The sequence below is a fragment of the Lacticigenium naphthae DSM 19658 genome, assembly GCF_000425865.1.
GTDB classification, from domain to species: domain Bacteria; phylum Bacillota; class Bacilli; order Lactobacillales; family Carnobacteriaceae_A; genus Lacticigenium; species Lacticigenium naphthae.
Genome location: NZ_AUEG01000005.1, coordinates 57,672 through 99,272 on the forward strand (window position 1 = coordinate 57,672; position 41,601 = coordinate 99,272).

44 protein-coding genes, 1 tRNA gene, 1 other RNA gene and 1 pseudogene (1 of these 47 cut by a window edge) are annotated in these 41,601 nt (G+C 35.7%); 3 read left to right on the plus strand and 44 right to left on the minus strand.

All coding sequences use genetic code 11. The annotated features are described in order from the left end of the window. The 22 genes from H626_RS0106080 to H626_RS0106190 all read right to left on the minus strand — a co-directional run. Positions 1-1,767, minus strand: the 5' portion of a protein-coding gene (locus H626_RS0106080) for a V-type ATP synthase subunit I (RefSeq protein WP_027108563.1). Its footprint begins 183 nt before the window's first position; the window shows 1,767 of its 1,950 coding nt (coding positions 1-1,767); its start codon is at positions 1,765-1,767; its stop codon lies off the left edge, out of view. Beyond that, positions 1,764-2,837, minus strand: a complete 1,074-nt coding sequence (locus H626_RS0106085) for a V-type ATPase subunit (protein WP_027108564.1) — start codon at positions 2,835-2,837, stop codon at positions 1,764-1,766. The genes H626_RS0106080 and H626_RS0106085 overlap by 4 nt, the downstream gene beginning before the upstream one ends. Positions 2,838-2,847: 10 nt before the next feature. Next, positions 2,848-3,159 carry a hypothetical protein gene (locus H626_RS0106090; protein ID WP_027108565.1) on the minus strand — a complete coding sequence of 104 codons (312 nt, stop codon included), beginning with the start codon at positions 3,157-3,159 and terminating at the stop codon, positions 2,848-2,850. 276 nt (positions 3,160-3,435) lie between these two features. Then, positions 3,436-3,924, minus strand: a complete 489-nt coding sequence (locus H626_RS0106095) for a metal-dependent hydrolase (RefSeq protein WP_027108566.1) — start codon at positions 3,922-3,924, stop codon at positions 3,436-3,438. A gap of 1,176 nt (positions 3,925-5,100) precedes the next feature. Next, on the minus strand, positions 5,101-5,313 hold the full coding sequence (locus H626_RS0106100; protein WP_027108567.1) for a hypothetical protein: 213 nt from the start codon (positions 5,311-5,313) through the stop codon (positions 5,101-5,103). A gap of 96 nt (positions 5,314-5,409) precedes the next feature. Then, the gene (locus H626_RS0106105; RefSeq protein WP_027108568.1) at positions 5,410-5,760 is read right to left on the minus strand and encodes a tetratricopeptide repeat protein; all 351 of its coding nucleotides are present in this window, start codon (positions 5,758-5,760) and stop codon (positions 5,410-5,412) included. A 263-nt stretch (positions 5,761-6,023) separates the two neighbouring features. Next, on the minus strand, positions 6,024-6,203 hold the full coding sequence (locus H626_RS0106110) for a hypothetical protein (RefSeq protein ID WP_027108569.1): 180 nt from the start codon (positions 6,201-6,203) through the stop codon (positions 6,024-6,026). Positions 6,204-6,244: 41 nt separating this feature from the next. After that, positions 6,245-6,397: a hypothetical protein gene (locus tag H626_RS11465; RefSeq protein WP_156883256.1), complete on the minus strand. Its 153-nt coding sequence runs from the start codon at positions 6,395-6,397 to the stop codon at positions 6,245-6,247. 23 nt (positions 6,398-6,420) lie between these two features. Further along, entirely contained in the window at positions 6,421-6,795 is a 375-nt protein-coding gene (locus H626_RS0106120; protein WP_027108570.1) for a hypothetical protein, read from the minus strand. A 135-nt stretch (positions 6,796-6,930) separates the two neighbouring features. Further along, a complete protein-coding gene (locus tag H626_RS11790) occupies positions 6,931-7,293 on the minus strand; it encodes an HNH endonuclease (RefSeq protein ID WP_425411627.1) in 363 nt (120 codons plus the stop codon). Between the two features lie 117 nt (positions 7,294-7,410). Beyond that, complete coding sequence (locus H626_RS0106135) at positions 7,411-8,019, minus strand: hypothetical protein (protein WP_027108571.1); 609 nt, start codon at positions 8,017-8,019, stop codon at positions 7,411-7,413. Between the two features lies 1 nt (position 8,020). Next, positions 8,021-8,311, minus strand: a complete 291-nt coding sequence (locus H626_RS0106140; protein ID WP_027108572.1) for a hypothetical protein — start codon at positions 8,309-8,311, stop codon at positions 8,021-8,023. 11 nt (positions 8,312-8,322) lie between these two features. Continuing rightward, positions 8,323-8,739: a hypothetical protein gene (locus H626_RS0106145; protein WP_027108573.1), complete on the minus strand. Its 417-nt coding sequence runs from the start codon at positions 8,737-8,739 to the stop codon at positions 8,323-8,325. Positions 8,740-8,744: 5 nt separating this feature from the next. Continuing rightward, complete coding sequence (locus H626_RS0106150) at positions 8,745-9,146, minus strand: hypothetical protein (protein WP_156883258.1); 402 nt, start codon at positions 9,144-9,146, stop codon at positions 8,745-8,747. Positions 9,147-9,308: 162 nt separating this feature from the next. Continuing rightward, the gene (locus H626_RS0106155) at positions 9,309-9,686 is read right to left on the minus strand and encodes a hypothetical protein (protein WP_051237874.1); all 378 of its coding nucleotides are present in this window, start codon (positions 9,684-9,686) and stop codon (positions 9,309-9,311) included. A gap of 309 nt (positions 9,687-9,995) precedes the next feature. Next, a complete protein-coding gene (locus H626_RS0106160) occupies positions 9,996-11,723 on the minus strand; it encodes a phage/plasmid primase, P4 family (RefSeq protein ID WP_027108576.1) in 1,728 nt (575 codons plus the stop codon). Continuing rightward, positions 11,724-12,602 carry a primase alpha helix C-terminal domain-containing protein gene (locus H626_RS0106165; protein ID WP_156883260.1) on the minus strand — a complete coding sequence of 293 codons (879 nt, stop codon included), beginning with the start codon at positions 12,600-12,602 and terminating at the stop codon, positions 11,724-11,726. It lies immediately after the preceding gene. 28 nt (positions 12,603-12,630) lie between these two features. Beyond that, the gene (locus H626_RS0106170) at positions 12,631-12,891 is read right to left on the minus strand and encodes a hypothetical protein (protein ID WP_027108578.1); all 261 of its coding nucleotides are present in this window, start codon (positions 12,889-12,891) and stop codon (positions 12,631-12,633) included. Between the two features lie 125 nt (positions 12,892-13,016). Continuing rightward, the gene (locus H626_RS11470; RefSeq protein ID WP_156883262.1) at positions 13,017-13,178 is read right to left on the minus strand and encodes a hypothetical protein; all 162 of its coding nucleotides are present in this window, start codon (positions 13,176-13,178) and stop codon (positions 13,017-13,019) included. Between the two features lie 15 nt (positions 13,179-13,193). After that, a complete protein-coding gene (locus tag H626_RS0106180) occupies positions 13,194-13,427 on the minus strand; it encodes a hypothetical protein (protein ID WP_027108579.1) in 234 nt (77 codons plus the stop codon). 72 nt (positions 13,428-13,499) lie between these two features. After that, positions 13,500-13,778, minus strand: a complete 279-nt coding sequence (locus H626_RS0106185; RefSeq protein WP_027108580.1) for a helix-turn-helix domain-containing protein — start codon at positions 13,776-13,778, stop codon at positions 13,500-13,502. Positions 13,779-13,812: 34 nt separating this feature from the next. Further along, complete coding sequence (locus H626_RS0106190) at positions 13,813-14,016, minus strand: hypothetical protein (RefSeq protein ID WP_027108581.1); 204 nt, start codon at positions 14,014-14,016, stop codon at positions 13,813-13,815. A gap of 140 nt (positions 14,017-14,156) precedes the next feature. Here H626_RS0106190 and H626_RS11185 point away from each other — a divergent pair, with 140 nt between their 5' ends. Further along, positions 14,157-14,879 carry a helix-turn-helix domain-containing protein gene (locus tag H626_RS11185; RefSeq protein ID WP_027108582.1) on the plus strand — a complete coding sequence of 241 codons (723 nt, stop codon included), beginning with the start codon at positions 14,157-14,159 and terminating at the stop codon, positions 14,877-14,879. Between the two features lie 57 nt (positions 14,880-14,936). Next, positions 14,937-16,082, plus strand: a complete 1,146-nt coding sequence (locus tag H626_RS0106200) for a tyrosine-type recombinase/integrase (protein ID WP_027108583.1) — start codon at positions 14,937-14,939, stop codon at positions 16,080-16,082. A 235-nt stretch (positions 16,083-16,317) separates the two neighbouring features. Here H626_RS0106200 and ssrA read toward each other — a convergent pair. Beyond that, positions 16,318-16,684: a transfer-messenger RNA gene (gene ssrA, locus H626_RS11305) on the minus strand. Between the two features lie 179 nt (positions 16,685-16,863). Here ssrA and H626_RS0106205 point away from each other — a divergent pair. Next, the gene (locus H626_RS0106205; RefSeq protein ID WP_027108584.1) at positions 16,864-17,619 is read left to right on the plus strand and encodes an NAD-dependent protein deacylase; all 756 of its coding nucleotides are present in this window, start codon (positions 16,864-16,866) and stop codon (positions 17,617-17,619) included. A gap of 65 nt (positions 17,620-17,684) precedes the next feature. On the opposite strand, the gene H626_RS0106210 is transcribed toward H626_RS0106205, so the two are convergent. The 21 genes and pseudogenes from H626_RS0106210 to H626_RS0106310 form a co-directional block, all read right to left on the minus strand. Beyond that, on the minus strand, positions 17,685-18,461 hold the full coding sequence (locus H626_RS0106210) for a Cof-type HAD-IIB family hydrolase (RefSeq protein ID WP_027108585.1): 777 nt from the start codon (positions 18,459-18,461) through the stop codon (positions 17,685-17,687). A 21-nt stretch (positions 18,462-18,482) separates the two neighbouring features. Then, a complete protein-coding gene (locus H626_RS0106215) occupies positions 18,483-19,163 on the minus strand; it encodes a histidine phosphatase family protein (RefSeq protein WP_027108586.1) in 681 nt (226 codons plus the stop codon). A gap of 188 nt (positions 19,164-19,351) precedes the next feature. After that, positions 19,352-19,813: an SsrA-binding protein SmpB gene (gene smpB / locus H626_RS11645; protein WP_027108587.1), complete on the minus strand. Its 462-nt coding sequence runs from the start codon at positions 19,811-19,813 to the stop codon at positions 19,352-19,354. A gap of 27 nt (positions 19,814-19,840) precedes the next feature. Next, entirely contained in the window at positions 19,841-22,198 is a 2,358-nt protein-coding gene (gene rnr / locus H626_RS10770) for a ribonuclease R (protein ID WP_035618790.1), read from the minus strand. Continuing rightward, positions 22,198-22,944 carry an alpha/beta hydrolase gene (locus H626_RS0106230; protein ID WP_027108588.1) on the minus strand — a complete coding sequence of 249 codons (747 nt, stop codon included), beginning with the start codon at positions 22,942-22,944 and terminating at the stop codon, positions 22,198-22,200. The genes rnr and H626_RS0106230 overlap by 1 nt, the downstream gene beginning before the upstream one ends. Positions 22,945-23,197: 253 nt before the next feature. Further along, the gene (gene secG, locus H626_RS0106235) at positions 23,198-23,428 is read right to left on the minus strand and encodes a preprotein translocase subunit SecG (protein WP_027108589.1); all 231 of its coding nucleotides are present in this window, start codon (positions 23,426-23,428) and stop codon (positions 23,198-23,200) included. Positions 23,429-23,890: 462 nt separating this feature from the next. Next, a complete protein-coding gene (eno, locus tag H626_RS0106240) occupies positions 23,891-25,192 on the minus strand; it encodes a phosphopyruvate hydratase (protein WP_027108590.1) in 1,302 nt (433 codons plus the stop codon). 79 nt (positions 25,193-25,271) lie between these two features. Continuing rightward, positions 25,272-26,807 (minus strand): 2,3-bisphosphoglycerate-independent phosphoglycerate mutase, encoded by a 1,536-nt coding sequence (gene gpmI / locus H626_RS0106245; RefSeq protein ID WP_027108591.1) that lies wholly within the window; start codon positions 26,805-26,807, stop codon positions 25,272-25,274. Beyond that, a complete protein-coding gene (gene tpiA, locus H626_RS0106250; RefSeq protein ID WP_027108592.1) occupies positions 26,807-27,562 on the minus strand; it encodes a triose-phosphate isomerase in 756 nt (251 codons plus the stop codon). The genes gpmI and tpiA overlap by 1 nt, the downstream gene beginning before the upstream one ends. A gap of 44 nt (positions 27,563-27,606) precedes the next feature. Next, positions 27,607-28,794, minus strand: coding sequence for a phosphoglycerate kinase (locus tag H626_RS0106255; protein WP_027108593.1), 1,188 nt, complete (start codon positions 28,792-28,794; stop codon positions 27,607-27,609). A 207-nt stretch (positions 28,795-29,001) separates the two neighbouring features. Continuing rightward, positions 29,002-29,997 carry a type I glyceraldehyde-3-phosphate dehydrogenase gene (gene gap / locus H626_RS0106260; protein WP_027108594.1) on the minus strand — a complete coding sequence of 332 codons (996 nt, stop codon included), beginning with the start codon at positions 29,995-29,997 and terminating at the stop codon, positions 29,002-29,004. 39 nt (positions 29,998-30,036) lie between these two features. Further along, positions 30,037-31,074, minus strand: a complete 1,038-nt coding sequence (locus tag H626_RS0106265; RefSeq protein ID WP_027108595.1) for a sugar-binding transcriptional regulator — start codon at positions 31,072-31,074, stop codon at positions 30,037-30,039. A 247-nt stretch (positions 31,075-31,321) separates the two neighbouring features. Continuing rightward, positions 31,322-31,858: pseudogene (locus tag H626_RS10775) on the minus strand (DsbA family protein). Between the two features lie 124 nt (positions 31,859-31,982). Then, positions 31,983-32,573 (minus strand): ATP-dependent Clp endopeptidase proteolytic subunit ClpP, encoded by a 591-nt coding sequence (clpP, locus tag H626_RS0106275; protein WP_027108596.1) that lies wholly within the window; start codon positions 32,571-32,573, stop codon positions 31,983-31,985. A 166-nt stretch (positions 32,574-32,739) separates the two neighbouring features. Next, the gene (locus H626_RS0106280; protein WP_027108597.1) at positions 32,740-34,086 is read right to left on the minus strand and encodes a dihydrolipoyl dehydrogenase family protein; all 1,347 of its coding nucleotides are present in this window, start codon (positions 34,084-34,086) and stop codon (positions 32,740-32,742) included. 306 nt (positions 34,087-34,392) lie between these two features. Next, a complete protein-coding gene (locus H626_RS0106285) occupies positions 34,393-35,886 on the minus strand; it encodes an FAD/NAD(P)-binding protein (RefSeq protein ID WP_027108598.1) in 1,494 nt (497 codons plus the stop codon). A 141-nt stretch (positions 35,887-36,027) separates the two neighbouring features. After that, a tRNA-Arg gene (locus tag H626_RS0106290) sits at positions 36,028-36,099 on the minus strand. Positions 36,100-36,158: 59 nt separating this feature from the next. Further along, a complete protein-coding gene (gene whiA / locus H626_RS10780) occupies positions 36,159-37,121 on the minus strand; it encodes a DNA-binding protein WhiA (RefSeq protein WP_051237876.1) in 963 nt (320 codons plus the stop codon). A 27-nt stretch (positions 37,122-37,148) separates the two neighbouring features. Further along, positions 37,149-38,177 (minus strand): gluconeogenesis factor YvcK family protein, encoded by a 1,029-nt coding sequence (locus tag H626_RS0106300; protein WP_425411628.1) that lies wholly within the window; start codon positions 38,175-38,177, stop codon positions 37,149-37,151. Then, the gene (rapZ, locus tag H626_RS0106305; protein ID WP_027108600.1) at positions 38,171-39,058 is read right to left on the minus strand and encodes an RNase adapter RapZ; all 888 of its coding nucleotides are present in this window, start codon (positions 39,056-39,058) and stop codon (positions 38,171-38,173) included. The genes H626_RS0106300 and rapZ overlap by 7 nt, the downstream gene beginning before the upstream one ends. Positions 39,059-39,342: 284 nt before the next feature. Next, a complete protein-coding gene (locus H626_RS0106310; RefSeq protein WP_027108601.1) occupies positions 39,343-41,073 on the minus strand; it encodes a phospho-sugar mutase in 1,731 nt (576 codons plus the stop codon). Between the last annotated feature and the right edge of the window lie 528 nt (positions 41,074-41,601).

Sequence of the window (41,601 nt, forward strand, 5' to 3'; positions counted from 1 at the left end):
TAACATCATCACTACCTGCATCATTGCACCATGACTTACAGCAAATGCGCCCACACGAACAAAGGAAATTGTATTAGAAACATAGCTCAAAACAACTTCAAATATTTCAAAAAAAGCTTGTACGAGCAAAGTCCCTTTACCTCCATCTTGTCGTGGTATATGCTCGATCCTCGCTAATATCGGTTGTTCAAAAGCAATCAGCAGTAAAGGAACTCCAAACATAATTAACAATAAGAAAGTTGCTGGTAGAGGTTGATTCAGCATATACAGTCCTATAATACCAATCATAGAAGTGTAAAAGAGTAAGCCGGCTAGACCATTCCGATCGAAAATAGCCTCTCCTGTTTCCTTTTCATGAACTTTATTATATATATTGAAAAATAAAGTTGTGAAAATAAGAAATACCCCGAATAGAATCGCTACTACAAAAATCGTATTGATAGATCCCAAAAAGGGCAACGTCGACATGGCGGTCAACGGATGGAGCCAAAGAGCAGGAATGATTTCTTCAAATCCAAATACACTACCATACAGTACTCCAAATAGAGCAGAAAACATTCCAGCTAGGCCGATGATCCCCCCCAAATCCATTTGTTTTTGTTTATATAACGTAAAACCAACTAGAGCTAAAATTAAGCCCTGACCTACATCTCCAAACATTGCACCGAAAAGCAAAGAATACGTTGATGCAATTAACCAAGTTGGATCAAATTCTTTGTAGTTTGGAACACCATACATTTTTATAAACATTTCATATGGACGAAAAATGCCAATATTATTTATCTTCGTGGGGGGTATCACCTCCTTTTCGTCTTCATCATTTTCCACGATCACAATCACATTAGGATCGGGATCCGTTTCTTTTGCAAACTGTTTCGCTTCTCTTGAAGGCATCCAGCCTCGAAGTAAATAACGGGTTTCTTTTTGGACATTCTCATCATGTGTTAATGCAGCATATTTTCGAATATTAAAATGATTATTCAACTTCTCCAAGCGATTCTTGACTCTTATGATGGGAAACCTATAGGGACGCAAGATTTTGTTGATGATTTCTTGATTATCTGTAATATGCTTTTCTAGCGTATTGATTTCCTGCATCAATTTTTCTTTATTTTCTTTGGGGGTTCCAGTAAAATCATCTGGAATAAAAATCCTCTCCCAATTCATTGAGACATACATCGCATCTACACGTTGTAGACTCGTGATAGGTGTGAAATAAACACCATAAGTGTATTTTTCGTCTTGCGTACATTCAATGAAAATGGATGCAGTCATATCATATACATACTTTTTGAATTTTAAATAATTATCATTCGTGAATCTCCCAAATCTAAACCGTATACTATCCATTTTCAATATTTTTTCTAAGGGATAATCTAAATTTTCAAAAGGCTTTACTAAATCTAAAGATTCTTGCTTTTTATCTTTTACAGTTTGATATTGGACAACTTTCTGATGATAAGGATTGGTATCTTTTTCTAATTGTTTAATCAAATGTTGGATAGTCTCTAATGTAGCATTATTTTCTTCAACATTTTGCACATCTTCGAGCGCATCTGGACCAATATAATCAATCAATATATTGATTCTTTCGAGATATTCTTTAAATGGACTAGAACTTACATATGGTCGCAAAGTTTTTGCTCCATATAATTCAGTCAATGCATTTTCTAAATGAATTTGATATTTAGACAAATACACATCAACCATACGGTCTATATCGTCTTTTGGACCAGAAATAGTTAGCATTTTCATTTTGGTAATCACCTGTTATCCCCCTTTTCACGTGACTTGTATTCTTTAACACCAATCATTTCCTGAATTTCATCAGGTCTTCTATCATAGTGAATCGCTTCTATAACAGTGGTAAGTTTATCTACTTCTTCTTCTTTTTTTGTTAAATAACTATATAAGGAAATTACAGAATAAGGATCTTTTTTTCTTTGCTGTTCGATAATTTGTTTCAACAAATTATCTGAAAGAATTTCTAACTCTACTCCATTTTCAATATTCTCCATATACTTACTGTATTTCGTGTCATTTACTATTTTCCAAAACTCATCTAAATCCTTCGCATGAATTAATTTTGTTAATTCATTTTCTCGTAATTTATGTTGAATAGGAATAATCAGCGTAATAATTTGTTCCGGTGGCAAATTATAAAACTTTTTATACCGATAAATAAACATTATATTTAACAAATCAAATTTCGTTCCATATAATTTTTCAAATATCTTCTGTTCTTTTTTATTTAATAATTGATTTTTTGATTTCCAAATTTGTTGAAAAGCAAAAGTATCCAACGCCGTTTCGTAATCAAACAATCGAGGAGACTGTAGACTTTCCAGCGACTCGATAGCTTTATAATAACGACTCCCTTTCAACACTTCCCGGTATTCATTTAACGAAGACGCTGCTCTTAAAGCCTCAAAATCTAAATTGGAATGTTTTTTTAAATGACCTAAATACTCATCGCTGATTTCTTCATAAATTTCGTCTATATCAAAAGCTTTTCGTAAGAATTTTTTCAATACACTCACTTCATAAGTGATACCATAAATTTTCAAAAACTCTCTTTGCTTGAAATTAGCAAAGTGGTATAACTTATTCATGCTTTCATAAATAGAGGCATTAAGTAAGGCCTCAAGATGGCTTCGATACATCTTTGTTTTAGGAATATCTTCAAATAGATGGCGGTATTCAGGCTGTTTTTTTAGAAAAGAGACAACCTCAATAGAGGAATTAAGATAGGTCATGTCTACAAAGGAAGATTTACTTAAAAGTTTGCCTTCCATACCGCGAATTTTTGTTACTATAGCAATATATTCATTTGGCAATCGACTCACCTCAAAGTTTAATCATGTTTTCAAAAAGTTCTTCAATGATTTCTACCTGTTTATTTTGAAATTCTGTTTCTAAAACCTCAATTTCTAGTTGATATTGCCGATCTAATTCAACTTGTTTCTTATTCTCTGTCTCTTGGAAATGTTTTTGAACTTCAGCAATCACTTCTTGAGTTTCCTCTTTAAGCTCTTTTTCAAATTGCATTTGTTCTTTCTCGAATTGTTGTCTGATTTCCTCTTTTTTTTCACTAATAGAATCTTTTATACTCACAGTTTTTTGTTCAATTTGATAAAGTTCATCGATGACCGGATTCATTAAAAACCCTCCTTTCTCTTTCTTATTAAGTATACCTCGCAAATACAAATAAGAAAAATAAATGCTAATTATAATTTTCTTCTATTTTAAAAAAGAGTCTTTCATTCCGCCATACCACTAATCGCTTATGCAAGTTAGTTGTTTCACAAGAACACTTTCACTAAATTAAAATCATTTATTTTTCAACTACTTTCAGTATTATACTCCTAAATAATTTTGATACAATAGTAATAACATTATTATATGTTTAGATTTTTATTGCGAAAGTCGTCTTTATCAAAAATAAAACAGTTGATAAACTAGACCCCCACATGATATTAAGAAAATAACTGTTTCTGTAAATTTCCCCGTAGTATAAAAAATTCTTTTGAATCCGAACTGTATACGCTTATTATAAATTGGCTGGAGCCATGCTACACCTGTTTTTGAAAAAGAGTCTTCTACCATATGGCTAATGTATCCGAGTATAAACCAATCTCCCCATTCTATTGGCAATTGTAAATGAAAGAGAATAAACCGACTCAGATACAAGAAGAAAAAAATCCCTACAATAGAATGTGCAAGTCCCCTATGTCCAAATATTTTTCCTACAATGTGACTGACTCCTTGTAGCCTTCTTCCAATATATGATCTTGGATGATCTATATCCGGAAAAACAGATCCAATTCCTAACGCAACTACGTTTCCAATGAAGAGGGAATCCGTTGACATCAATAGTGGTAATGCGAGTGCATAAGTAACTGTTACGTGTGTTTTATAGAGCATATTTTTCTCCTTAAATTTTATTCTATATATATATTGATCAACTTCCATCCAAATCATGCTAATTTTAATAATAATGTATCGGCAAGACAATTATTTGATTTTTTTTGCCCATTTTCATGAAGATCTTTGTTAGGTGGCTTTAAAGAATTAATAAACAAGAAAGTTTGGACAGGGATAGTCAGACCTCCTCATCTAATTTCTAATGAGCTAAATGGGTTTTCTGCTTGGTATTTCTATTATGTCATACGAATTCTTTGAATTTCTTCTGTACAGTCTTGCCCTTTTATAGACTACCACCCGTTAACAGATGATTTTTATCGACTGTTAACTAAAACTTTCAAACAATATACTGTTGACATCGGAACAAAAGGTGGAAACTATTGTAGAAAATCATATGATTAGATTACATAATGTAAATCATTAAATAAAAAGATCAATACTCCCATGTTCATTAAAAATAAAAAAAGTTCAAAAAGTTGATATAACAACCTTTTGAACTCTTTTTTATTTGTTTAACACTTGAATTTAAAGCTTTTCAAATGGAGACGAGGGGTTTAGAAGAGCCTTGATAATGTGATTTAACAATGTACAATATTCGAGTATATATAATAGAAGAAACTATTTCATAGCACAATAGCTATCAATACAAAATAAGCACGTATGCAAGGACTATATGCAAGGTTTTACTGCAAGTGTTTGTGCAGGGCAATGGGGAAATAGGCCACTCTTTTATAGAGTGGTTTTATTTTGTCTTCGTACGCTGCATTATAAATTTGATCCATAAAATAATTAGCTTAATGATTCAGTGTATCCTAAAATACAACTCTAGTAAACAGCACTATGCTTATAGGCTTTATATGAGCTTATTAGAACGCTATTCCCCATTTATACAACTAGCAAAGTGAACGTTCAAAAACGCTTAAATCGATTAAATATGCCTCTGGCGATGAGTCTGCCCTTCTCTTACCTCTAGTGTAGAAAATAAAATGAATACCAATAAACCTATTATAAATAACATGAGTGGATAAATTGATAATGTGGCCATCAATGCTTTAGTGCCGGCATTTCGGTGTCTCTCATGGTAATCCTAAGGTCATTTCAGATAGCTTCGTGAAACGTTATAGGTCAGCAATGTACACATGGCTTGTGTGCTGGTCATAAGAATACGTTTTGTAATTATATATGAGATGTGGTATCTGCGTTCCGTGAATAGCCTAAACTGTAAGCCGTATATAATGCCCTCGCTAAGTCGTATTCAGATAGCTTCATTAGTTCGTATATCTCTTCCATACCTATATCTTTTTGATCGTCAATGATAACTGTATCAACTTCCTTTTTAAATTGGCTGTAAAGCTCATCTGCTTTTGTTTTCTTTGGTGTGCTTATCATATGTAAAAACTCCTATCACTATTTTTTTAAAATTAACGGCTTGTATTTAATATTAATGTTACGGATCATACACCTGCCACAACTACTTTAAAGGTATTAATTATCCAGGGCTTCTTTTAAGTGTTTCACTTTAGACAACCGTTCCTCTAACTTCACAATATTCTGGCCATAATTATTATCGCCATCATCCTTTAAACGCTGCAATCCTATTTCTAATAATGCTAGTTCACTAGAATAATCTTGTTTCTTTCTGTATATCTTAGCAAGATACAGTAAACCGCCTGGGGAATAGAAACCTTTAGCCATGGCTTGCACGAAATACTCTTCGGCTTCATCAAATTGTTTATTCTTGTATGATTCAATGCCTTTAGTTTGAAGTGAGAAGCCCATGTCTTCACTCCTTATTTTCATTATAGAATCATCTGTAACTTGTTCACGTTGCTTCATTTCTTTTCTGAAATCCTCTAAGTTGTTACTATCTCTTGAAGAAGCTAGTTCTTTTACTTTTTAAATAAAATTCATCTGAATACTCCTCCATTCTTCTGTTTTGCACATCCCACTCTCCACCGATTCTTCACTATATCTACTCATCACCTATACCCATTGTATCTTTTTCGAAAACCCTTTCCAACACATTTTCACAAATACTTGTGTGATTGTAATTACAATATCAAAAGACTACCCAACTGAATGGATAGCCTTTTGATATGTTAAACCAGCATTGAATCAATTTCTTTAAGCATAATCTTCTTTTTAAGTTCACGTTGTTCCGTTTCACTTAAAGTAGATTTTCCACTATTTGCAAACCGTTCTTGCATGCGTGTGATATACTCATCTTTTGTAATATCTTCAGTAGTGAGCTTATTTCCCAATCTAATTTCTTTTTCCATTTTATCACCTCCTTTATTTTATTGAATCAGCACTAAAAATATTATCTCAATAAACTATCTATTTTAAATTTGATTCTAATCTTTTGTTTTTCTCTTTTTGTGAGTGAAGATTTAGCCAATAACTTATCAATGTTTTTCCCATACTCATTGTTTTTTACAGCTATTTCTTTCTTTAATTCATCATATTTACTCATTTGTTCGTCTCCTTTTCAGCTTATTAATATCTTTTCTGTAAGAATGCGTCAAAACCATCATCAGTTTCTCCACCTGTTTTATCAATTAGATCAGTGAGCTGTTTAATAATTCCCATATGGTTTTTAATCATTGAATTATATACTTCCACCTCTGGACTTCTCTTAGTTCCCCACTGATTAGCTCCATTTTGATATTGGCTGGTCGTTCCATGTTCTGCGATGTGTTTCTCTAGCGTATTCAAGATAACCGTATGAAATGAAGCACTATCAATTAAGGATTGCACAACGTCTTTCTTTTCTTTTGGTATCTTCTCAAATAAACCATTTAATCGTTTCATTTCTTTATTGATTTTTCTTTGTACCTCTTTATCGTTTTTAATCTCGCTAACTTTTGCCACTGACACACCTCCTTTCTTCCTCGATACCTACACGGTCTATATAACCTCTTGTGCGTTACGTACTTCTTCACCGCCGGTCTTAAATATTTTAACTATTTTTGAGCGGACGGGGGCAGAACCGGTTAACTTCTCTCGTCACACCGGCAATTGTAGTTGTTCTTTGTTAGTGTCTATCTGTTTGTCACTCTTGATTATATTGCAATGAATATGTGCGAGCCTTACGTTATCCCATGTGTGTGTTCCACCTTTACTCAATGGAATGACATGCTCTATTGATGGATAGTTACTACCAGCAATGAACGTTCTATAGTCCCTCTGCTCATAGTCTTGACTGTCACACTCTTCACTACATAAGTAGCATGTGTTGTCATATAGTTTGACTAACTTGTCTACTGTTATATCCCACTCAACCTGTCCGTTACGCTCAGCCCACTTCCTTCTGCGCAATGTCTTTCTAGCGTGGTTGTATTTGTGCATGCACTTATTGGAACAATACATCTTCTTACGCTTGCTCTTGAATGGCTCACCACAGTTATTACATATTAGGTCGTGCGGTTTGTTTAGCTCAATCTCTGCTAAACGCTTCTCTTCCACCCTCGCTTGTTTGCGCTTATCCTATTTCTTCCAGTTAACCCTACCCACTATTTCATTTCCATCTTTGTCTACGTGAATAATTTTTGCTTGTTCGTTTTTTATTTTTTCTTTTTCTCTTTCAGCTTTGACTTGTTCCACTCTTGCTTTCTGTTTCATCTCATCATAGTACTTACTATATTTATTAAACGAATGGTCACGCCTTGCCAATAAGATTTCAGTTTCTTTTTCTTTCAGTTCTTCACGTGCTTCTTTGAGTAATGTATCTGTCCGATCAGAGTACTCTCTATATTCCTTGCTTGCTTCTTCTCCTAACTCAAGCAACGGATCTAACTGTTTCTGCTTATAGGATTCAATATCCATGTGTGCGAATAGCTCCAGTTCGTCCAGCTCGTCTTGTAGTTCTCTCTTACGTTTCAGTACCAACTTACGTTTACCTTCATCATTGATGATATCTACATCAGTGACTAAGTGAGTCAATGCTTCTTTGATTGCTGGAATACGTTCAGATGATAGTTCTTTCTTTTGTTTCAGTGTCACTACTTCAGCGATTACTCTATCAACTTCCCCAGCGAATTGTTTCACTTTCTTATGGTTCTTTACGTTTAATTCTTTTGTATAATAGTTTGTCATTTTATTTATCCCCTTTTGTTTTAGTTTTATTTAATGGTTTGATGTTTGCTACTGTAATACGATTACTATAAATAATTTTTCCGCCTGATTTCTCTCTCATGTGTCCGTACGCTGCTGCTTCAATCTGATACTCTTTTCCAATCTCCATATCTAGATCATCATGAACGCCAACGGATAAGTTTCCAGCCGTATCATCATGAAACAAATACACTGATGTGTTATAACCCTCGTGAATCTTTTTATAAAAACTGCCTTCTAAAGTGAATAGTAATCTGTCTTCTCTATTTCTCATGCGGTTTCTCCTCAATTTATATTTTGTATTCTTTCATACTTATCCATACGCTCCTTATCACTATGTTCTTGCATAATTAACTTTAATTTTTTTTGTACTGCTCGCCTTTGTTTCGTGTATTCGCTTGCTTCCATATCCAACTCATCGGCAACAATTTGATCGCTGGGATGTGCTTTAATTAGTCCTCGCTCGATTGTCGGTCTGTCGTACTTAGTCGCAAGGAAATTTCTATCTTCTGTAGAAAGCTCTTTAAGTGCTTTGAACAATCTCTTTGCATTGCTTAATCCAGTTGCCTCTAAGTCTTTAATGTTCTTCTTATACCTGTACCAATTATTCAAATAATAACTTTCTCGTATAGGTGCTTCTTCTTTCAAAATAGTTTGCACTAACTTATCTAACGTTTTTAGTTTAGCTGCGGTTTCATCCATTGTTTTTACACCTCCAATAGTTCCAACATGTCTTCAAAACCTAATACAGTGCCATCTCTGATACTTTCTCTTAAATCTGGCGTGAGTCCATTCATACGCTGCAAAGCTTCCTCTATCTCGCTTATCTCCTCCATGAGAGCTTCTTCAATCCGCTTCTGGCACTCCACGTTTTCATGGAATACATACCGCTTTTTGAAATAGTGTCGTTCAATAGAAGAGATCGAATCCAAATACTGCAAGAAGTACCGTTGTTTCTTCTTATCGTCTTCGATGTGCTTTTCCATGTTCTGAATCACTGTCACATGATCGCACACCTCTAGCTCTATATTGAAGGCCTTTACTGTTAACTGGTCGTCATAATAGTGATTGCGTGTAGTGAGGGAACGATTATAAAAAGAGTAGTCCATTCGCTTTATGCGTTCCTCCGCTTGTTGAATAGATTCTTCCAGCATGAAATATTCTTGAATTAATTTGTTTTCAATAAGACCTCCCACCTTTTCAGAAAAAATTTGCCTTGCTTACTCATCTATCAGTAAAGCGTGTCTAAAGAAATCGGATTCCCTCACTTTTTATTGAATATATCCAGCTTTGTTATACTCTTTTTTTAACGATTTTTCAGAGATATTAAACCGCCAATTTAAGCGTGTGAGATCGTCTGGTGTAAATCCACTTAATACCAACGCTCCTTTCATAGCTCCATTTGATACGTAAAACCGGCCATGTTCGAATACATGTTTCAAGTTATACGTATCATGTAACGGATTTGTTGTTTTACGTTTATCCAATCCTTCACACCATTCCACCAGTTGCTCTTGTTTAACGACAGGCAAATCATAAAAGGCCAATGGCGAATCTTTTTTAGTAAATTGTTCCCAGCCATCTGGTTCATCTCTGTACAATGCAATTTCTGGTATTTCTAATTCTTTCACTAATTCATTTATGATCATGTGTTTTCCCCCAGTTTTTTTGTTTATTAATCTAGTTAACCGATAAAAATTCCATTTCCCAGCCAATGCAGTTAAGTCAAACCCGCTGTGAATTAGATAACTGCATGAAAAGTGTTGTTAAATCAACGTTTATAGGCCAATGCAGTTATGCAGTTAAGTTTCCTCATATTTATTTATATATATATATACAAATGTCTATACTTTTCTTTTTTCTTTATATAATATTTAAAAAGATAACTGCATAACTGCATTGGTTACTATAAAGCCTTACATATCAACGTAAATCCATGCAGTTATCTATGCAGTTATCTATCCTCTTAAACTGTATAACTGCATTAACTCTGTTTTATATTTCTTCATTTCAGCTAATTGTTTTTCATGACTTTCAACATCTATTAGTTTCATGTTTGAGTTACTGGATTGCATAGCCTCTGCGGTACGTTCCATCTGGCCTATTTCCTTTTCTATTGCTTGCACTTCGAGAATCTCTTCATTACGAGTATTTACATAACAAGTTTTTCTAGCTTTGCGGTAACGATCCTGTATATAAGTTAATTCTTCAATAAATGGCTCATTCTCTATGAGATTGTCTTCTTCTATAAAATAATCCAACACTTGAAGCGCTTGTTGTCCTGTATGCCTCCAATCTCTCGATTTAGCGATAAACTCATTTAATCGAGAAACAAACATCCGTTGTGATAGTTTGCTCGGTTTTCCTATCATTCTTGACCATTGAACAAAGTAGGTGTACACAAAATCAACTCTTAACCGTCCACTTTGGAAGTGCTGGAATACATTCTCGTAAAAATCTGCGACTACATCATTTTCTAACGTGAATTCATGTAACACTTTTTCGCTAGCTTTTGGTTGAATAAACAATGTAAAATCTTCTAACTGTAAGGCTTGGTACATGATCCCTTCTAATATTTCTTTATCGTGTGCATATTCGTTTTTAATACGTGGATTCCCTTTTCCACCTTTGAAACTTTTAACGAAAGGAACAATCAGCATTCTTCTTTTGAATGCTCCTGTAACATCTGTTGTTCTCAAGTGACCATTTATTGATTGAATAACTAATGGTGTACCTTGATAAGAAAACCGTGGCTGGTTCTTTGGATTTACGTTAATAGAATCGCCTGTAACAAGTGATTTCAGCACTCTTGGTTCATTAATGAATGAGCTTGAATCATTATCATCTCCGATTACTACTTGAGCGGTATCAATGCCTTGTAGCTGGTGACTTTGTGTCATTTCCGTAACTGTTAAGGCCATTGTGTTTTCTTTTCCAATCAAGCTGGCAATAAATTCTTCAAATGTTCCTTTCCCAGTTCGTCCGCCTCCACTATCTCGGAGTAATACGAATTGTTCTCGATTCTTCAACTGAACGCTAGCTCGTATGATCTGCCAAAAGAGAAGCTCTAATTCCTCATCATCATTTGACCAGTCTTTTACCATTTCGCTAAACTTCCAGCCGGTTCTCTCTGGCTCGCTTGTGACTTCCCTATAATTCGTTGCAATCTTTGAAGTGAAAAGTAAATCTGGTCTGTATTCTTCCAATTGATTAGACAAAGCGTTATAAATGCCATTTCCTACACAAATAAATTGATTTCCTCTGTATTTTTCTTTTACTGCTGCTTCGTTTTTCAAATGAAATAGCACATTCTCTGCCGTTTTTTTAATAAGTGTGTTTTCTAAATATGAAATGACTTTGAAGAAATAGGCTTCTTTTGTTGTGTAAATTCCTTCATCTATCAAATACATACTAACTGGATTATCAATTTTATCTATAATCACAAAAGGTATATATTCTTGCAAGATATGAGCTACTTCTAACGGTGTTAAACGTGGCTTTTTCACTTTCACATTTTCGCCTTTGCCTACTGCATACTCTCTTTTCTCACGTTCTTCTATCCCTCTTTGAATGAGAGCCTGTTCCAACTCTTTTACGGTCTTAGGTGGCTCTTTTACAGTGGTTTTGGTCGCTTCTTTATATTCCTTCAACATGGTTGAAATTTCATCTGGCATTTCTCTACTCAATTAGTTTCCTCCTTTCTGCTTTATCTGATCGGATTTCAGTATGCTTCCAAATAGTGTATTCACTTCATCTTCAAAAAGAGGCGGATGGATAAAGTTATCATTTACTATATGAATCCATTCATAAACCGCCTCTGCTTGCATTCCTAATGAAAATAACTTACCTGTTACTGATGTAAGATATTGATTGCGTTCTCCCTCACTGATGGACTCCAACAAACTCTCCATGTATTGAGCGGTAAAGGTTCTTTTCCGTTGGTAGTTCACCGTTAAAACTGGTTTCCTAGTCGGTTTCTGTTGCTGGTGGTTCTCTTTCCATTCTTTTTGTTTCTGTATTGCTCTATCTACTTCTATTACGCCTATTCCTTCGTTATAGAGCGTTCTTTGTTCATAAACGGATATTTCCTCGAATGTTGTTGGAAGTCCTTGCATTTGGCTAAAAACCTTTGAGGATTCATCATACTTCAAGCCAATCAATCGAGTAATATAATGCGTGAGTGGTTCACTCTCTTCTTTGGTATAAGGTCTATCAAGCTTTAAAATCACTCTATACCGTAAGCCCATCAACTGATGTCTTATCGTTGGATAGGCGTAAAACTCCAATGGCTTTATCTTGTTTAGTAGGTGCTGTTTGAATTCTTCTTCTGAAAGATTAAGCCCATCATAATCAAGAGCTAACACACTGCGCCTGATTACATTCTCATTGTTGCGTGTGAGTGACTTCATCTCGCCTGCAATGAAGTAATACGCTTCGTCAAACTTTATTTTTTCTAGTTCCTCTACATTTTTAAACTGCGTTACTTTAGCGGTGCGGAGTAATTCAAAATCGCCTAATTCCGATTCAATCGCTTGCATTTGATTCCCTCGGATTCCTTTCTTCATGTACAGCAAGTTGCCACCTCCATTTTATTTATTCCTTTAGCATTTCTTTTTCCATTGTTTCGAGCAACTCATCCATGCAATCTAAACGTGATTCTAATAAATCGAATAGTGTTTCCATCTGTTCACTCAATCGTTCTATTTCAGCTAAGGTGAATTCTTCTCTCATGTATTTTTGTTGAGATTTTTCTGTTACGCCATCCCAATTTTCACTCAATGTTTTAGTCAATGCTTTTGCGAATCTTTTTTCATCTGCAATTTTCATTATCAAATCTAATTTTCTGACACCCATTTTTATATCGCTCCTCAAGTTTGTTTTTGTTGACCTAGAGCGGTTTTATTGGTAAACTAGACAAAGAGATAGTTTTACCAAAAGGGTTTCCGTTCCCTGTATTTTTTGCCTTTAACTTTGCCGAGTTATAGGCTATTTTTTTGCTCTATATTATCTAAAGTAGTGTGTAATTGTTCTATAGCGTTATCTAACCGTATGACTTGAATAAGTGTGCGGATTGCCCAATAAGAAATGAAACCCATTATAAAACCATAGACAGAGAAAAATACTGCTTGCCATAACATCATTTGTTTCACCTCCTTTCACATTAAGTGCAATACATCATCAATCGTGCGTTTCTGCATTTCAATATCATGTAACTCTTTTGTGAGTTCCTCCAGCGCCTGTACATAGTATCGTGTCGTTATAATCGCTAAATTATATTCTTCCATAAGATCCAATATTTCTTCATTGATTGATTTCACATCACTATCGATTCGATTGTATGCAGCCATTAAAGTTACTTTTGTTTCAAGGACTGATTTAGTTTTTATCATTTATTCTTCCTTTCGTTAATTAAAATTTCACCTATGCTTCTTTTACACTACGTTGCCCACGCGATTTATTTTTTAATTTTCGAAATTATTCATAAACTCAATCAATGTACTTTTACTTATGAAAGTTCGTCCGCCTATTTTTATAGTTTTTAACTGATATTTAGATATCCAGGTGTTTAAAGTTCCTCTAGATATTTGAACGTATTCACACACCTCTGGAAGTGATAAATAATCTCTGGAGTATAAATCCTTCTTGAGTGAGTCTTCGAAAACATTCTGCACTGTTGTGTAAATTAAAAGCTGCAATTCTTTTTCCAATGATTCGGATACGTCAATTTTCAATTCTGCCATTCTCTTCACTCCTTTACGTCATTTTCGTCTTAAGTTAATTAAAAAAAATATCCTTTATTTCTGTATCTGGTCTATACTCTCTCACTTTTTCAAGAATTAATTCCATTTCATAATCTTTAAAAGGTATTCTTTTTTTCTCTTTATTCCTATAAGTTGTTTCAGAAATGCTTAAGTGGTCTGCCATTTCTTTTTGTGTTAAGCCTGTCATTATCCTATATCCTCCAACAATGTTCTTCATGTTCCACACCTCCCTAAAACGTCATTTTCGTCTTTCTATGTATATCTTATCAGAAACGGTTTTGACAAGCAACAACTTTTTCGTCATTTTCGTAGTTTTTTTATTTAATTTGTGTATAATAGAGATATGGAGGTGTCAAAGTGGATAAAGACAAAAAACAAATTGGCTTGAGGATTCAAAATATACGATTAAGCAAGAATATGACTTTAAAAGAATTCGGTACAATATTTTCTCCAGCTGCTGCAGATAGTATTATTTCTCGCTGGGAAAGAGGTGTTAGTCTACCTAACAAAAAAAGATTGAATAAAATAGCTGAATACGGGGATATGTCTATTGATGAATTACTATATGGAAGTTATGAGAATGTTGTTAAAGAATTAATCGAGGAAGCAAATTATTATAGTAATAATGGAGAATTTAAAGAATTAGATTTAGATCCTAAAGGTTTAAAAGTAACTTTAAATGAAATATCTTCTTTCTACTGGAGGTATTATCTTAAAGTTGCTAATGAAAATAATGAAAAACAGAACCATCAAGAAAAAATCGACTTCTTATATAGAATGATTGCAAATGAATGCAAGAATCAAGATATACGTATGACTGATTATAAAAAAATATTTCAATGTATTCACACATTTTTTACAGATACTATTTTTCTCAACTCGTATTCAAACTATGGATTTGTAGATTACACTCTAGATCAATTATTAAATATTATAAACGTGAAGAATCTTGAGTACATCAGTCTTGCTAAAAAACAAGGTGTTTCTATTGATTCAAACTTACTGGCTGAAACTAATAATATACTAACTGATACTATGAAGAAAGTTCAAGAAAAGAAAAAGAAATACCCTAACGAATAATTTAAAAAGCCCTTTTACATACCCGTTGCCCACGTGTGTTAAAAGGAGAAATTTAAAATGCTGAAAATTAAAAGTTATCAAAAGAAAGACGGTCAAACTTATTATAAGTTTCATACCTATCTCGGTTTAGATGAATCTGGGAAGGTCGTTCGTGCTGGTCGTCAAGGTTTCACAACTGAAAAAGAAGCTCGTCAAGTTGCTATGAAACTTAAGAGTGAGTTCCAGGAATACGGTTATCAGAAACCAACGTATGAAACGTTTAAAGAAGTATTTGAATTATGGTTTGAATCAGTCTATAAACGTGACGTACGAGAAAGTACGGCCGTTAAAACAAAAGAGCTGTTCGATAATCACATCTTAAAAGAGTTCGGTCATATGCGAGTATCTAAGATAACTAAAGTTCATTGTAGAGTCGCAATCAACAAATGGAATAAAACCTTAAGCAAAACTAAGATAATGAAAAACTATTGTAATCGAGTTTTTGATTTCGCCATTGATGATTTAGACTTAATTAAAACAAATCCAATGGAGCGAATCAAAGTACCAAAATTTAAAAAAGAAAAAGCTCAAGTGGATTTCTACAATAAAGAAGAATTGAAACAGTTTTTGGAGTGTGTAAACAAAGAGTCTGATCCTAAATGGTCTGTCATTTTTCGCTTACTGGCTTTTAGCGGTATGCGTAAAGGGGAATTATTAGGCCTGCAATGGAAGAAGGTAAACTTTGAAGATAATACCTTGACCATTGACCAAACTCTCACAAGAGGGGAAAACAATACGCTTATCATTCAAGACACGAAAACGAACGCTGGTAATCGTGTTATAACTATGGACTCTAAGACAATGGCTATTCTTAAAGAGTGGCGTACACAACAACGTTTGGACTTCTTGAAGTTAGGTATGAACACGAATAAACCAAATCAATATGTATTTACTCAATACAAAGATAATGGCTTTATCCAACACGCTAACATTACAAATGCCATTAATAGAATCATTAAGAAACATGATCTAAAGAAAATAACAGTTCATCAACTACGACACTCACACTGCTCTTTACTGTTTGAGTCTGGAGCAAGTATCAAAGAAGTACAAGAAAGATTAGGCCATTCGTCATATGAAGTTACTTTAAACATCTATACTCACGTAACTGAACAAAAGAAAGATGAGGCTGCCGATAGATTCGCTCAACACGTGGGGTTCTAAGGGCTTTACCCACTTCATCAGTTGAAATGTGCATAGAATCGCTCTCTCATCACAACGAAAAAAGAGTATCTAATATAGTCATTAGGTACTCTACATTTTTACCGGTTTTCCTTCAAAATATACGAGAACGTTTGTTCGTATGCAAGGAAACCATGCAAGGAAACAAAAAAAGAAGCCTTGCAACGTTGGAAGAATAGCTTCACACCAACGATTACAAGACTTCTATTATAAATTACTATGGAGACGAGGGGAGTCGAACCCCTGTCCAAATACATCGACACTCAAGTATCTACGTTCATAGTTATACTATTAGGAATTCGCGCCACAGTAGCCGTATAACAGGCATCCTACTTTGCTAGTCTGATGATCTCTTCCACTTCTTCCAGACGGAAAGAAGTGGCGTATCCCACTAATTTATAGGACCCGGGGCCGAGCACATGGACGATGCCGGTCGGATCACGCTAAGCTGTTATTACGCAGCTAAAGCGTAAGTGTTTTGTTTGTTGTTTGCAGTTATATTTAACTGTAACGTTGGTACGCAGCCGTAACCTGCGGAACGCAACCTAAGCTCAATCTGCACCTGTCGAATCCATAACGTCCCCAGATTCAAAATACACAGACTTACTTCTAAGTCTAATACTAGAATACCACATTTCTTTCTAAAAAGAAAGTATGTTCCCATTTCAATCAAAAATACTTTTTATATTCACAAGCCTATCTTTTTATGAATATGTTTGGTAATCTTACCAATAATAATAAAACTATAGAATGAGGCAATCATATGGACCAAAAAATTTCTCAGTTACAACAATATATAGCAGAAGCAAACCAAATTACTTTTTTTGGAGGAGCAGGTGTTTCAACTGAAAGTGGTTTGCCCGATTACCGCTCCTCTACTGGACGGTACAAAGAATTAGAAAGAAAAGGAATTGATCCAAAAGTTTTGATGAGTAAACGATTTATGCTCAATCATCCCGAAATATTTTTCAGAAGACCCGACAAAGAATCAGCTCCAAAAAAACCAGAACCGAATGCAGCCCATTATTACTTAGCAAAATTAGAAGAAGCACGAAAAGATATTCGAATTGTAACTCAAAACGTAGACGGTTTGCACCAGAGAGCCGGCAGTCGCTTTGTGTTAGAGCTTCACGGGAGTGATCACTATTGGTATTGTATGGATTGTGAGAGAAAGTATCAACGGGCTGAGCTAACTCGCGACGAGGAAGGAATTCCACGGTGCCCCATCGATCGAGGGATCATTCGCCCAGCTGTGATTCTCTTTGGTGAAAACCCGGATCCTAGCGTTATTCAAAAGAGTAAAGATACAATTGCCCAATCTGATTTACTGATTATCGCTGGAACCTCTCTCTCGGTTTATCCAGCCAAGAACCTCACACATTATTTTAAAGGAAAACATGTCGTAGTAATTAACGAAGAAGCAATTCCTACCCCCAAGTTGACTATTGATTTATTTATTCAAGCACCTGTTGGTCAAACGTTAAGTCGCTTACCAAATCCATTGGATACTTTTATATAAGCTAAGACCACATATTTCTCAAAAATTGCCTTTAAGCAAATTCGGGAAACATGTGGCCTTTTTTTTTAAATCAAATTGAGTTGTTTTAATCCTTCTATTACTCCACCATTTGAATGATCACTTGTAATAAACTGTGCAGCTTCTTTAATCTCTGAGATTCCATTTCCCATAGCTACGCCATAATCAGCACGTTTGATCATTTCAATATCATTTGGCCCATCACCAAAAGCATATACAGGTATATCAAACAGATTTGTAGATTTAATCAACGAATCGATAGCCGTGGCTTTTGAATTGCCTTTTGAAATGGTATCAATACTATGGGGTGTATTCCTATAAAATGATAACTCAGGGAAAGCATTTCGAAAGTCAGCATCCAGAGCGGTGTTTTTTGTTACAACTAAAAGCATTAAAATTTCTTCTTTTGTGTATAATTTTGGATCTACTGCAGGCGGATTTTCATGTAAATAAGCATAGGTATCCACAATATTCTGATTATGATGAGTAATACGAATTTTATCTTCTGAATAAAACGAAAGAGCGACTTTCTTTTCTTCCGTCATTCGAATGACTCGTTCAATAATATCAATTGGAATAACTGACCGATACACTTCTTTTCCTTCAAATTGTATATATTGACCATTTAATGTGATAAATGAATCGATGACTGTTTCATCTAGAACGTGTTGAATTTCAATCATACTTCTACCTGTGGCGATAAACGGAACGTGTCCATTATCTTTCATCATGGCTAAAGCCTCTTTAACCGCGGGATCTACTTTTGACTGTTTATTTAATAAGGTTCCATCTAAATCGAAGAACACTAAAGATTTCGCTTTCACTTAAAAACTCCTCTTTTCATTTTAATCAATATCTGTAAAGTGAGAAACATCATTGTAACTTTCTAAATGATATTTCCCCTCATAATAACTAGCTACCGAGACACTGGCATTTAATAAAGAATCCGGATTTTTCAATTCAGGTAACAAGTTGATCAAGAGATACCGTATCGTTCCTCCATGAGCAACTACTAAAACATTTTCTCCTGTATCACGATGGCGGTCTACTAATTCAAGCAAACCTTCTTCAATACGCGACCAGAAAGTCATAAAGTCTTCGGCATCATGATATGGATCTGCTTGTAAAGTTCCATTCATTCTTTCGGGAATGGTTGTATTTCTAAACATTTCTTTCTTCGATTCAAATCCTAATTCATCGGCAACTTTTGTCCATACATTACTCCCGATATCACCCTCAAATGATCCAAAGAACACTTCTCTAAACTGTTTCATTTCATTAATAGACAGACCAAAAGCATGTTTGTTTTCACCTAAAATAATGCGGGCAGTTTCAATTGTACGGGTCAAATCACTGGAATAAACTGCATCAAACTTAACATCTGCCAGTCCTTCACCGCTTCTTTTCACATCTCTTACTCCACTATCTGTTAATGGAGCATTGCTCCAACCCTGCATTCTTCCATAATGATTCAAGTATGTTTCACCGTGTCGCACAAAATAGAACGTGACACCTTTCTTAGCCATGAATTTTCCTCCTTATTCGTTCATCAATACTATTCTACCAAATTTTTCTCTAAATTACGAAAAGGATTTCTTGTTTTAGGGGCAGTGAAATCGACTCTGTATCATTAGATATATATTAGCACATTTATCTAAAAATATTGCTTACTATACTGAAAAGAGACCAGAATTTTATTCTAGCCTCTCTTTTCTCAATAGCGTTCTTTTAGCGCACGATCGACTTCTCGTTTTTGATCTTTTCGTTTCAAAGTTTCCCGTTTATCGTATTGTTTCTTCCCTTTTGCTAATCCAATCAGAACTTTAGCATACCCATTTTTTATATATACCTTTAATGGGACTAACGTTACACCAGTTGATTTTGTTTCTTCAACCAGCCGATTGATTTGTTTCTTCTTCAATAATAATTTTCGCGTTCGCACTGGATCATGATTAAACAAATTCCCCTGTTCATAGGGTGCAATGTGTACATTACTTAAGAACGCTTCACCATCGCGGATTTGTGCATATCCATCTTTTAAATTAATTCGTCCTGCACGGATGGATTTTATTTCAGTTCCCGTTAGCACAATGCCGGCTTCAACGGTATCTAAAATCGTATACTCATAACGAGCTTTTCTATTTTGAGCGATTAGTTTTCCTTCACCTTTAGGCATTGTTTTCCTCCACCCTATTTTTTCTTTCTATTGCTTTTTTTTGTTTTTATTATCTGTTTTCTGATTTGTTTGTCTTACTTTAAAGTTAGGTTTCCCGCTAGATTTTTTCCCACTGGTAGACTGAGATTTTGATTTGGGTTTTGATTGTGCTTGTGATTTGGATTTTGGCTTACTTGAACGCACTGGTTTTTTATTGCTGACTTCTATTTGATCTTTTTTATCGAGAACAATTTCAAAATCGATTTCCCGAATATCTGGATCGACACTCACTAATTTAACTTTAATTGTTTGACCAATTCGATAAACTTTTCCAGCACGTTCACCAATTAGCATCAGTCCTCTTTCGTTAAATTCGTAATAGTCATCTTTCATTGTTGAAACATGGACGAGCCCCTCAACTGTATTCGGCAACTGAATGAACATACCAAAACCAGTAATGGAGACGATGATTCCATCAAAAATCTCTCCAACTTTGCTTAGCATATATTCTGCCTTTTTCATTTCATCGGTTTCTCTTTCCGCGTCAACTGCACGTCTTTCTGTCATTGAACTACGTTCAGCAATATCGGGCAATTTTTCATTCCATTTTTTCTTGATTGCTTGAGAAGTTCCCTCATCTATATACGTATGGATCAATCGATGTAAAATAAGATCCGGGTAACGTCTAATAGGTGAAGTGAAGTGAGAATAGTAATCTGCCCCCAATCCGAAGTGTCCAATAGGTTCCACATCATATTTTGCTTGTTTCATACTACGGAGCATTAACATAGAAATAACTGCTTCTTCTGTTTTACCTTTTACTTGTTCCATAACTTTTTGTAAGTTTTTAGGAGAGACAGTATCTTTCGTTCCTTTAACATTGATACCAAATCCTGTCACAAACTCTAGGAACCGTTGCATTTTTTCTTCATCAGGTTGTTCATGAATCCGAAATAAAATGGGTAATTGCTTTTTCGCATAATGTTCAGAAACCGTTTCATTTGCAGCAAGCATGAACGATTCAATCAAGCGTTCCCCAACTCCACGTTCCCTTAAAACAATATCTAAAGGTTTACCGTCTTCATCAACTAGGATCTTGGCTTCTTTGGAATCAAAATCGATTGAACCACGTTTCTCTCTTTTAGCTTCTAAAATATGGTGTAATTCAGCCATTAGGTCGAACATATCTATTAAATCAGCATATTCATTACGGGTAGTAGGATTTTCTTCATCGAGAATTTCATTTACTGCCTGATACGTCATTCGCTGCGAAGAACGGATGACACTTGGGAAAATATCGTGATCGATTACATTCCCTTTTGAGTCAATTTCCATTGTGCAACTCATTGTTAAGCGATCAACATTTGGATTTAACGAACAAATACCATTTGACAAACGCTGCGGGATCATCGGTATTACTCTATCAGTTAAATATACACTCGTTCCGCGTTCATATGCTTCTTTATCAATTGCTTTATTTTCTTTTACATAGTGAGAGACATCAGCGATGTGTACACCTAAATAGTAGTTTCCATTACTTAATTTTTTAACACCGATAGCATCATCTAAATCTTTCGCATCTGCACCATCTATGGTTACAATAACTTCATCTCGTAAATCGACTCTTCCTTTTAAATCTTCTTTAGTAATTTCATCGGGAACCCGATTGGCTTCTTCAATAACTTCTTGTGGGAATTCTGCAGGAATACCATGTTTATAAACAACCGTTAAAATGTCTACACCCGGATCATTTTTATGCCCGATTACTGATGTGACAATCCCTTGCATACCATGCGGTAAATCTTTTGTTGGGTATTGTGTAATTTCTACTTGAACAATACTACCTTCTACTGGTTTTACACCTTTACGTTCAATGAAAATACGTACATCTGATAATTCTTTATTTTGAGGCTCTACAAATCCATATAAGCCCATTTCTTTTTCTTCCTCAGGTGAATAAGCTATAAATTCCCCCACTAACTGAGAAGTGCCTCTTTCCAAAATGGATTGAACTTCTCCTTCTGCTCCTCGATCTCGCCATTCTTCAGCTTTTTTCGTAATCCGAATACTGACAATGTCACCTTCCATTGCAAAATTTGTTTTATTTGGAGGAATAAATACATCTTTTTCTTCCTCTTCTAATTCAACAAACCCAAATCCTTTAGTATTACTTCTAAATTTCCCTGACAAAACTGGTTTCTTAACAGCTAATTTGAATTTCCCTTTTTTATTCAGGAAAACTTTTCCTTCACGTTCTAAGTCAGCTAAAGCATTGACAAGTTTCTTAAATTCTCTAAACCCAGTTAATTCCATTCCTTCACTTATATCATTTACTTCAAAAGCTACTTTTTCGCTTTTATCCATATAAATAAGGACGGATTCTTTTAAAGCGTCATACTTTCCCATTATTTTCCTCCATTCCATTCAATTTTCTTTAAGAACTTAATTAAATCATCTTGCAATTGACGACCACTATCTCCTACTGTAACAACATGTGGTGCTTCTTTATAGAGATGATAGACTGGTTTGATCCGTTTCAAGCTATCTTTAAAAGCCTCTGCAATTTCCGGGTCAATCAATTGGTCTCTACCACCTTGGGCAATAAAAACCGGTATTTCAATATTTTCATATTGTGTTTCCATGTCATCTACAAGATCAGACAAATCAGAGAAAATCACTTTTAATCTCTCCTCGGCCTTATCCATTTTCTTGCTAATTTCTTCATTGGTCATTCCTTGACTTTGTTTAATCTGTTGATAATAAGGAAGAAAACTCTGGATGACATTATTTCTTTCTGTGTGCATAACGGGTGAAGAAAATACACCAGCTGCAGTAATCGATTCTTCTAATAATAATTTTGTAGCAATAATACCGCCTAGAGACAAACCAAACACAGCAATCTCCTCAAACCCTTTTTCTTTTAAAAACTGGATAGCTTTTTTGCCATCTTCAACCCAATCTGAGGGGCCAAATTTTAACACATCATCCGGGTCAGCAGTTCCGTGACCGCTAAATGTTGGAGCGTAAACAGTATAACCTTCTCTTTCTAAAGATCTCCCCAAGGATCTCATATCATTCGGGGTACTAGAAAAAGCATGAAACAAAATAATCGCCTTTGGTCCTTTTTCAAAATAAAATGTTCGATCGCGCATATTGTCCTCCTGTGCTAATTTTCTCTCTTTATTTTAAGATAAATGGAAGAATTTGCATAATAAAACAACTATCCAAATTAGCTTACTCGTAAATATTTATGTGTATACTAACTATATCATACATTTAACTTATCATATTTACTGGAGTTGCGATGTGACCAATTTGCTTATCAACATTCTATCTTTTGCTCTGAATGTAACAAAAGAAGCTGAGACAACATCTCAGCTTCTTTTCAAATTTATATAGTCTCTGTTAAACAAAAAAGGCGAGTGCTATAGCAAGCGCAAAGAATATTACACCTAAAACAATAGTCAGTTTTTGTAAAAAAGCTTCAAAGCCACGAACTTTTGTTTTACCAAATAATTGAGTTGCGCCACCGAGAAAAGCATTTGATGCATTTTGAGTTTTTGTAGGTTGCATTGCAATAACAATGATCTGTAAAATTGATACAATTAGTATAAGTGTTAAAAATAAGTCGTACAACCTCATGCCCTCCTGTTCTTCATACTTTCTTCATCCTATTTATTTTATCATAAGTCAAGAAAAAATACTATACTTGAAACATACTGTCCTATCACTATTTTCTATATACTTCAGCCTAAACTAAAAGTTTTATACACCGTACTTTTTTCTAACTACACGCCTTCAAATATTTTTTTATAGAATTCCAAAGTTTTCTATCTTCGTAGAGAGTCAAAGAATATCTTGTACTTGTAGTCATTCTATCGTCTGAAATAGTTTTGCTTTTCGAAAAAATCTTTTTAAAGATTATAAAATACAGACTGTACTTTTTCCAAATTATTTATTCTTTTCCCAGTCAGAAAGCAATAGATTCAGCATATATTGCTTTCTTTATAGTTTCAAAAAATAAATAATATTTAGCTTATATGATATATGCAAAAAAAGGATTGAGACAAAGTCTCAATCCTTTTTTAACTTTACTGATTATTTGTTTTTCAAGTTATAGAAAGCTTCTATTCCTTGATATTCTGCTAATTCACCTAATTGATCTTCAATTCTTAACAGTTGGTTGTATTTAGCAATACGGTCTGTACGGCTTAATGAACCAGTTTTGATTTGACCAGCATTTGTTGCAACTGCGATATCCGCAATTGTTGAATCTTCTGTTTCACCAGACCGGTGAGATACAACTGCTGTATAACCAGCTTTTTTAGCCATTTCGATAGCATTGAATGTTTCTGTCAATGTACCAATTTGGTTAACTTTGATTAAAATAGAGTTGCTGACACCATTATCGATTCCTCGTTTTAAAATTTTCGTATTTGTTACGAATAGATCGTCTCCAACTAATTGAACTTTTTCGCCTAAACGTTCAGTCAATAGTTTGAATCCATCCCAGTCATTTTCATCCATACCATCTTCAATAGAGATGATTGGGTATTTATTTACTAATTCTTCCAAGTAATCTACTTGTTCTTTAGCATTACGTTTCGCACCATGTTCTCCCTCGAATTTAGCGTAGTTGTACACGCCATCTTCGTAGAATTCAGAAGCAGCACAGTCAAATCCTAAATACACATCTTTACCGGGTACTAAACCAACATTTTTGATTGCTTCAAGAATAGTTTCAACGCCATCTTCAGTTCCTTCAAATTTCGGAGCGAATCCACCTTCGTCACCAACAGAAGTTTCAAGTCCGCGCGCTTTCAAGATAGCTTTAAGTGAGTGGAAAATTTCAGCACCCCAACGTACAGCTTCTTTGAATGTTGGTGCACCAACAGGTAAGATCATAAACTCTTGGAATGCAATCGGTGCATCAGAGTGTGATCCGCCATTGACGATGTTCATCATAGGTGTAGGCAATACTTTTGCATTGAATCCGCCTAGATATTGATATAAAGGAATTTCAAGGTAATCTGCTGCTGCTCTTGCAGCGGCAATAGAAACGCCTAGAATAGCATTCGCACCTAATTTACCTTTGTTATCAGTTCCGTCTAATTCAATCATAGCGCCATCGATACCCATTTGGTCACGAACGTCAAATCCGATGATTGCTTCAGCAATTGTTGTGTTAACATTTTCAACTGCTTTAGAAACACCTTTACCTAAATAGCGATTTTTGTCGCCATCACGTAATTCGACAGCTTCGTGTTCACCAGTAGAAGCACCGGAAGGAACCATACCGCGCCCGAAAGCTCCGCTCTCCGTATATACTTCGACTTCAATAGTTGGGTTACCTCGGGAATCTAGTACTTCACGTGCAAGAATATCTGTAATAATTGACATAATTTTATTCTCCCCTTTATTCTTAATAATTCTTTTTAAGTTTAATCCAATTTCTTTCAAGAAACAATGAAAACTTAACTTAATTCTTTTGAATTAGACTTTCTCCTGTCATTTCTTCTGGTTTTTTAATCCCGAGTAAATCAAGCATAGTTGGTGCCACATCAGCCAATTTGCCATCTGTGCGTAAAGTAGCCCCTTTTTTAGTTACAATAACAGGAACTGGCACAGTTGTATGTGCAGTATGTGGTTGTCCTTCAGGCGTCAACACTGTATCTGCATTTCCGTGGTCTGCAAAAATAATTGCTGTGCCACCTTTTTCGTGAATTGCATCAACTACATTACCTAAATTCTCGTCAACTGCTTCAATCGCTTTTATTGTGGGTTCTAACATTCCAGAATGGCCAACCATATCAGGATTTGCAAAGTTTAAAATAATCGCATCATGTTTATCTTCTTGAATATCTTTTATTAATGATTCGGCTACTTCATAAGCACTCATTTCAGGTTTCAAGTCATACGTTTCTACTTGAGGAGAAGGGATCAATGTCCGCGTTTCACCAGGAAATTCGTCATTTGTTCCTCCGTTCATGAAGAACGTTACATGAGGATATTTTTCTGTTTCAGCAATTCGTAATTGCGTTTTGTTATTATCTGCAAGTACTTGTCCCAAAACATTTTTCAAGAAAATTGGTGGATACATTACTTCTGCATCCAAATCAGCTGTGTAGCGAGTCATCGTTACAAACTTGATGTTCTGCGGCCGAGTTCCTCTATCAAATTCATTAAACTCGTCACCTTCTGTTAACGCACGAGACAACTGAATCGAACGGTCAGGACGGAAGTTAAAGAACAACACTGCATCATTATCTTGAACAGTTGCTACGGGTATACCATCTTTTTCAATAACGACAGGCAAAATAAATTCATCGTTTATTTCTTGTTCATAACTATCTTTAACAGCTTGTACTGGATCAGTTGCTTTATTTCCTTCGCCATGGAAAATAGCATCGTAAGCCTTCTTGATACGTGGCCAACGGTTATCTCTATCCATTGCATAAAAGCGGCCAGAAATAGTCGCAATTTCACCTAATCCGATTTTTTCCAACTCGTCTTGCAAGTCTTGGATAAATCTTGCTCCAGAATCAGGAGGTACGTCTCGTCCATCCGTAAATGCATGGACATAAACACGTTTCACTCCACGTTCTTTTGCTGATTGTATCAATGAGTACAAGTGGCGGCTGTGACTATGGACACCACCATCTGAAACAAGTCCGAAAAGATGTAAAGCAGAATCATGATCCTTAACGTGATTCAAAGCATTGTTAAATGCCTCATTATCTTGCATTTCTTTATCAGCGATAGATTTATCGATACGTGTGATACTTTGATAAACAACACGACCGGCACCGATATTTGTGTGACCAACTTCAGAATTCCCCATTTGGCCTTCTGGTAATCCTACAGCCAAACCTGAAGCTTTCATAGTAGCATGTGGAAATTCATTCCAGTAACGATCAAAATTTGGTTTATTAGCTTGGGCTACAGCATTTCCAAACATTTCTTTTCTACATCCAAAACCATCTAAGATGATAATGGCTACAGGTGCTTTACTCATTACTTTACAGCCTCCAATAATGCTAAGAATGACTCAGGTTCCAAACTTGCCCCTCCGACTAATGCACCATCAATATCTGGTTGCGCCATAATTTCAGCAATATTTGCTGGTTTCACACTTCCACCGTATTGAATGCGGACTGCATCAGCAACTTCTTTAGAATACAGTTCAGCAACTGTATTACGAACTACAGCAATCGTTTCATTTGCTTGCTCAGCAGTAGCTGTTTTCCCTGTTCCAATTGCCCAGATAGGTTCGTAAGCTAACACACTTTTTTTCACTTGTTCAGCTGATAATCCTTTTAAAGCTTCTTTCACTTGTCCACTTATCCACGCATTTGTTTCGCCAGCTTCACGCTGTTCAAGTGTTTCTCCAACACAGATGATTGGCACCATATTATTTTCAAATACAGCATGAGCTTTTTTATTAACTTCTTCATCAGTTTCATGGAAAATTTGACGTCTCTCAGAATGTCCAATAATAACATAAGCAACGCCTAAATCACTTAAAGCTACTGGACTTGTTTCACCAGTAAATGCTCCTTCATTTTCGTAATAGCAATTTTGTGCAGCGATTTTTAAATCAGAATCTGCTGTTAAATCTACTAGTCCTTGAACAAAGATATTTGAAGCCCCAATAACAGAGTCTACTAAATCTGCTGATGGGATTTTGCCTTGAATTTTTTCAATGAATGATGCTGCTTCAGGAGCAGTTTTATTCATTTTCCAGTTTCCTGCAATAATTGGTTTACGCATAATTCAATCTCCTTCTTTCTGTTATTCGTTAAATAGTTAGTCGATTATTTATCAGAAATTGCTGCAATCCCTGGCAATTCTTTTCCTTCGAGGTATTCTAGTGAAGCTCCACCACCTGTTGAAATATGACTAAAGTCTTCTTCGAATCCTAGTTGTTGCGCTGCTGTAGCAGAGTCTCCCCCACCAATAATAGTTATTGCATCATCCAAATTAGCTAAAATTTCACAGACAGCTGCTGTTCCTTTAGCAAAGTTAGACATTTCGAACACACCCATAGGTCCGTTCCATACAACAGTTTTAGCACCTTTTAACTCTTTTTCAAAAAGTTCGATTGTTTTAGGACCAATATCTAATCCCATTTTTCCTTCTGGAATGTTTTGGCCAACGACGTCTGTTGGTGCATCATTGTTAAATTCTGAGGAAACAACGGAATCTACTGGTAAAATCAATTTATCCCCAGCTTTTTCTAACAACTCTTTAGCTAAATCAATTTTATCTTCTTCAACTAATGAATTGCCAATATATTTCCCTTGAGCTTTATAGAAAGTGTAAGTCATTCCCCCACCAACTAAAACTTTATCTGCTTTAGTCAACAAGTTTTCAATGACACCAATTTTATCGCTTACTTTTGCTCCACCTAAGATAGCTACAAATGGACGTTCTGGTTGGTCAACCGCTCCACCAATAAAGTTGATTTCTTTTTCAACTAAGAAACCTGCAGCAGATTCTATGTTTGATGCAATTCCTACATTAGAAGCATGTGCACGATGAGCTGTTCCGAAAGCATCGTTTACAAAAACGTCACCTAAACTAGCCCAGTATTTACCTAATTCGGGATCGTTTTTACTTTCTTTTTTACCATCAACATCTTCAAAACGAGTGTTTTCAAACATCATGATTTCGCCGTCATTTAATTCATTAACTGCGGACTCTAATTTTTCTCCACGTGTTTCAGAAACAAATGTAACCTTTTTGTTAAGTAATTCGCTCAAACGTTCAGCAACTGGACGTAGGGATAATCCCTCTTTGTCTTCTTCAGTCTTTACACGTCCTAAATGTGAAAACACAATCACTTTTCCATTTTGTTCTAGAATATACTCTAGTGTCGGAAGAGCCGCTTGGATACGGTTATCATTCGTAATCTTGCCATCTTTCATTGGTATGTTGAAATCTGCACGAACTAGTACCTTTTTTCCTTTTAAGTCTAAGTCTTTTACTGTTTTCTTTACCATGTGTAGAATCCTACCTTTCTTTTCGGAAGATAACTTTCTTTACAAAAAAAGGGGGAAGCGCGATCCCCTATATTTAGTTTGAACAGTGTAGATTTCATTAGCTTACGCTTAAAATCGAATTGTTCACTTAAATAATAGAGTATATGCTCCCCCGCTTATATATTACTGTTTGGTTTGATTTGCTGCTTACTCTAGAGTCTCTTCGAATTAAAGGCTTGAGAAGTATTCTAAAGTACGTACCATGTTACCTGTAAAGCCGTATTCGTTATCATACCAAGCAACAGTTTTAACTAATTTGCCGCCATCTGATCCTTCGATAACTTTTGTTAATGTTGAATCAAATACTGATCCAGCATCTAGTCCGATGATGTCTGAAGATACGATTTCGTCTTCATTATAAACAAATGCATCGCTAGAGTATTTTTTCATTGCTGAGTTAACTTGTTCTTCTGTTACGTCTTTTTCTAACACAGAGTATAACTCTGTCATAGAACCAGTAATTACAGGGATACGAACAGCAGTACCGTCAATTTTACCGTCAACTTCAGGAATAACTAGTCCTACTGCTTTAGCAGCACCTGTTGAGGCTGGAATTGCATTTGCTGCACCGGCACGACTTTTACGTCCGCCTGGTGAATCTTGTAAAACTTGAGTTGAAGTATAAGCATGGATCGTGCTCATTAGTCCACGGTTAAGTCCAAATTCTTTGTTTAACACATTGACCATTGGTGCCAAACAGTTTGTTGTACATGATGCAGCTGAAATAATTGTATCGTTTGTTTCAATTGATTCATGGTTAACACCAAATACGATAGTTTTTAAATCACCCTTAGCTGGAGCTGAAATAAGAACACGTTTTGCTCCTGCATCGATATGAGCTTGAGATTTTTCTTTAGTAACGTAAAATCCGGTACATTCCAAAACGATGTCGATTCCTAGGTCTCCCCAAGGTAATTTACTAGCGTCTTTTTCTGCGAAAGATTTAATTACTTTATCTCCTACTACTAAAGAGTCTCCCTTGATTTCTATATCATGTGGAAAACGTCCTTGTGCTGTATCATATTTTAACAAATAAGCTAAATCTTTGTTATCTGTTAAGTCGTTGATTGCTACTACTTCTAATTCTGTATCTATTTCCATGATACGGCGTAGAGCTAAACGTCCAATACGTCCAAAACCATTGATTGCTACTTTTACTGTCATGTGCTGATTTCCTCCTTAGAAAATATAAAAATTTTTATTTTAAAGGGTTACCCCTTTTAAAATCTGATTTGCGGCTCCTTCATCCGTCACGAGCCATAAATGGCGGGGAGCAGTTTTGATATACGCTTCAATTGCTTCGGCTTTATGTTGTCCACCTGCTACTGCGATAACATAAGGAATGGCTTCTAAATCCTTAGATTGCAATCCGATGCGAGGGATTTTATAAACAATCTCTCCCTCTTTATTGACAAACTCACCAAAAGCTTCGCCGACTGCTTTTTTATTTTTCAGCAGTGCGAATTGTTCACTATCCATCGCTCGTCGTTTAGCCATTTGTAAGGCTTCACCTATACTAAACAACACACAATTTGCCTTCTTTACATATTCAAGTGTAGCTTTTATTTCAGGTTCTTTCAATAATAATGGATATGTTTCTGGACTCACATGTTCGGGAGCATACAGGACGCGGTTTTTCCCACCCGTATTTTCTGCCATAGCTGAGCTTATTGCATTTGCTTGAATATCGAAACGCTCCCCTAGTCCTCCACGTGCAGGTACAAACAACAATTCTCTGTTTAACCCAAGTTGAGGCGTTAATTGGCTCGCAACATTTAGCATAGTTGTTCCGCCCATAACAGCAATAATATTCTCTTTTAGCGGAAGCAATCGATTAAGCAACTCATTTACAGCTTTCCCGAGCTCCAGACAAGTTTGATTGTCGTCTTTCGAGTTTCCAGGTACGATCCAACAGTTGTCAATCGATAAATAATCTGCCAGCTGCCGTTCTTTCTCTTTGTTGCCTTGCATATGGCTCAACAGGGCAGTTAACTGATCAAAAATTTCTTCACCAGCTTGAGTAATTTTCATTCCAGCTTTAGTCGTCTCAATCAAATGCTGTTCCCTCAAAATTTTCACTTCAGTCCGAAGAACACGCTCAGTCATGCCTATTTTCTCGGCTAACATTCTTCTTCCAATTGGTCCATTTTGACGGACACTATCTAAAATCCCCTGTCTAATTCTCAACACTTGAAGAGTATCAGGTGCGACCTTTTCAATGACTGACAAGACCTCTTGCATGAGTCACCTCTTTTCACTCCGGTCAATTCAGACCTAAGTCAATTATCGACCCAGCTCACTCACAAAAACAAGAGACAATGTATCATCAGAAACTATAGGATAGTCGTCTGATATCTTTCATTCCTCTTACAAACCATTTTACCATATGTGGGATATAAATCAACCCGAAGTTTTCCCAAAAGGGACATCTTTCGCCCAACCTTTTGTAATCACTACAGTAGTAAAACATTCTTGTTTTCGGAAATGGTTACACTCGCTTATTGGTTTCTTCGTCCAAAATATTTTTTAATTCTTCAACTGAGACTGTTTCGTTCAGCACGTGTTCCCCAATAATAACTGTAGGAACAAATTCAACATTAGCCTGTTTAACCTCATCTAATATTTAATTTGCCATATGATTATTACGCTCTAAATTGAGATTTCGCTTGTCACGTGCATATTCGCCTACATCGCTAGCGTCTAGTGCTCCCCATTCTTCTTGATGCTGGAAGAAATATTTCATTTCTTCCAATGCTTTTTTCTCATCATCGTAGGGTAAATAGCTGTGTAACGTATTTCCCTTTTGTAGTTCCGGTTTCTCTTTATCAAAGTGTTTGATAATTCTCTCTATTTTCCCCTCTTCGACATATTGATCGAGGAGAGCCTCTGATTTTTCAAACCATTCTTTACAATCAGGACAGCGAAGATTAATAAATTCAATGACCTTGACCGGTGCCTTTGTATCCCCAATATGAAATCCATAATTGGATTGTAGCTGATCTATTTGAATATCATATACTTTCACACCATTCCTCCTTCTCAATTACACGTTATACACAGTATACAAGTTTTTCCTCCTAAAATAAATTTATATACCTTAAAAAAACCCTCTAAAAGATTATTTCATCTCTTTAGAGGGTTAAATTGCTTTACATTAAGTTTTTATTGGTCATGATTTCATCAATCAAACCATATTCTTTTGCTTCTTCTGCAGACATAAAGTTATCCCGATCTGTATCTCTTTCAATTACTTCTAGTGTTTGATTTGTACGTTCCACTAAAATTTTATTGAGACGATCTCTCGTTTTCAAAATATGACGTGCCGCAATTTCAATTTCTGTTGCTTGCCCTTGTGCACCACCAAGTGGTTGGTGGATCATGATTTCAGCATTGGGTAATGCAAACCGTTTGCCTTTCTCTCCAGCTGCAAGTAAGAAACTTCCCATTGATGCCGCTAGTCCAATTGCAATTGTTTGAACATTCGATTTAATGAAATTCATAGTGTCATAGATAGCTAATCCAGAAGTCACGCTTCCGCCTGGTGAGTTGATATATAAATAAATATCTTTCCCGGAATCTTGCGCATCCAAAAAGAGTAATTGGGCAATAACTGAGTTTGCTACGTTATCATCTATTGGACCTGCTAGCATAATAATACGATCTTTTAATAAACGCGAATAAATATCATAAGCACGTTCTCCGCGTGGTGATTGTTCAATAACTGTTGGTACTAAATTCATTGTGTTTCCTCCTTCTAAATCATTCTTTTTTCATTGTAGCATACACGCTACCTTAAGCATATATATGACTATTATAAAACATTGGTCAATAAAGGTCAAATAAATAAATACTCATTTTTCAAACTTTAATCTTCTTTTATAGATTTTTCGTTTAATCTCATATCTCTTACAACATAAATTCAATGTTAGAAGCAGCTGTTGGATACGCATAAACGACTTGTTTCAATTCTTCAGTGGTGATCCCTAGTTGGATGGCGGTTGTAAAATGATTGATTAAATCATCTGCCCCTTCACCAAGTACATGAGCACCCAAAATTTGATCAGTATCTTTATCTCGAATAACTTTCACTTCTGCATACTTCTCATTCGTTCGACGATACGTAAACCAAGTAGACAGTTTTTGATGGTTGACTTCAATGTTCTTAGCTGAATTTTGGGCTTCTTTTTCACTCATACCAATCATGGCTAATTTAGGTACTGTGAAAACAACTGAAGGCGTAACTGGATAATGTATCACTCTTGATCGTTCTTCTTGTAAATTTGCCACTACTATTCCCGATTCGAATCCGGCCACCGGAGTCAATGGAAATCCTTCTGTGTCTAATACATCTCCGACTGCGTATACACGGGGATTGGATGGACTTTGAAGATGATCATTAACTTTTATTCCTTTTTTACTGTACTGTACGTTTCCTTTTTCTAAATCCATGTCGATCATTGGTATACGACCTGCTCCATGTACTACCTTGTCTGCTACAAAACTAATCGTTTTATTTTCATATTCTGCTTCTACTATAAAATTTTCTCCATCTTTTTTTATCCCTTTAACTGCATGATTCAAATGGACTTGAATTCCAATTTCTTTACTTTTTTCTAACAAGGTATCGACTAAATCCGGATCAAATTTTTTTAAGGGTCGATCCCCCCTATGAAGTATATGGACAGTTGCACCAGCTCGAGCTGCCATATGAGCGAATTCAAAAGAAATATATCCTCCCCCAACAAATACAATTGTTTTTGGAAGATTTTCCAATTCAAGAAAGTCATCACTATAAGACAGATGTTCGATACCATAAATAGGTAAGGGGGTTGGCATCGATCCTGTAGCCAACACTATCTTTGTCCCCCTCAATTGATATTCACCAATTTGAATCTGATTTTCATCTAAGAATATTGCTTTCCCGCGATACGTATCTATACCTACTTCGTTCCAACTATCTTCTCTATTTTCAGGTACAGGTTCTGTGAATTTCTTCTTGAATTGCATCAACTCATTCCAGTTTATTTGTAGATCTCCTGTAAGACCCTTTCCTTGAATACGCTGATACTCATCATAAATATTTACTATCCCATGCAATACTTTTTTGGGATCACACCCTCTTAATGCACATGTCCCCCCAAAGGGACGATCATCTATAATTGCTACACTCCATCCTTTTTGATTACAGGCAGTAGCTACTGAAGATCCGCCTACACCTGAACCAATTACAATTAGATCATACGATTTTTTCATTCAACTATTCCTCCCGTTTTCATTTTAGTTTCATACTGTCAATTCTATTTTACCGGTCAAAAAAAGTAATCCCAAATTATAACACTTGTTAACTATTCCTTTCTCTTTCCTAACCCGTTGCAATCGGCTAGCTGTAAGTTTCAACTCAAGAGGATTTGCGTTGGAAAATAAAAAAAGTATAATCTTTGAAAGATTATACTTTTTTCCTATGATGATTGATTTGATTAGCTAAAATCGAAAGAAAAATAAATTATGAAATACCGCTACCCCTTACCTATTATATGCATAATTGTAGCTATCTATTTTTTATAAAGAATCCATAAAATGCTTTGCACTTGCTTGTCCCTGCTTATTATTTAATTTAGCATTGTTATTTCCAAATTGTGTTTGAAAAATCCAATTCCCTAACAAATAAACCCGGTCCATTTGTCCGAATCTTTTTGATAAGACCTGGCAACTTGGCCAACTCACTTGAATATCTTCGATACCATCTTGAATGATTATTTCTCTTTTATATAAATTCTTGATTAAATCGTCTTGATTACCAGCGGATACTAATTTCTTTTCAAATCCAGCAGCATTTATCAACACATCTGCTGGATACATTTCCATTTTGTCGGTAACTATTTTGAAACTATCTTGATTGCTAGTAATTGAGTCTAATCCCTTAATAATTCGAGCTTGCCCTTGCTCCATCTTATCTAAAATAAATTGGATTCGGTTTTCTGGCATTTGACTACGGAAATGTTCAAATGTTTTTTTTTCTTTCTCCCAAAAAGCTTTTCGCTCCAACGGGTTTAATGCCATATTCAACTCAGGTAACAATGGGGTTAGCTGACCTAAATAACGTTGCAACCTAGCTAACTCCGGATCATTTTCTTTTAAAGATTTTTCGACTTGAAAAACAGAGCCTTTGCCATACAAATCAATTAGCCGTATCCAGTTGACACTATTTGCTTTTAAATCAGAAAATAGTTGCTTTTTTATTACTTTTAGTGGTATTTGCCCATTGTATGTCTTTTTTTGATCGGCTAACCATTTTTCAGAAATAGTTAACTGAATGTTTCCTTCGTACCGTTTGCTTTTTACAGTTGTAAATGGATGCTGACGAATATAAAACGTAACCGGATGAACCCATTTGTAATTTTTTAGCAAGAAATACATTGTATCTAATCCTGTTAATCCACTTCCAATAATCCCAATGCGTTTAGTATCATCTATCTGTCCTAATTTTTTTTCGATTGGATAAGGATCATGGATATAATTTTTATGTCCGCTTAACTGATAATGGTCTGCATAAGGAGCATGTCCAAAAGCGAAGAACACCGCATCATACGCATCTGACCACTTGTCTTGTTCATCTTGAATGACATATTGAAGGGGTTTATCTAATTCATTCCAAGCTGCATTATGTTCCCTGTTCAAGGGCATCATATCGATAGCTTTAGTTTGAAAATGATTTATCCGTTCGTCACTTAAAAAAGGTTTTAATCGGTCAACTAAATACTGCCCAAAGATTGACCGGGAGACAAAATCACTTGCACAAAAATTTCTTTCTGGATAGTTTTCTTGTAACCAATCTAGAAAGTCATCTTGCTTTGACGTGTGTAAACTCAAATCTTGTGCATATGAGTTCATTTGTACATCTTTATGATCCGATTGATAAGGAAATCCATGTCCTAATTTTTCATTTGGTTCATAAATATCGATTTTAGTAATTCTTTCTGTACTTTGATGGTTGATCAATTCTTTTAAAATACCCGACCCCGCGACACCAAGACCAATAATAGCAACTTTCATATATAAAGATCACCTCTAACTATCCTTCGAATTTTTTTTAAGCAAGAAAAATAGCTGTATTTTCTACTTATGAAATCTTTTTTCTTTTTAAAAATCACATATAAAAAAGCAGGAAGAGTATTTCTCTTCCTGCTTAACATATGCCCCCTGAGGGAATCGAACCCCCATCTTAAGAACCGGAATCTTATGTGATATCCATTACACTAAGGGGACAGTATTTCCCAACTCAGCTAATTCTACTTGATTTTCTTTAAAAAAACAAGTCTCCTTTTTCAGGTTGCTTTGGATAAGGGGTCGTTGCTCTCGTGTGCTTGTTTCAGCTGCTCGGTCATTTGATTCAATTTTCTGAGACGATGATTGATACCTGATTTACTTATGGCTCCACTTGGGACCAATTCACCTAATTCTTTTAATGATATATCAGGATACTTTACCCGTAGGATAGCGATCTCTTTTAATTTTTCAGGTAATGAATCTAGTCCTAAATTTTTATCTATAAAGTGAATATTTTCAATTTGACGGGTGGCCGCATCGATCGTTTTATTTAAATTGGCATTTTCACAGTTGACTAGTCGATTAACAGAATTACGCATATCTCGAACAATACGGACATCTTCAAATTTCAACATACTTCCGGTAGCTCCAATTAAAGCCAAAAAATCAGCTATCTTTTCAGATTCTTTCAAATAAGTGATATAACCGCTTCTTCTTTCCAACATCCGGGCATTCATATTAAAAGCATTCAGCATACTGCAAACATCTTCATTATGTTCTTCATAACTAGAATAGATTTCTAAATGGTAACGACTTGTCTCTGGACTATTCACAGAACCCCCCGCAAGAAATGCACCTCTCAAGTACGATTTCATTTTTTGCCTATTTCCACGAATTTCAGAGGGGATTCGACCGTGATAAAGCATGCCGTCCATTATCCCTAATTGCGATAGTACTTTTGTAGTCCCATGTTTTAAACGAACTATATAAACATTGTTCTTTTTTAATTTCATTTTTTTTCGTACAAGGAGTTCACTTTCTACTTGAAAGTTATCTTTCAATAGTACATACATTCTTCTTGCTATGGCAGCATTTTCCGTTTGAACGTTCAATACGAATTGCTGGTTGAGCAAATGAATGGAACCATTCATCCGAATCAGAGCCGCTAGTTCAGCTTTAGCATGTTCAGGATGAACTTCCAATTGCGTCAATTCTTTTTTTACTTCAGCAGCGTACGACATTTCTTTTCTCCTTTCTATGGAATTTGTTTAGGGCAGCTTTTCTTGTTTGTTCTTAGGGTTTCGCTGAATATGAAATGCCTGTTGATAAAGCTCTTCTGCTACTTTTTCTCCGTTATGGTAAACACCATTGCTCCTGAATTCCAAAAAGTCATCTGAAATGATCTGAGCCGTTTCTTCTGTTAAGGCTTTAAAATCATGTTCAACTTGCACTAAGTAATCCGTTAGGTGACTTTGGTTAGTATACTCTACAGGGACCATACCAATATTAGCTAAAGTGACATCTATAAATTTTTTCCCTAAATGTTTGTGCAATACTTGCACATGATTGGCATCTGTAAAGTTTTCTGTTTCACCTAATTGAGTCATGATATTTGAAATATAAACAACCGTGGCGGAAGTTTCACATACCGCTTTTCCTATTTCAGGAATCATTAAATTAGGTAAAATACTTGTATATAGACTCCCTGGACCTAAAACGACCATATCCGCATTTAGTATGGAAGAAACAACTTTTCTTCCAGCTTTTACTTCCTTTTTATCTGTCGAAGAAGTTACATAGACGCGTTCGATCTGTTTACCCGCTTTGGGGATTTGCGATTCTCCTGAAACAATAGAACCATCTTCGTATACTGCATGCAAATTTAGTGGCTCTTCAGCAGCAGGATACACTTGTCCTTTAATCATCATCATTCTACTTAATATTTGAATGGCTTCATAAATATTTCCACGCATTTCTGCCATAGCAGATATAATAATATTACCTAAAGGATGGCCCGCAAAATTTTTATCTTTTTTATCAAATCGATATTGAAATACTTCTTTTTGAGCATTCGGCATATCAGATAAGGCCGTTAAAACATTACGAATATCTCCCGGAGGAACAGCGTTAAAGTATTCTCTTAACGAGCCGCTGCTCCCTCCATCATCCGCAACGGTCACAATTGCTGTAACATCGGCGTTTTTCTCTTTTAAACTTTTCAAAACAACAGGTAACCCTGTTCCTCCGCCGATGACAACGATTTTTGGCCGTTTTTTCTTTGAATTATTCATCATGATCGATTCACTGACTCCTTTGCTTTCCCTTTATCACGATGGGTGATATTAACAGGATAGCCATCTGCTTCTAACTGTTTTCCCATTCGTTCAATCAATGCTACTGAGCGATGTCTTCCTCCAGTACAACCTATAGCAATAGTGACGTTGTTTTTGCCTTCTCGCTTGTAGCCCGGCAAACAATAATCGATCAAGTCTATAAATTTACGGTAGAAAATCTCAGTCTCCGGTTGTTGCATAACAAAATCATAGACTGGTTGATCCAGCCCTGTTTGTGGACGTAATTCATCAATATAATGCGGATTAGGTAAGAAACGCACATCCATAACGATGTCTGCATCTATTGGCAAACTATACTTAAATCCAAATGAAATAAGTTCCACTCGAAACATCGTTGTATTCACTGTTCTGAATTCTTTTATAATTTTTTCGCGTAATTCTCTCGGTGTCAGTTCAGTAGTGTCAATAACAATTTGAGCACGTCCTTTGATGCCCTCAAGCAATTTACGTTCTTTTCTTATTCCTTCAATTACACGATCACTCTGAGCTAAAGGATGAGACCGTCTCGTTTCCTTGTAACGAGATACTAATTCTTCATCGGTCGCTTCCAAATAAAGAATTTTAGTAGTAATAAAAGATGTATTGTCCAAAGCTTCGATTGAGGACTTAATTTCTTCAAAGAAATCTCGTGTACGAAGATCCATAACTAAAGCAATTTTTGTCATCTTACCGGTTTCTCGAACTAATTCCCAGAATTTTGGTAATAAATTAGGCGGCATATTGTCTACACAATAATACCCCATGTCTTCAAAACTTTGCATGGCGACAGTTTTCCCTGCTCCACTCATGCCCGTAATAATAACTAGCTGTAAACTTTGTACCATGATAAGGTCCTCATTTCTATATAAACGCTCTTATGATTTTATTAATTATAACACTCCGGGCGTGTCATTGTATACCCTAATCTCAAACGTTTTTCGCGATACGAATTGAACTTTTTATAATCAAAGATTGCTGCTATTTTCCACTTCAACAAAACCCAAAGTGAAAAACCTGTTTTCAGAGTCCTAAACAAAATTTCTTTGTTTTTATTAACTAAAAATACTCTAAACAAGAAAGAGAAGTATATTCAATACTTCTCTTCCCCATCTAAAGTATTTATTTGAAATTATTTAGGTACTATTTCTTGTATATCCTTTTCAAATAACCGGATTTTTTCGGTTATTTCTAGAGCGGATGCAGCATATGCTCCAATATAAAACTTGATTTTGGGTTCTGTTCCCGAAGGACGAATCGCTATCCAACTATTATCCGACAAGAAATATTTCAAGACGTTTGCTGGTGGCATGTCAATTGCAGTTTCCTGACCCGTAACCTTTGATTTATGGGTTTGCGCTTGATAATCTTCCACCGTAGCTATTTTCACTCCGCCAAACGCTTGTGGTGTATTCTCTCTCAGTTCACGCATCAGTGAATCAATTTGCTTGGCTCCATCCATTCCCGCCATTGTGACTGAAATTGTTTTCTCCACAAAGTGACCATGTTCTTGATATAAATCTTGCAGAACATCGAAGCATGACTCTCCTAGTTCTTTGTAATAAGCAGCCATTTCAGATACAAGAACCAACGCTTGCATCGCATCTTTGTCTCTCACAAACGGTTTGATCAAATAGCCGTAACTTTCTTCAAATCCAAAAATGAAATCATTCGTGGGATCTGTTTCATACTCTTTAATTTTTTCAGCAATAAATTTAAAGCCGGTCAGAACATTTACCATTCGAGCTCCATGTTTTTCGGCGATTGCTGTTGGCAATTCGCTTGAAACAATAGACTTGACCACACGAGCATTTTTTGGCACCATTTTCTCTTTATCTAATGCAGTTAGGATATAATTTAAGAGCAAACTAGCAATTTGATTTCCATTTAATACTTCGTAGTGACCTTTAGCTGTCCGCACAGCTAATCCTAAACGATCCGCATCTGGATCGGTAGCAATGAGGATATCTGCATCGATTTCTTTCCCTAATCGGATAGCATATTCAAAAGCTTGAGGATCTTCTGGATTAGGAGATTTCACTGTGGAAAAATCAGCATCCGGTTCAGCTTGTTCGGGGACTAAATAAACTTGATTAAATCCCGCGTTTTTCAAAGCACGCTCACCAATCATTTTTCCTGTTCCATGAAGAGGAGTGAACACAATTTTCAACTCGTCTTGCATGCGCGAAATTAGTTCTGAATCGATTGTGACTGTTCTCATTTCTTCTAAATAGGCTTGGTCCACATCTTCTCCAATGATTTCTAATAAGCCTTTTTCTTTCAATTCAGTTTCCGAGTCGACCCCAACAGTTAACGGATTATCTATTTTGCGGACAAAATCGGTCAACGCTTCAGCTTCTTTTGGAGGCATTTGACCCCCGTCTTCCCCGTAAACCTTGTATCCATTGTATTCAGGCGGATTGTGGCTGGCTGTAATCATAATTCCAGCAGCAGCATTCAAGTGACGAACTGCGAAAGACAATTCAGGTGTTGGCCTCAAACTTTCAAAAACATATGCTTTAATTCCATGATGGCCTAGGGTTTTAGCCGCTTCCATTGAAAATTCGGGTGATTGATGACGACAGTCATAGGCAATCGCCACTCCCTTTTGTTTAGCATCCTCGTTTAGGCTATCAATAAATAGAGCGAGTCCTTCCGTTGCTTGTCGAATAGTATAAATGTTCATTCGATTGATTCCCGCACCAAGAACTCCACGCATACCGGCTGTGCCAAATTCCAGAGGAGCATAAAAAGCATCTTCTAAAGATTGTTTGTCATTTTCATGATTTCTTAAATCTTTTTTAAGAGCTTCATCTAGTCCCTCAAAATTTCTCCATTCTGTATATGTTTTTTCCCAATCCATTTAATCATCTCCCACTCACTTTAATAATGATCATAGTTTACTTGTATAATTTGAGTATACCATTTTTATAGCGGTTTATCATGCTAAACGCTAAGCACTCTAGAAAAACAATGAAGGCCTAAGAGTTACAGTATACCCACGTGAACGGTGTTCAAATAAAACATTGGAATATAATCGAGTAGGAGGTAAATAATTAATTTATTTACCGTCCTCTCACACCACCGTACGTACGGTTCCGTATACGGCGGTTCAATATCTTAAGTAAGCAGACTCTGCCAGGTTACGTAGTGAAACTACGTTCCACCGGTAGAGTCTTTTCGTTGTAAGCACCCAATGAACCTCAGGTGTTTTTGACAGTCTCCAGTATTTCTTTCTGGAGTAGCCAATACGCTTAGCACTGTCCATATCTAGACCTAAGCGCATTAATCTGCTAATCTTAGTACGTGGATTTTTCCATCTCTTTAAAATTAGTTGCCTGATTCGGTGATGGAGCCATTGCTCCACTTTCGTTACGAAGGTTTTGATGAA

Coding starts and splice junctions, on each gene's coding strand:
- H626_RS0106090 (WP_027108565.1), bottom strand. CDS start 3,159: ATGAATCCGGTCATCGATGAACTTTATCAAATTGAACAAAAAACTGTG.
- H626_RS0106095 (WP_027108566.1), bottom strand. CDS start 3,924: ATGCTCTATAAAACACACGTAACAGTTACTTATGCACTCGCATTACCA.
- H626_RS0106100 (WP_027108567.1), bottom strand. CDS start 5,313: ATGATAAGCACACCAAAGAAAACAAAAGCAGATGAGCTTTACAGCCAA.
- H626_RS0106105 (WP_027108568.1), bottom strand. CDS start 5,760: ATGAAGCAACGTGAACAAGTTACAGATGATTCTATAATGAAAATAAGG.
- H626_RS0106110 (WP_027108569.1), bottom strand. CDS start 6,203: ATGGAAAAAGAAATTAGATTGGGAAATAAGCTCACTACTGAAGATATT.
- H626_RS11465 (WP_156883256.1), bottom strand. CDS start 6,397: ATGAGTAAATATGATGAATTAAAGAAAGAAATAGCTGTAAAAAACAAT.
- H626_RS11790 (WP_425411627.1), bottom strand. CDS start 7,293: ATGTATTGTTCCAATAAGTGCATGCACAAATACAACCACGCTAGAAAG.
- H626_RS0106135 (WP_027108571.1), bottom strand. CDS start 8,019: ATGACAAACTATTATACAAAAGAATTAAACGTAAAGAACCATAAGAAA.
- H626_RS0106140 (WP_027108572.1), bottom strand. CDS start 8,311: ATGAGAAATAGAGAAGACAGATTACTATTCACTTTAGAAGGCAGTTTT.
- H626_RS0106145 (WP_027108573.1), bottom strand. CDS start 8,739: ATGGATGAAACCGCAGCTAAACTAAAAACGTTAGATAAGTTAGTGCAA.
- H626_RS0106150 (WP_156883258.1), bottom strand. CDS start 9,146: ATGGACTACTCTTTTTATAATCGTTCCCTCACTACACGCAATCACTAT.
- H626_RS0106155 (WP_051237874.1), bottom strand. CDS start 9,686: ATGATCATAAATGAATTAGTGAAAGAATTAGAAATACCAGAAATTGCA.
- H626_RS0106165 (WP_156883260.1), bottom strand. CDS start 12,602: ATGAAGAAAGGAATCCGAGGGAATCAAATGCAAGCGATTGAATCGGAA.
- H626_RS0106170 (WP_027108578.1), bottom strand. CDS start 12,891: ATGGGTGTCAGAAAATTAGATTTGATAATGAAAATTGCAGATGAAAAA.
- H626_RS11470 (WP_156883262.1), bottom strand. CDS start 13,178: ATGATGTTATGGCAAGCAGTATTTTTCTCTGTCTATGGTTTTATAATG.
- H626_RS0106180 (WP_027108579.1), bottom strand. CDS start 13,427: ATGATAAAAACTAAATCAGTCCTTGAAACAAAAGTAACTTTAATGGCT.
- H626_RS0106185 (WP_027108580.1), bottom strand. CDS start 13,778: ATGGCAGAATTGAAAATTGACGTATCCGAATCATTGGAAAAAGAATTG.
- H626_RS0106190 (WP_027108581.1), bottom strand. CDS start 14,016: ATGAAGAACATTGTTGGAGGATATAGGATAATGACAGGCTTAACACAA.
- H626_RS0106200 (WP_027108583.1), top strand. CDS start 14,937: ATGCTGAAAATTAAAAGTTATCAAAAGAAAGACGGTCAAACTTATTAT.
- H626_RS0106205 (WP_027108584.1), top strand. CDS start 16,864: ATGGACCAAAAAATTTCTCAGTTACAACAATATATAGCAGAAGCAAAC.
- H626_RS0106215 (WP_027108586.1), bottom strand. CDS start 19,163: ATGGCTAAGAAAGGTGTCACGTTCTATTTTGTGCGACACGGTGAAACA.
- smpB (WP_027108587.1), bottom strand. CDS start 19,813: ATGCCTAAAGGTGAAGGAAAACTAATCGCTCAAAATAGAAAAGCTCGT.
- rnr (WP_035618790.1), bottom strand. CDS start 22,198: ATGGGAAAGTATGACGCTTTAAAAGAATCCGTCCTTATTTATATGGAT.
- H626_RS0106230 (WP_027108588.1), bottom strand. CDS start 22,944: ATGCGCGATCGAACATTTTATTTTGAAAAAGGACCAAAGGCGATTATT.
- eno (WP_027108590.1), bottom strand. CDS start 25,192: ATGTCAATTATTACAGATATTCTTGCACGTGAAGTACTAGATTCCCGA.
- gpmI (WP_027108591.1), bottom strand. CDS start 26,807: ATGAGTAAAGCACCTGTAGCCATTATCATCTTAGATGGTTTTGGATGT.
- tpiA (WP_027108592.1), bottom strand. CDS start 27,562: ATGCGTAAACCAATTATTGCAGGAAACTGGAAAATGAATAAAACTGCT.
- H626_RS0106255 (WP_027108593.1), bottom strand. CDS start 28,794: ATGGTAAAGAAAACAGTAAAAGACTTAGACTTAAAAGGAAAAAAGGTA.
- gap (WP_027108594.1), bottom strand. CDS start 29,997: ATGACAGTAAAAGTAGCAATCAATGGTTTTGGACGTATTGGACGTTTA.
- H626_RS0106265 (WP_027108595.1), bottom strand. CDS start 31,074: ATGCAAGAGGTCTTGTCAGTCATTGAAAAGGTCGCACCTGATACTCTT.
- clpP (WP_027108596.1), bottom strand. CDS start 32,573: ATGAATTTAGTACCAACAGTTATTGAACAATCACCACGCGGAGAACGT.
- H626_RS0106280 (WP_027108597.1), bottom strand. CDS start 34,086: ATGAAAAAATCGTATGATCTAATTGTAATTGGTTCAGGTGTAGGCGGA.
- H626_RS0106285 (WP_027108598.1), bottom strand. CDS start 35,886: ATGAAAGTTGCTATTATTGGTCTTGGTGTCGCGGGGTCGGGTATTTTA.
- whiA (WP_051237876.1), bottom strand. CDS start 37,121: ATGTCGTACGCTGCTGAAGTAAAAAAAGAATTGACGCAATTGGAAGTT.
- rapZ (WP_027108600.1), bottom strand. CDS start 39,058: ATGGTACAAAGTTTACAGCTAGTTATTATTACGGGCATGAGTGGAGCA.
- H626_RS0106310 (WP_027108601.1), bottom strand. CDS start 41,073: ATGGATTGGGAAAAAACATATACAGAATGGAGAAATTTTGAGGGACTA.